The 55488-nt window shown below is 65.3% G+C and carries 52 protein-coding genes and 2 pseudogenes; 28 read left to right on the top strand and 26 right to left on the bottom strand.

Going from position 1 to position 55488, the window contains the following annotated elements; genetic code table 11:
* The first annotated feature begins 468 nt into the window (after positions 1–468).
* The 17 genes from recF to ACVOJ1_RS04330 all read left to right on the top strand — a co-directional run bounded on the left by recF (position 469) and on the right by ACVOJ1_RS04330 (position 17544).
* The gene (recF, locus tag ACVOJ1_RS04250) at positions 469–1563 is read left to right on the top strand and encodes a DNA replication/repair protein RecF (RefSeq protein WP_346480055.1); all 1095 of its coding nucleotides are present in this window, start codon (positions 469–471) and stop codon (positions 1561–1563) included.
* Positions 1564–1675: 112 nt separating this feature from the next.
* Positions 1676–4135: a DNA topoisomerase (ATP-hydrolyzing) subunit B gene (gene gyrB, locus ACVOJ1_RS04255; protein ID WP_065182134.1), complete on the top strand. Its 2460-nt coding sequence runs from the start codon at positions 1676–1678 to the stop codon at positions 4133–4135.
* 67 nt (positions 4136–4202) lie between these two features.
* Positions 4203–5048, top strand: a complete 846-nt coding sequence (locus ACVOJ1_RS04260; RefSeq protein WP_053517218.1) for a CPBP family intramembrane glutamic endopeptidase — start codon at positions 4203–4205, stop codon at positions 5046–5048.
* 70 nt (positions 5049–5118) lie between these two features.
* Complete coding sequence (locus ACVOJ1_RS04265; protein ID WP_053517217.1) at positions 5119–5925, top strand: M48 family metallopeptidase; 807 nt, start codon at positions 5119–5121, stop codon at positions 5923–5925.
* Positions 5926–6057: 132 nt separating this feature from the next.
* Positions 6058–7251, top strand: coding sequence for a tetratricopeptide repeat protein (locus ACVOJ1_RS04270; protein WP_053517216.1), 1194 nt, complete (start codon positions 6058–6060; stop codon positions 7249–7251).
* 143 nt (positions 7252–7394) lie between these two features.
* A complete protein-coding gene (locus tag ACVOJ1_RS04275; RefSeq protein WP_053517215.1) occupies positions 7395–8063 on the top strand; it encodes an energy transducer TonB in 669 nt (222 codons plus the stop codon).
* A 92-nt stretch (positions 8064–8155) separates the two neighbouring features.
* Positions 8156–8917, top strand: a complete 762-nt coding sequence (gene exbB, locus ACVOJ1_RS04280; RefSeq protein WP_053517213.1) for a TonB-system energizer ExbB — start codon at positions 8156–8158, stop codon at positions 8915–8917.
* A 61-nt stretch (positions 8918–8978) separates the two neighbouring features.
* Positions 8979–9404, top strand: a complete 426-nt coding sequence (locus ACVOJ1_RS04285; RefSeq protein ID WP_053517212.1) for an ExbD/TolR family protein — start codon at positions 8979–8981, stop codon at positions 9402–9404.
* A 3-nt stretch (positions 9405–9407) separates the two neighbouring features.
* Complete coding sequence (locus ACVOJ1_RS04290; protein WP_053517211.1) at positions 9408–9821, top strand: ExbD/TolR family protein; 414 nt, start codon at positions 9408–9410, stop codon at positions 9819–9821.
* A gap of 161 nt (positions 9822–9982) precedes the next feature.
* A complete protein-coding gene (cls, locus tag ACVOJ1_RS04295) occupies positions 9983–11446 on the top strand; it encodes a cardiolipin synthase (RefSeq protein WP_346480056.1) in 1464 nt (487 codons plus the stop codon).
* A gap of 40 nt (positions 11447–11486) precedes the next feature.
* Complete coding sequence (locus ACVOJ1_RS04300) at positions 11487–11756, top strand: hypothetical protein (RefSeq protein ID WP_053517208.1); 270 nt, start codon at positions 11487–11489, stop codon at positions 11754–11756.
* A gap of 9 nt (positions 11757–11765) precedes the next feature.
* Positions 11766–12509, top strand: coding sequence for a pyridoxine 5'-phosphate synthase (locus ACVOJ1_RS04305; protein ID WP_065182131.1), 744 nt, complete (start codon positions 11766–11768; stop codon positions 12507–12509).
* 77 nt (positions 12510–12586) lie between these two features.
* Positions 12587–13678 (top strand): PA0069 family radical SAM protein, encoded by a 1092-nt coding sequence (locus ACVOJ1_RS04310; RefSeq protein WP_193395678.1) that lies wholly within the window; start codon positions 12587–12589, stop codon positions 13676–13678.
* A gap of 1100 nt (positions 13679–14778) precedes the next feature.
* The gene (locus tag ACVOJ1_RS04315; RefSeq protein ID WP_277381236.1) at positions 14779–15186 is read left to right on the top strand and encodes a hypothetical protein; all 408 of its coding nucleotides are present in this window, start codon (positions 14779–14781) and stop codon (positions 15184–15186) included.
* Positions 15187–15285: 99 nt separating this feature from the next.
* The gene (locus tag ACVOJ1_RS04320) at positions 15286–15651 is read left to right on the top strand and encodes a hypothetical protein (RefSeq protein WP_346480057.1); all 366 of its coding nucleotides are present in this window, start codon (positions 15286–15288) and stop codon (positions 15649–15651) included.
* 53 nt (positions 15652–15704) lie between these two features.
* The gene (locus ACVOJ1_RS04325; protein ID WP_231108640.1) at positions 15705–16178 is read left to right on the top strand and encodes a hypothetical protein; all 474 of its coding nucleotides are present in this window, start codon (positions 15705–15707) and stop codon (positions 16176–16178) included.
* A 964-nt stretch (positions 16179–17142) separates the two neighbouring features.
* A complete protein-coding gene (locus ACVOJ1_RS04330; protein WP_346480058.1) occupies positions 17143–17544 on the top strand; it encodes a hypothetical protein in 402 nt (133 codons plus the stop codon).
* A 117-nt stretch (positions 17545–17661) separates the two neighbouring features.
* On the opposite strand, the pseudogene ACVOJ1_RS04335 reads toward ACVOJ1_RS04330, so the two are convergent.
* Positions 17662–17883: pseudogene (locus ACVOJ1_RS04335) on the bottom strand (transposase); the annotation flags it as partial.
* Positions 17795–18256 (bottom strand): helix-turn-helix domain-containing protein, encoded by a 462-nt coding sequence (locus tag ACVOJ1_RS04340; protein WP_481558694.1) that lies wholly within the window; start codon positions 18254–18256, stop codon positions 17795–17797. The gene ACVOJ1_RS04340 and the pseudogene ACVOJ1_RS04335, both read right to left, overlap by 89 nt.
* On the opposite strand from ACVOJ1_RS04340, the gene ACVOJ1_RS04345 reads away from it, so the two are divergent.
* The gene (locus ACVOJ1_RS04345) at positions 18189–18413 is read left to right on the top strand and encodes an RHS repeat-associated core domain-containing protein (protein WP_481558695.1); all 225 of its coding nucleotides are present in this window, start codon (positions 18189–18191) and stop codon (positions 18411–18413) included. The genes ACVOJ1_RS04340 and ACVOJ1_RS04345 overlap by 68 nt on opposite strands.
* Positions 18414–18432: 19 nt before the next feature.
* Here the strand turns inward: ACVOJ1_RS04345 and ACVOJ1_RS04350 are convergent, their stop codons facing one another.
* A complete protein-coding gene (locus tag ACVOJ1_RS04350) occupies positions 18433–18651 on the bottom strand; it encodes a hypothetical protein (RefSeq protein ID WP_481558696.1) in 219 nt (72 codons plus the stop codon).
* 149 nt (positions 18652–18800) lie between these two features.
* Between ACVOJ1_RS04350 and ACVOJ1_RS04355 the strand changes: the two genes are divergently transcribed.
* Positions 18801–19394 carry a hypothetical protein gene (locus ACVOJ1_RS04355; RefSeq protein WP_346480104.1) on the top strand — a complete coding sequence of 198 codons (594 nt, stop codon included), beginning with the start codon at positions 18801–18803 and terminating at the stop codon, positions 19392–19394.
* A 34-nt stretch (positions 19395–19428) separates the two neighbouring features.
* Here ACVOJ1_RS04355 and ACVOJ1_RS04360 read toward each other — a convergent pair.
* The 4 genes and pseudogenes from ACVOJ1_RS04360 to ACVOJ1_RS04375 all read right to left on the bottom strand — a co-directional run.
* Positions 19429–19527, bottom strand: a pseudogene (locus ACVOJ1_RS04360) (transposase); the annotation flags it as partial.
* Between the two features lie 573 nt (positions 19528–20100).
* A complete protein-coding gene (locus ACVOJ1_RS04365) occupies positions 20101–20811 on the bottom strand; it encodes a 2OG-Fe(II) oxygenase (protein ID WP_074902476.1) in 711 nt (236 codons plus the stop codon).
* A gap of 107 nt (positions 20812–20918) precedes the next feature.
* Positions 20919–21935: a class 1 fructose-bisphosphatase gene (locus ACVOJ1_RS04370; protein WP_053516088.1), complete on the bottom strand. Its 1017-nt coding sequence runs from the start codon at positions 21933–21935 to the stop codon at positions 20919–20921.
* A gap of 209 nt (positions 21936–22144) precedes the next feature.
* On the bottom strand, positions 22145–23347 hold the full coding sequence (locus ACVOJ1_RS04375) for an amino acid aminotransferase (RefSeq protein ID WP_346480059.1): 1203 nt from the start codon (positions 23345–23347) through the stop codon (positions 22145–22147).
* 171 nt (positions 23348–23518) lie between these two features.
* On the opposite strand from ACVOJ1_RS04375, the gene ACVOJ1_RS04380 reads away from it, so the two are divergent.
* Positions 23519–25633 carry a TonB-dependent receptor family protein gene (locus tag ACVOJ1_RS04380; RefSeq protein WP_346480060.1) on the top strand — a complete coding sequence of 705 codons (2115 nt, stop codon included), beginning with the start codon at positions 23519–23521 and terminating at the stop codon, positions 25631–25633.
* 25 nt (positions 25634–25658) lie between these two features.
* On the opposite strand, the gene ACVOJ1_RS04385 is transcribed toward ACVOJ1_RS04380, so the two are convergent.
* Positions 25659–26003, bottom strand: coding sequence for a hypothetical protein (locus ACVOJ1_RS04385; RefSeq protein ID WP_065182172.1), 345 nt, complete (start codon positions 26001–26003; stop codon positions 25659–25661).
* Between the two features lie 145 nt (positions 26004–26148).
* Between ACVOJ1_RS04385 and ACVOJ1_RS04390 the strand changes: the two genes are divergently transcribed.
* The 3 genes from ACVOJ1_RS04390 to ligD all read left to right on the top strand — a co-directional run bounded on the left by ACVOJ1_RS04390 (position 26149) and on the right by ligD (position 30029).
* Positions 26149–26547: a hypothetical protein gene (locus ACVOJ1_RS04390; protein ID WP_053516083.1), complete on the top strand. Its 399-nt coding sequence runs from the start codon at positions 26149–26151 to the stop codon at positions 26545–26547.
* A 104-nt stretch (positions 26548–26651) separates the two neighbouring features.
* Positions 26652–27572, top strand: coding sequence for a non-homologous end joining protein Ku (ku, locus tag ACVOJ1_RS04395; RefSeq protein ID WP_053516081.1), 921 nt, complete (start codon positions 26652–26654; stop codon positions 27570–27572).
* A gap of 3 nt (positions 27573–27575) precedes the next feature.
* The gene (gene ligD, locus ACVOJ1_RS04400; RefSeq protein WP_322523025.1) at positions 27576–30029 is read left to right on the top strand and encodes a DNA ligase D; all 2454 of its coding nucleotides are present in this window, start codon (positions 27576–27578) and stop codon (positions 30027–30029) included.
* 36 nt (positions 30030–30065) lie between these two features.
* On the opposite strand, the gene ACVOJ1_RS04405 is transcribed toward ligD, so the two are convergent.
* From ACVOJ1_RS04405 to ttcA, 5 genes are all read right to left on the bottom strand, one after another.
* Positions 30066–32867: a TonB-dependent receptor gene (locus ACVOJ1_RS04405; protein ID WP_197600188.1), complete on the bottom strand. Its 2802-nt coding sequence runs from the start codon at positions 32865–32867 to the stop codon at positions 30066–30068.
* A gap of 119 nt (positions 32868–32986) precedes the next feature.
* Positions 32987–33382, bottom strand: a complete 396-nt coding sequence (locus ACVOJ1_RS04410) for a hypothetical protein (protein WP_111187083.1) — start codon at positions 33380–33382, stop codon at positions 32987–32989.
* A 36-nt stretch (positions 33383–33418) separates the two neighbouring features.
* Positions 33419–34198, bottom strand: a complete 780-nt coding sequence (locus ACVOJ1_RS04415; protein WP_053516073.1) for a M48 family metallopeptidase — start codon at positions 34196–34198, stop codon at positions 33419–33421.
* Positions 34199–34257: 59 nt separating this feature from the next.
* Positions 34258–35163, bottom strand: coding sequence for a recombination-associated protein RdgC (locus ACVOJ1_RS04420; RefSeq protein ID WP_065174082.1), 906 nt, complete (start codon positions 35161–35163; stop codon positions 34258–34260).
* A gap of 36 nt (positions 35164–35199) precedes the next feature.
* Positions 35200–36120 carry a tRNA 2-thiocytidine(32) synthetase TtcA gene (gene ttcA, locus ACVOJ1_RS04425; RefSeq protein ID WP_181452149.1) on the bottom strand — a complete coding sequence of 307 codons (921 nt, stop codon included), beginning with the start codon at positions 36118–36120 and terminating at the stop codon, positions 35200–35202.
* Positions 36121–36211: 91 nt separating this feature from the next.
* Between ttcA and ACVOJ1_RS04430 the strand changes: the two genes are divergently transcribed.
* Positions 36212–36415: a YdcH family protein gene (locus ACVOJ1_RS04430; protein WP_053516066.1), complete on the top strand. Its 204-nt coding sequence runs from the start codon at positions 36212–36214 to the stop codon at positions 36413–36415.
* 122 nt (positions 36416–36537) lie between these two features.
* Here ACVOJ1_RS04430 and plsB read toward each other — a convergent pair whose 3' ends face one another.
* From plsB to ACVOJ1_RS04455, 5 genes are all read right to left on the bottom strand, one after another.
* On the bottom strand, positions 36538–39174 hold the full coding sequence (plsB, locus tag ACVOJ1_RS04435) for a glycerol-3-phosphate 1-O-acyltransferase PlsB (RefSeq protein ID WP_065174083.1): 2637 nt from the start codon (positions 39172–39174) through the stop codon (positions 36538–36540).
* The gene (locus ACVOJ1_RS04440) at positions 39174–40127 is read right to left on the bottom strand and encodes a hypothetical protein (protein ID WP_346480061.1); all 954 of its coding nucleotides are present in this window, start codon (positions 40125–40127) and stop codon (positions 39174–39176) included. The genes plsB and ACVOJ1_RS04440 overlap by 1 nt, the downstream gene beginning before the upstream one ends.
* 315 nt (positions 40128–40442) lie before the next feature.
* Positions 40443–41264, bottom strand: a complete 822-nt coding sequence (locus ACVOJ1_RS04445; RefSeq protein ID WP_065182122.1) for a serine protease — start codon at positions 41262–41264, stop codon at positions 40443–40445.
* 219 nt (positions 41265–41483) lie between these two features.
* Positions 41484–42209: an orotidine-5'-phosphate decarboxylase gene (pyrF, locus tag ACVOJ1_RS04450; RefSeq protein ID WP_346480062.1), complete on the bottom strand. Its 726-nt coding sequence runs from the start codon at positions 42207–42209 to the stop codon at positions 41484–41486.
* Entirely contained in the window at positions 42206–43123 is a 918-nt protein-coding gene (locus tag ACVOJ1_RS04455; RefSeq protein ID WP_128987646.1) for a 5'-nucleotidase, lipoprotein e(P4) family, read from the bottom strand. The genes pyrF and ACVOJ1_RS04455 overlap by 4 nt, the downstream gene beginning before the upstream one ends.
* Before the next feature lie 99 nt (positions 43124–43222).
* Between ACVOJ1_RS04455 and ACVOJ1_RS04460 the strand changes: the two genes are divergently transcribed.
* Entirely contained in the window at positions 43223–43873 is a 651-nt protein-coding gene (locus tag ACVOJ1_RS04460; protein ID WP_111187079.1) for a YceH family protein, read from the top strand.
* 48 nt (positions 43874–43921) lie between these two features.
* Here the strand turns inward: ACVOJ1_RS04460 and ACVOJ1_RS04465 are convergent, their stop codons facing one another.
* Together ACVOJ1_RS04465 and ACVOJ1_RS04470 are read right to left on the bottom strand one after the other, a co-directional pair.
* Positions 43922–44449, bottom strand: coding sequence for a GNAT family N-acetyltransferase (locus tag ACVOJ1_RS04465; protein WP_053516055.1), 528 nt, complete (start codon positions 44447–44449; stop codon positions 43922–43924).
* Positions 44450–44535: 86 nt separating this feature from the next.
* Positions 44536–46512 (bottom strand): UvrD-helicase domain-containing protein, encoded by a 1977-nt coding sequence (locus ACVOJ1_RS04470; protein ID WP_053516100.1) that lies wholly within the window; start codon positions 46510–46512, stop codon positions 44536–44538.
* A 102-nt stretch (positions 46513–46614) separates the two neighbouring features.
* Between ACVOJ1_RS04470 and ACVOJ1_RS04475 the strand changes: the two genes are divergently transcribed.
* Together ACVOJ1_RS04475 and ACVOJ1_RS04480 are read left to right on the top strand one after the other, a co-directional pair.
* Positions 46615–47235, top strand: coding sequence for a thymidine kinase (locus tag ACVOJ1_RS04475; protein WP_053516051.1), 621 nt, complete (start codon positions 46615–46617; stop codon positions 47233–47235).
* A gap of 103 nt (positions 47236–47338) precedes the next feature.
* Positions 47339–48049, top strand: a complete 711-nt coding sequence (locus tag ACVOJ1_RS04480; protein ID WP_180876190.1) for a sel1 repeat family protein — start codon at positions 47339–47341, stop codon at positions 48047–48049.
* Positions 48050–48086: 37 nt separating this feature from the next.
* Here the strand turns inward: ACVOJ1_RS04480 and ACVOJ1_RS04485 are convergent, their stop codons facing one another.
* From ACVOJ1_RS04485 to ACVOJ1_RS04500, 4 genes are all read right to left on the bottom strand, one after another.
* Positions 48087–49691, bottom strand: a complete 1605-nt coding sequence (locus ACVOJ1_RS04485) for an OpgD/OpgG family glucan biosynthesis protein (RefSeq protein WP_053516049.1) — start codon at positions 49689–49691, stop codon at positions 48087–48089.
* 105 nt (positions 49692–49796) lie between these two features.
* The gene (mutM, locus tag ACVOJ1_RS04490; protein ID WP_065174093.1) at positions 49797–50609 is read right to left on the bottom strand and encodes a bifunctional DNA-formamidopyrimidine glycosylase/DNA-(apurinic or apyrimidinic site) lyase; all 813 of its coding nucleotides are present in this window, start codon (positions 50607–50609) and stop codon (positions 49797–49799) included.
* A 19-nt stretch (positions 50610–50628) separates the two neighbouring features.
* Positions 50629–50958, bottom strand: coding sequence for an EF-hand domain-containing protein (locus tag ACVOJ1_RS04495; protein ID WP_128987651.1), 330 nt, complete (start codon positions 50956–50958; stop codon positions 50629–50631).
* Positions 50955–52157 (bottom strand): DesA family fatty acid desaturase, encoded by a 1203-nt coding sequence (locus tag ACVOJ1_RS04500; protein WP_053516042.1) that lies wholly within the window; start codon positions 52155–52157, stop codon positions 50955–50957. Before ACVOJ1_RS04500 ends, ACVOJ1_RS04495 begins: the two co-directional genes overlap by 4 nt.
* Before the next feature lie 214 nt (positions 52158–52371).
* Between ACVOJ1_RS04500 and ACVOJ1_RS04505 the strand changes: the two genes are divergently transcribed.
* Positions 52372–53130 (top strand): ABC transporter ATP-binding protein, encoded by a 759-nt coding sequence (locus ACVOJ1_RS04505; RefSeq protein ID WP_231107769.1) that lies wholly within the window; start codon positions 52372–52374, stop codon positions 53128–53130.
* 88 nt (positions 53131–53218) lie between these two features.
* Here ACVOJ1_RS04505 and ACVOJ1_RS04510 read toward each other — a convergent pair whose 3' ends face one another.
* Both ACVOJ1_RS04510 and ACVOJ1_RS04515 read right to left on the bottom strand, forming a co-directional pair.
* Positions 53219–54424: a DUF4785 domain-containing protein gene (locus tag ACVOJ1_RS04510; RefSeq protein WP_346480063.1), complete on the bottom strand. Its 1206-nt coding sequence runs from the start codon at positions 54422–54424 to the stop codon at positions 53219–53221.
* 11 nt (positions 54425–54435) lie between these two features.
* Positions 54436–55314 carry a hypothetical protein gene (locus ACVOJ1_RS04515; RefSeq protein WP_065182116.1) on the bottom strand — a complete coding sequence of 293 codons (879 nt, stop codon included), beginning with the start codon at positions 55312–55314 and terminating at the stop codon, positions 54436–54438.
* Positions 55315–55488: the final 174 nt, after the last annotated feature.

Below are 55488 nucleotides of genomic sequence, written 5' to 3' on the forward strand. Positions count from 1 at the left end.
GGGTATAAATCTAAAGCCTGGTGGTGATGGTAGAGCCAGATTTCGTGGAGAACAGGGTCATCTCGTTGATTTTATTGGTTTTTAATGTGCTGAAACCCCCTGCATATCGGCGCCTGGGGCTGGGGGGGAACCTGTGGATAGATTTCAGGCAGGGCCAAAGCGGCTTTTTTATCCACAGATTGCCCATACCTTGTGTATAAGTAATACCGGGCCGCTGTGCATAGCGTGAAACCGCTGGCTTGAAATTCTTGAAATCTGTGGAACCGCCACGGGTGTTGGTGCGCAGATTTCAAGGAAATGCGGCAGGTTTTTTGCGGGCCGTCGTCCGTAAGCCGGTCAGGACACGTTCGCAACCGCGCCATGGTCTGCAGGGCGATAGCCTGACGCCAACGGCGGACTTGACCGATGCAGTAAGCTGATGGACTCCCTGCCCCTCTACCGCTTCGTGCGGATGGTCCTTCGCACCCCATGCAGATCCGTCGCCTCGTCCTGCACCATCTGCGCCGCTTCGCCGTGGTGGATCTGTCGCCACAACCGGGATTGAATCTGCTGACGGGCGACAATGGGGCCGGCAAGACCAGTGTGCTGGAGGCGTTGCATCTGATGGCTTACGGGCGCAGCTTCCGTGGTCGGGTGCGCGACGGCCTGGTGCGCCACGGCCAGGATGCGCTGGACATCTTTGTGGAATGGGACGAACAGCGCGGCCAGTCATCGCCGCACCGCCGCAAGGCCGGTCTCCGCCATAGCGGACAGCACTGGAAGGGGCGTCTGGATGGTGAAGATGTCAGCCAGCTTGGCAATCTATGTGCTGCACTGGCGGTGGTGACGTTCGAGCCGGGCAGCCATGCTCTGGTCAGCGGTGGTGGTGAGCCCCGTCGGCGTTTCCTGGATTGGGGATTGTTCCACGTGGAACCGGATTTTCTGTCCCTGTGGCGCCGCTACTCACGGGCGCTCAAGCAGCGCAACGCCCTGCTCAAGCAGGGAGGGCCGGCGAGGATGCTCGATACGTGGGATCACGAACTGGCTGAGGCCGGCGAACCGTTGACCAGCCGACGTCAGCGTTATCTGGAGCGGCTGCAGGAGCGCACCATCGCGCTGGCGGCCAGTCTTGCCCCCCAGCTGGGTATCCAGGCGCTGGACCTCAGTCCGGGATGGCGCCGCCACGAACTGCCGCTGGCCGATGCACTGCTGTTGGCACGCGAGCGGGACCGGCAGGCGGGCTATACATCTGTTGGGCCCCATCGGGCGGACTGGAGCGTGGACTTCAGCCATATTCCAGGGCGGGACGCGCTGTCGCGCGGCCAGGCCAAACTTACGGCCTTGGCGTGTCTGCTGGCCCAGGCCGAAGACTATGCGGAACAGCGCGGGGAATGGCCGGTCATTGCTCTGGACGATCTGGCCTCCGAACTGGATCGCACCCACCAGGCGCGGGTGCTGGAGCGCCTGCTTGCCGGCCCGGCGCAGATCTTCGTCACGGCAACCGAAACGCCGGCCGCGCTGCAGGCGCTGACTGACATCACCCGGTTCCACGTGGAACATGGACAGATCGTGGCTGTGCCATAGTGCGTACAACAGGGCCGCTCGACCCTGGCTGGTATAATTCGGGTTGCAATCCTTTCATTCTCGGCGCACCGCTTCCTGTGGTGCCCGACCTGCGGAGCCTACGGCAAGCGCAATGAGCGACGAACAGAACACCCCGGTAAACAATGGCAACTACGACGCCAACAGCATCACCGCCCTGGAAGGCCTGGAGGCTGTCCGCAAGCGTCCCGGTATGTACATCGGCGACGTCCATGACGGTACCGGCCTGCACCACATGGTGTTCGAGGTGGTCGACAACTCCATCGATGAGGCGCTGGCCGGTCATGCTGACCATGTCGCGGTGACGATCCACGCCGACGGTTCGGTGTCGGTCTCCGACAACGGTCGTGGTATTCCGGTCGGCAAGCATGAGCAGATGAGCGCCAAGCTGGGCCGCGAAGTCTCGGCAGCCGAAGTGGTGATGACGGTCCTGCACGCCGGTGGCAAGTTCGACGACAACAGCTACAAGGTTTCCGGCGGCCTGCATGGTGTGGGTGTCAGCGTGGTCAATGCGCTGTCGCAGAAGCTGCTGGTGGACGTATTCCAGGGCGGCTTCCATTACCAGCAGGAATTCAGCAACGGCGCTGCCGTCAGCCCGCTGGCCAAGCTGGAAAGCACCACCAAGCGCGGCACGACCGTGCGCTTCTGGCCGTCGACCGTCGCGTTCCACGACAACGTCGAATTCCACTACGACATCCTGGCCCGTCGCCTGCGTGAACTGTCGTTCCTGAACTCCGGCGTCAAGATCGTGCTGGCGGACGAACGCGGCGATGGCCGCCGCGACGACTTCCACTATGAAGGCGGCATCCGCAGTTTCGTCGAGCATCTGGCCCAGCTGAAGACGCCGCTGCATCCGAACGTCATCGCGGTCAGCGGCGAATCCAACGGCATCACCGTGGAAGTGGCGCTGCAGTGGACCGATTCCTACCAGGAAACGATGTACTGCTTCACCAACAATATTCCGCAGAAGGACGGCGGCACCCATCTGGCCGGTTTCCGCGGTGCGTTGACCCGTGTGCTCAACAACTACATCGAGCAGAACGGCATCGCCAAGCAGGCAAAGATCAACCTGACCGGCGATGACATGCGAGAGGGCATGATCGCGGTGCTGTCGGTGAAGGTGCCCGATCCCAGCTTCTCCAGCCAGACCAAGGAAAAGCTGGTCAGCTCGGACGTGCGTCCGGCCGTGGAAAGTGCCTTCGGCCAGCGTCTGGAAGAGTTCCTGCAGGAGAACCCGAACGAAGCGAAGGCGATTGCCGGCAAGATCGTCGATGCCGCGCGCGCGCGCGAAGCGGCCCGCAAGGCCCGTGACCTGACGCGCCGCAAGGGCGCGCTGGATATCGCCGGCCTGCCGGGCAAGCTGGCCGACTGCCAGGAGAAGGATCCGGCGCTGTCCGAGCTGTTCATCGTCGAGGGCGACTCGGCAGGTGGTTCGGCCAAGCAGGGTCGCAACCGCAAGAACCAGGCGGTGCTGCCGCTGCGCGGCAAGATCCTCAACGTGGAACGTGCGCGCTTCGACCGCATGCTGTCGTCCGACCAGGTCGGCACGCTGATCACCGCGCTCGGTACCGGCATCGGCCGTGATGAGTACAACCCGGACAAGCTGCGCTACCACAAGATCATCATCATGACCGACGCCGACGTCGACGGCGCCCATATCCGCACGCTGCTGCTGACGTTCTTCTACCGTCAGATGCCGGAGCTGATCGAGCGCGGCTACGTCTACATCGGCCTGCCGCCGCTGTACAAGATCAAGCAGGGCAAGCAGGAGCTGTACCTGAAGGATGATCCGGCGCTGGACAGCTATCTGGCCAGCAGCGCGGTGGAAAACGCGTCGCTGGTGCCGGCCGCCGGCGAGCCCGGCATCGAGGGCGTTGCCCTGGAGAAGCTGCTGCTGGCCTACGCCTCCGCGCAGGACGCGATCGAACGCAATGCGCATCGCTACGATCGCAACCTGCTCGAAGCGCTGGTCGACTTCATGCCACTGGAACAGGACACCCTGCGCAATGCCGGCCAAGGCGAAGGCCTGGACGCGCTGGCCAGGCGCCTGAACCAGGGCAGCCTGGGCAGCCCGCGTTTCAGTCTGGAACTGCAGGAGGCCAATGAGCAGCGCCCCGCGGCCGTGCTGGTGACCCGACGTCACATGGGCGAAGAGCACATCCAGGTGCTGCCGCTTTCGGCCCTGGAAACCGGCGAACTGCGCGCGATCCACCAGGCAGCCAAGCTGCTGCATGGCCTGGTACGCGAGGGGGCGACCATCACCCGCGGTGCCAAGTCGATCGAGGTCGATTCGTTCGTCAAGGCGCAGAACTGGTTGCTGGATGAAGCCAAGCGCGGTCGCCAGATCCAGCGCTTCAAGGGCCTGGGTGAAATGAATCCGGAACAGCTGTGGGATACCACCGTGAATCCGGATACCCGCCGCCTGCTGCAGGTACGCATCGAAGACGCCGTGGCCGCCGATCAGATCTTCAGCACCCTGATGGGCGATGTCGTCGAGCCGCGTCGCGACTTCATCGAAGACAACGCACTGAAGGTCGCCAACCTGGATATCTGACACAATCGGGACGTGGCCGGTGCGCGGGGAGGCGCGCCGGCCCTTGCCCCTTGATCGCAGGTATCTGATGTCCGCTTCCGCTCCGGTTTCCGCACCGCCGCCGGTTCCGCCGGCGACCGCCGCCCCCCGCGCCGCTTCGCCGCTGGCGGGATTCTTCATCGATCTGGGCATCGCCGCCGTCACCCTGTTCGGCCTGAGCCTGATCAGTGGCCTGTTCTGGGGCCTGTACCGCGGGATGATGGTCGGCTACGCAAACGCGAAGGCCAACGGCGCCGCACCTGATCCCGGCACCCTGACCGAAGCACTGGGCCAGCCGGGTGCCCTGGCGCAGATCCTGATGGCGCTGTTCGCTACCGGCGGCGCCGCCCTGCTGCTGTATTTCTGGCGACGACCGGCCAATGCGGCCGAACGCCAGGCATCGCGTGACGCGCTGCGCCGCCCCTCCACCTGGGGCTGGACGCTGCTGGTGGCCACGTTGATCGTAGTGGGCAGCAACGGCATCGCCTTCCTGTCCCGGCAGTTCGGCATCGAACCGGTGCCGACCAACGTGGAACTGATGCAGAACGCGGTCGCGCGCTTTCCGCTGTTCCTGATGCTGTTCGCGGTGGTGCTGGCGCCGGCCTACGAGGAACTGCTGTTCCGGCGCGTCCTGTTCGGGCGCTTGTGGCAGGCCGGTCGCCCCTGGCTGGGCATGATACTGAGCAGCCTTGCCTTCGCCCTGATCCATGAAATTCCCGGCACCAGCGCCAACGGCCCGGCCGAGATCGCCCAGCTCTGGCTGGTCTACGGCGGCATGGGCGCTGCATTCTGCTGGCTGTACCGCCGTACCGGAACGCTGTGGGCGGCCATCGCCGCACATGCCCTGAACAATGCCGTGGCACTGGTGGCGCTGGTGTTCTTCGGCGCGACGTAACGGCTGTCCGCTTGACGAAAGATTAAGCAGCGACGATACACACTGCGCTCATGAACACGGGGGTGGACCCATGAAACAACTGCTGCTGGCCCTTGTCATCACCACCCTGGTCAGCGCCTGCGCGACCACCACATCGCCGACCGGACGGCGGCAGATGATCGGTGGCGTCTCGCAGGCACAGCTTGACCAGCTCGGCGCGCAGGCGTTCGCCGAGACGAAGCAGAAGGAAAAGATCAGCACGGACGGCCGGCAGAACGGCTACGTGCAGTGCGTGGTCAACGCGCTGGTCGCCCAGCTGCCTCCACAATACCGTGGCGTACGCTGGGAAACCGCCGTGTTCGTCGACAAGGAACCCAACGCTTTCGCCCTGCCTGGCGGCAAGGTGGGCGTGAACACCGGCATCTTCACCGTAGCCAGGAACCAGGACCAGCTGGCGGCCGTCATCGGCCACGAGATCGGCCATGTCATCGCCCGTCACCACGAGGAGCGCATCACCCGGCAGATGGGCGCGCAGACCGGCCTGGCGGTACTCGGCGCACTGGCCGGCGCTGCCTATGGCGAAGGCGCGGCCAGCACGGTCAACCAGCTTGGCGGCATGGGGGCACAGACGGCGTTCCTGCTGCCGGGCTCGCGGACCCAGGAAAGCGAGGCGGACGTGATCGGCCAGCGGCTGATGGCGCAGGCCGGTTTCAACCCGGCGCAGGCGGTGGACCTGTGGCAGAACATGATGGCCGCCAGCGGCGGACGCAGCCCGCAATGGCTGTCCACCCACCCCGATCCGGCCAACCGGATCCAGGAGCTGCGACGTGATTCCCCTGCCCTGATGCCGGTCTACCAGCAGGCGCAGGCGGCCGGACTGCGACCAAAGTGCGGATGAGTGCGCAGTTTCATGCTGTATTGCAGCACATAAAACGATTTCTCACGCCATCTGTTTCTGATACGTTTGGCGGCTCAGATTTTTCTGACAGTCCGACTTTGCCGCTATCCGGCGGTTCGATCGAGGTGAACGATGATTTTCCGTAAACACAAAGCTGTGCTTTCCGTCCTCGTCGCGACCGCCCTGACCGGCGCCGTGGTCACCGATGCGCTCGCGCAGTCCTCGCGTTCCTCCGACCGTGGCAACCGCGGCGGCAGCAGCAAGCAGGCCAAGGCCGAACCGCTGTACCCCAATGCGACCCGCCAGGAGCCGGCGGCCAAGTCCTCGGCCAAGATGGGTGGCAAGCTGCAGAAACTGGTAGACAGCTACAACAAGGAAAAGTTCCCGGAGACCCGCACCCAGGCCGACGCGATCCTGGCTGACAGCGCCGCGAACGAGTACGACAAGTCGCTGGCCGCGCAGCTGGCTTCGCAGGCCGCCTACCAGACCGACGATGTCGCCGCCGCCATCGCCTACCTGAAGCAGGTGCTGCAGTTCAACGGCCTGGACAACAACGGCCACTTCCAGTCGATGCTGATGCTGGGCCAGCTGCAGCTGCAGGAAGACCAGACCGCCGAAGGCCTGGCTACCCTGGACAAGTACTTCGCCGAGAGCAAGTCGACCAAGCCGGACGAGCTGATCGCCAAGGGCCAGGCGCTGTACCAGCTGGAGCGCTATCAGGAAGCGATCCCGGTGTTGAAGCAGGCCATCGCCGGCTCCACCGAGCCGAAGGACAGCTGGAACCAGCTGCTGATGGCGGCCCTGTCCGAGGCCGGCCAGACCGGTGAAGCCGTGCAGGCCGCCGAGGCCCTGGCGGCGAAGAACCCGAACGACAAGAAGGCGCAGCTGAATCTGGCCAACATGTACATGCAGGCCGACCAGATGCCCAAGGCCGCCGCGGTGATGGACAAGCTGCGCAGCAGCGGCCAGCTCACCGAAGAGCGCGAGTACAAGCAGCTGTACTCGATCTATGCCAACACCGAGAACAAGGAAAAGGACGTCATCGCGGTCATCAACGAAGGGTTGCAGAAGGGCATCCTGAAGCCGGATTACCAGGTCTACCTGGCGCTGGCCCAGTCCTACTACTACTCCGACCAGGTGCCGCAGGCGATCGATGCGTGGCAGAAGGCCGCCCCGCTGTCCAAGGACGGTGAGACCTACCTGAACCTGGCACGCGTCCTGCATGCCGAAGGTCGCGTCCCCGAGGCCAAGCAGGCCGCCCAGCAGGCGCTGGCGAAGGGCGTGAAGAACCAGGCTGATGCCAAGAAAATCATCAACCTGAAGTAAGTAGGAATAACGCCTGAACGCCTGCTCAGTTGATGCGCAGGCGCTCAGGATTGGTATAAGCTTGGAGGTTCCTGCGGTGTCATGCACCGCTGATCAGGGATTCCGCCCCCGGCATCCCGGCCCCACTATTGAGCTCTTGGCGCATGACGGAACAACTAGTCGTTCACCGGTACGAACAACCCGATGACAAGGGGCTGAGCTGGCCTCGCATCGTCGGCATCGCGTTTGTAATCGCCCTGCATCTGGCCGCCTTCATGATGCTTCTGATCCCTGCCGTGGCTCCCAAGGCCGCTGCGGAGAAGGAACGCAATGTGATGGTGACCATCGTCGACGCACCGCCGCCGCCGCCCCCGCCGCCGCCGCCGCCGCCGCCGACAGATACTCCGCCGCCGCCGGTGAAGAATCTGTCGCCGCCGAAGCCGTCGCCGGTCCCGCCGCCGCCGCAGGCGCCGGTCGTGGACGTGCCGGAACCGCGTCCGAACGATATCGTCACTCCGCCGACCCCGCCGTCGCCGCCAAGCCCGCCGGCGTCGATCGAGGCCAGCGTGGACATCTCGTCCAAGGCGATGAATCCCCCGCGTTATCCGCCGGCAGCATTCCGCGCAGGTATCCAGGGTGAAGTGATCCTGATCATTGATGTCGATGCCAGCGGCAACGTCACCAATGTCACGGTGGAAAAGTCCAGCCGTAACCGCGACCTGGACCGTGCTGCGATGGAAGCAGCACGCAAGTGGCGCTTCAACGCCGCTGAATCTGGCGGTAAGAAGACGGCAGGTCGCGTTCGCGTCCCGGTCAACTTTGCGCTGAACTGATGCGTTCGGGTGGCTTCGGGCCACCCCCGCTCCGGTTCGATTGTTTAGCTTAGCTACACCCTTTATCACCACACACAACAAAGGTAAGCGTCATGCTGCAGGAAATTTTCATCGCCGCTGCTGCCGGGGGCAATCCGTCCAACGCCCTGTCGCAGATGGGCTTCGAGCACCTGATCCACGAAATGACCACCAAGCCGGGTGATTTCGCTGTTTCCTGGGTCGTGCTGCTGACCCTGGTGATCATGTCGGCCATGTCCTGGTACTGGACCGTCATCAACATCTTCCGCGCCACCCGCCTGAAGAGCGCTGCCGATCGCGTCGTCAGCCTGTTCTGGGACACCCCGAACGCGCAGGACGCCATCCGTGCGATGGAAGAGCAGCCGGCTTCGGAGCCGTTCTCGAAGATCGCCCTGGACGCTGCCCAGGCAGCTGCCCACCACCAGCGCGCTGAAGGCGGCGGTACCGGTGGCCTGGGTGAGAACCTGAGCCGTTCGGAATTCGTCGACCGCGCCCTGCGTCAGGCCGTCACCCGCGAAAGCAACAAGCTGCAGTCGGGCATGACCCTGCTGGCCACCGTCGGCGCGACCGCACCGTTCGTCGGTCTGCTGGGTACCGTGTGGGGCATCTACGGCGCGCTGATCAAGATCGGTGCCACCGGCTCCGCTTCGATCGACGCCGTTGCCGGCCCGGTGGGTGAAGCGCTGATCATGACCGCGATCGGTCTGTTCGTCGCGATCCCGGCCGTGTTCGCCTTCAACTTCTTCAGCAAGATCAACAGCGCGACCATCAGCAAGTTCGATACCTTCGCGCACGACCTGCACGACTTCTTCGCCACCGGTTCGCGCGTCCGCTGATTGCGGCGCGCTTCCACCCGCGACGAAGCAAGTAGTCATCAAGATCTAGACGGAGCCCGTTATGGCTTTCAGTAGTGGTAACAGCGGCGGCCCCATGGCCGACATCAACGTTACGCCCCTCGTGGACGTGATGCTGGTGCTGCTGATCATCTTCATCATCACGGCGCCCCTGATGTCCCACAAGGTCAAGGTGGATCTGCCGGAAGCCAACCTGATCCAGAATCCGGATGACGCCGAAAAGCGCTCCGGTCCGATCACCCTGGCAGTCAAGGAAGACGGCTCGATCTACTGGAACGACGAAGAAATCACCAAGCAGACGCTCGAGTCGCGCTTGGCGACCGCCGCCCAGCAGACCCCGCAGCCGCCGCTGAACCTGCGTGGTGACCGCACCACCAAGATGCGCGTCATCAACGACCTGACCAAGGTCGCGCAGGAGCAGGGCATGCTGGACGTCGGCTTCGTCGCGACCAAAGAAAAGGGGCAATAAGCCATGGCATTCAGTAGTGGTGGTGGCAAGGGCCCCATGGCCGACATCAACGTCACGCCCCTCGTGGACGTGATGCTGGTGCTGCTGATCATCTTCATCGTGACCGCGCCGATCATGACCTACCCGATCGCCGTGGACCTGCCGCAGCGCGTGCTCAACCCACCGCCGCAGCTGGTCGAACCGCCGCCGCCGATCGAACTGAAGATCGACGCCAGCAACCAGGTCTCGTGGAACAACAGCCCGATCAGCACCAGCGAGCTGCAGCAGCGGATGGAACAGGAGGTCCAGCGTGACCCGACCAACCAGCCGGAACTGCGGATCGATGCAAGCCCGGATTCCGAGTACGACGTGATGGCCAAGGTTCTGGCTGCCGCGAAGAATGCTCAGATGAAGAAGATCGGCTTCGTACAGCAGTAAACGCAATACCGCAACACAACAGTCATGACGCGACTGCAGACGCCCCTGGAGACAGGGGCGTCTTTTTTTGTGCCTGCGAAGCCCGACGGGGTCAGATCCCTTTCCCTGCGGAAAAGGGATCTGACCCCCCTCTGACTTCACGCGCCCGCTATGATCGGCGCATGCTCGCCCTCTTCGACTCCCTCCGCCACTGGCTTGATGGCATTGCCCACCTGGGTTCGATCCTGGCCGTGGCCTACCTGCTGTACCTGCTCGCGCTGGCGGGCTGGATCATGCTGCAGAAGCGCGAACCGGTAGCCACGCTGAGCTGGATCCTGTCGCTGGCCCTGCTGCCCTACCTCGGCCTTTTCATCTATTACCTGCTCGGTCCGCAGAAGGTGAAGCGGCAGCGCCTGCGTCGTGGCCGCGCGCGATCGGGGATGGAGCATTACAGCGACGTCTGCCCGCCCGATGCCGATTGCACCGAGCTGGCCAAGATCGCCCAGGCCACCACCGGACTGGCGCCGAGCAGTGCCACCGAAGTGACCTGGCTGGTCGATGGCGCGGCGACCTATGCCGCGCTGCTGGAAGCGGTGACGCAGGCGCGTGACCACGTGCATCTGGAGTACTACATCTTCAATCCCGACCATGCCGGAACCACACTGCGTGATGCCCTGGTCGAACGTGCCCGCGCCGGCGTGCAGGTGCGGCTGCTGCTCGATGCAGTGGGCTCGTCCGCGGTGCCGCGACGCTTCCTGCAGCCGCTGCTCGACGCCGGCGGTGAAGCGGTCTGGTTCCATCCCCGCCAGCTGCTGAAGCCCTTCAAGCGACCGTGGCTGAACCTGCGCACCCACCGCAAGCTGGTGATCGTCGATGGCCGCCTCGCGTTCACCGGCGGCATCAACATCACCGATGACGAGGATGAGAGCCGCAACGCCAACGCCTATCGCGACCTGCACATGCGCATCCGCGGTCACGTGGTCCGCAGCCTGCAACTGGTGTTTGCCGAGGACTGGCTCTACGCCAGCGGTCAGGACCACTCGCATTTCGACATCGCGCGGATGTGGCCGGCGGACATGCCGCTCCGCGGCGAAGGCTCGATCAACGCACAGGTGCTGGTGTCCGGCCCGGACTCGGGCTGGGAGACCATCCACCGGCTCCACGTGGCGGCCATCCAGGAAGCGCAGGAGCGCGTGTGGCTGGTCACGCCCTACTTCGTGCCGGGCGAAGCCGCGCGGATGGCGCTGACCTCGGCCGCGCTGGGGGGACTGGACGTGCGGCTGCTGGTGCCGAAGATGAGCGATTCCTGGTTCGTGACCCAGGCCGCACGGTCCTACTTCGACGAGCTGCTGCACGCCGGGGTGAAGATCTACGAGTACGGCCCCCGCATGCTGCACACCAAGGCCTTCATCGCCGACGACGATGTCTGCATCGTCGGCAGTGCCAACTTCGACCATCGCAGCTTCCGCCTGAACTTCGAACTGTCGATGATGATCAGCGACCGCGAGCGGGTGGCCGCCCTGGCGGGCCTGCTGGAGGCCGAGTTCGAGCGCGCTACCCGCGTGCACGACCAGGCGGCGGCCCGCTCGCTGTGGCTGCAACGCCTGCCCGAGGCCTTCGCGCGCCTGGCCTCGCCGCTGCTGTAAGGCGGCGCTACACTGCGGCGATCATCCGGGGAGCCTGACTATGTACTGGTTGTACCTGCTGCCGGCGCTGGGCTGTTTCGCCTTCGCGCTGAAAACCCCAAGCCCGGGGCTGATGGCGCTGGCGCTGCTGGCGGCCCTCGCCTTCCTGCTGGCCTGGGTGCGTGGCCGCTACGTGGCCCGGTTCGGTGATCTGCAGAGTGATCCCTCAACCCTGATCGATGCCGACGAGCTGCGCCGCCTGCGTGAGCAGGCCGAGGCCCGTGGCGCGGATCAACGCGACGAACACGATCCGTCCCCTCTTTCCAAGTAGTACCGTTCGATGACCCAGCTCAGTGTCAACGTCAACAAGATCGCCGTCCTGCGCAATTCGCGCGGTGGTGCCGAACCCGATGTGGTGCGTGCCGCCCAGGCCTGCCTGGATGCCGGCGCCCATGGCATCACCGTGCATCCGCGACCCGATCGACGCCACATCACCGCCGAGGACGTGCTTGCGCTGTCCACGCTGACCCGCGTCCGTGGCGTCGAATTCAACATCGAAGGCAATCCCTTCGCACCGCCACGCGACGGCTACCCGGGGCTGCTGCCGCTGTGCGCGCAGACGCGTCCGGCGCAGGCCACCCTGGTGCCGGACGGCGATGGCCAGATCACCTCCGACCACGGTTTCGACTTCGAGCGCGACGGCGAGCGCCTGCGTCCGCTGGTGGCGGAGTTGAAGGCGATGGGCTGCCGGGTCAGCCTGTTCGTCGATGCCGGCAACCCGCTGCTGGAACAGGCGGCCGAGGTCGGCGCCGATCGCATCGAGCTGTACACCGGACCCTATGCCGAAGCGCACGCCGCAGGCGACGCCGCAGCGATGCTGGCGCTGTTCGCCACGGCCGCGCGCCGCGCGCAGGCCGTGGGGCTTGGTGTGAACGCCGGCCATGATCTGTCGCAGGACAACCTGCGTGACTTCCTGGCGAACGTGCCGGAGGTGCTGGAGGTCTCGATCGGGCATGCGCTGATCGGCGAGGCCCTGTATGACGGGCTGGATGCGACCGTTCGGGGCTATCTGGCGCTGCTCTGAGGTAGCGCCGGACCCTGCCCGGCGGGGCCAATACTGTTGTCGCAGCCGCTGAGACGGCAGCGGCGTAGGCTACCCACATGGGTATCGCGATCAAAGGCCGAGGGTCCACCTCCCACCTTGCCGGGCGCTTCGAGAGCACCGTCAGCGAGGCGGTGGACGACGGCTGGGACGTGGATGAAAGCGACGAGTTCGCGGCCTCCCGCCTGCGCACCGAGGTACGCGCTGAAACCGCGCGCAGCATCATCAGCCGCAATACGTCCCCGGACGTAGGCTTCAGCCAGTCGGTCAATCCGTATCGTGGCTGTGAGCACGGTTGTTCCTACTGCTTCGCGCGCCCGTCGCATGCCTATCTGAACCTGTCGCCGGGCCTGGATTTCGAGACCAAGCTGTTTGCCAAGACCAATGCACCGCAGCTGCTGCGCAAGGAGCTGTCCCGGCCAGGCTACGCGCCGCAACCGATCGCGCTCGGCATCAACACCGATGCGTACCAGCCGATCGAGCGCAAGTTCAAGCTGACCCGTCAGTTGATCGAGGTGATGCTGGAGACGAAGCATCCGTTCTCGCTGATCACCAAGAACGCGCTGGTCGAGCGCGATATCGACCTGCTTGCGCCACTGGCGGCAGAGAACCTGGTCAGCGTGCATTTCTCGGTGACCTCGCTGGATCCACGCCTGTCGGCGAAGCTCGAGCCGCGCGCCTCTGCACCGCACGCGCGCCTGCGCGCGATGAAGCGTCTGCACGAGGCGGGCATTCCGGTTGGCGTGATGGTCGCGCCGGTGATTCCGTGGATCAACGACAGTGAACTGGAAAGCGTGCTCGAAGCGGCGCACGAGGCGGGTGCGCGTACTGCCGGCTATGTGCTTCTGCGCCTGCCTCTGGAGGTTGCACCGCTGTTCCGCGACTGGCTGGATGCCCACCATCCGGATCGCGCGGCGCACGTGATGAGCACCATCCAGCAGCTGCGCGGTGGCAAGGACTATGACAGCCGCTTCGGCACGCGCATGCGTGGCCAGGGGGTCTATGCGGATCTGTTGAACAACCGCTTCAAGCTGGCGCGCAAGCGCCTGGGCTTCGACGCCCAGAACAGCCACTGGCCGAAACTGGATTGCAGCCGCTTCCAGAAGCCGCTGCCGCCGAAGGTGGATTCGCCGCAGGGGTCGTTGTTCTGAAGTAGTGCGCTACTGCGGAACGCATATGGAAAACCGTGATCGCGATCTGCGCCTCGGCGACGGATACGACATCGCGACTGCACACATCGCTCTGTTCAACTGTGTGAACTCCAGATTACTATCCACTTCCTCAGACCCGGACGAAGCCGCCAGAGGGTAGAAGGACAACGTGACGGACCCTGCTTCGCCTCTGCGATTTTGGAAAGCAAACATTATGAAAGCGCTTTTCTGGCTTGGCATCGCGCTTCTTGTGATGCTCCCGGTGAACTTCCTTGTGGTGACTATTGGCAGACTTCTGTCAGGCGAAGTCTTTGGGGCAAGGGAAGTGGTAGGTCTTGGCATGGCGATATTCGGGGTGGCGGCAGCCGTCATTCTGTACAGATGGCGCTCACTCGGAAGCTCTCGACGACAAGGGAATCGTTGACAGTGGCTTCGGACTGATATGGTCGAAGCTGGTACGGGCGGTACTCACGGCAGCATTCCGGGCAAGGGAGGCGGGATATGCCTGGCGATCCCGTGCAAGCCACGAGCTGAGCGCAGCAAGGAATCAGGCGCTTCGTGCAGGCGGATCGATAACGTTGATGAAGCGAAGGCCGATGCCCAGTTGCAGATTGAGCAGCCGCTTGCCAGATGGGGGCCAACAGATCAATGCCAGTCTTTTTGTGCCAGAACGATCTGGAATGCAAGCGCCGCTGATCGACAGGCAAAGCAAGATCAGCGGTTGTTGAATTAAATGGTGCCGTGGCTGAGATGAGACTACGACAGAGTCTCCGATTGAATGGAATCAAACATTCCGGGATCCAATCCAACGAGCTTCTGAATACAAAGAGGGACATCATTCAGGAGTGGAAGACTGACTGTCCTGAAGACCAGAAGAAAGGCGGTGAGCGCCCTCGCGATACAAAAGAAGGTACGCAGCGCAGGATCACGCGAAAATTCGTTTGTGGCCCGGACAGCTGGGCAGTTGGTGGCTAGTCTTACCACTGGAAATCAGAAGTGCCAGATCAAACCAACATGATTATTGTAGAGCCTATGCAAAAACCCGGAGTGGGGCCGTGAGGTCCGAAGGCGGGAGAAATACTGACACTACGATTTGGCTGATGTTATGGGGCTGGATGGATGTCATTGGTTTGGCATTCATGGCGGGAGCAAACGTCTACCAGGGGAGGGTTCCAGTTCTTTCGGACATATCTGATGCGATCAAAGCGCAGCAAATGTATGGAAGCGTATTTCCAGTCATTGTTTCTGCGGTGAGCGTAGCTCTACTGGCTTCTTTTGTTGCGTCCGGATATCTGTTGATCAGGGGGAGCAATGCAGGGCGACGCCTCGCCTTTACTCAATCTCCATTCCGAATTTTCTTGTTCATGCCGTCGCTATTTTTTCTGGAATACACCGGCGCTGTCAGCCAGCACTCGTGGGTCCTAGTTGCAGCCTTGGTGCTCACAGAGCTCGCGAAGCTCTGGTCGATCAGGCGCCGCCCAGCCGCTGATCGGCTGGGTGGCGGATGAAAATTGTCGGGCTGCTATTGCTAGGCGCGATGATCTCGCATGTCGCCTGCTGCTTGCGAATGTCACAAATAAGCCCCACGTAATTTATTTCATCAAGTCATGAAACAGTCGCGCGGCCATTATCGAAGCTCTCGAGACCTGGATATGCAAGTGCTATCGCAGCAACTGTTCTCACGGTATGCGAGAGAAATCTGGAAGAAAATTGTGAATAATGCCAAGTTTGTAAAGATCTTTCTTCTGACGGCGAGGGCTACAAGTGTCGGCGCCTTGGTCTATTTCTACAGTAGGGCGTCGTCGCTCTACCGTCTTGTCAGAGAGTGCCTTGATCATGTGGAGGACGTTCCTGCGTTTGAAGCCTGCAAGCGTCATCCGGACTCAATTCAGTTTGAGCTCATTGGCATGACGGTGGCGTTCTTCGCGATTCTTGCGCTGACAAACTGCAAGATTCTATCTGCGGAAAAGTAAGGGAAAACAGAGTCATCTCCGATCTCGGAAAGAGACGGCAGTTGGGGAAGTGGATGGTAAAGACCAAATCGTTTTTCCGGTCGCTGCTGTACGTGGCGGTGGCTGTCCTGATAGGTGCGACCTACCTCTCAATGGGCCGTTCGATAGGAGGCGGAGATTGGAATGGGAAGCCAACGGAAGCAGAGTTGCGCGGGGCTGCCAGGACGTTCGTGCTGCCTTCTGGATTCCCTCCGACTGATGTCCAGATTCTGCAGAAGGTCACCTTCCTGGCGGTGGTCTTCGACGCTGAGCTCGAATCTGATCTAGAGCAGGTCGCTGCCTTCTTCTTGAAGCAGGCAGCAGAGAACAAGTGGCAAGTGAAAATGGACAGACAGCAGACCGACTACCGCCTGATGGTGTTCTGCGATGGCCGCTTGGCACGCTCGGTGGAGCTGACCGTCAGGGGGCGGATCGTCAAGCTGTATGGCGGGATCTACTGGGAGTCGAACAGGAACAGCGACATGTATTGCTCGACGGCTCTCCAGTAGGCAATGGCAGAATCACAGACCTGCCAGAACATATTCGGGGCTGTCCGTGACGTCTCACCCAGTACCGAACTACTTCTGCGCGCTTCTGCAATCAAAGCAGCACACAACAATTCTGGCGCATTGGCGGCTGCGGCTGTAGTGGGAGAGGAGATATGCAATTGAAATCCCCATTCAAATTTTCATGCCCCAGTTGTGGTGCTCCGAGGCAGGGCTTTCCGCTTCGCCGTTCGATCGAGAAGAAGGTAAGGACCGAATGCAGTAGCTGCGGAACCGAAATCGTTTCGGAGCTGGGCCACGTTAGATATGCAATCTGCTACGTAATCGCTTTGGTTTCTGTGGCGCCCATTGGGATTGTCCTTGTTGCGGGAATTTTGACCGCACAGTGGCTATGGGTAGCTGCAGCACTTATCCTTGCCAGCCTCATTTGGACTCCGACCATGCTTTTCCATTCGCGGAACGCCAAAGTGCTCATCGCCGACAGGCGACCGGAGCGATATGGGCGAACGCACACGCCAAGCACGTAGCTCCGAAAAGCTCCGTAAAAGTGCCGGTCCAATCAACTTCCAGGGTACAAACTCCGCACAGATGTCGCAGGCAACGAGGGCGATCGAAAGCGCCTGGAGTGGCAAGATCGGGGCCTACAACGTAAAGACAACAGTGAAGCCCATTCCGGTTTGGCACACCGCCACGACTAACGGAATCGCCATTCGATCCGGAATACGCGAGTCGTATGTGCAGACGCCTTGGGCCAGCGAGGGAGTCTGGTATATGCCCGGCCAGTGGGGCGACGCGACATTGGCTCACGAGGCAGGTCACTTGTTGGTTCTGGCTGACTATGGGACCGGAATCATGGGCAGAGATCTCAGTGTTCCCGTGTCCGAGCAGAATATACAGGATCTCCTCGACCCTTCGAATGAGGCCATAATCCGTGTCTGACAATGTAGTAACTAGAATTTCATTCTCCATGGTTCTGCTGGCGATGCTCGGCTGTCATGCGACCGAAGGTAACACCACACTCAGCCAACGATATGGGATATGCGCCAACCTCCCAGTTGGTGTTGAGTTTCGAAAGGTCGCACCCGGACCTGACTTTGATCTTGGGGTTCTGGAGTCTGAGGGGCATTACGCGGAAGTCTTCATCGGACGTCACCCGAAGTTCTCTCATCGCGTCATCAAGAGGGGCGTAACCGCTACAGATGGATTCGAGCTTTTGGGCCAGGAGTCCGGCGATGGCGTGGAAAGAATCCTGTACGCATATAATCGCGGTGACCCTGAAGGTCCGAGTTACGTCATGTTCATGGCCGTCGATATCCAGCCGATGAAGAAAATTATGAATGCAAAGAATTTTCTCGTGAGTTGTAGATAAACAGAAGTTCGCAGGCCGCGCCGCTGCCGTACTCTTCGCCCGAGTTTCAAACCTTCAGTTCGATCGAGAAGAAGATAATGGTCGGATGTAGAAAATACGGCACCGAAATCGGCGGTCTCAACTTGTAAGTGCAACACGTGATCTGAATGCCTGCAGTTCGGTATTCATGGCCTCGGCAGGTGTCTTCCAGCCCAGCGTCTGACGCGGTCGGGCACTCATCAACCACGCTACATGGTTGAGATATTCCTGGCTAGCCATGGACAGATCCGCGCCCTTGGGCAGAGACTGGCGCAGCAAACCACTGATGTTCTCGTTGCTTCCACGCTGCCATGGCGCATGCCTCTTTCTGCCGCAGCCACTCCCGCGACAGGGAAGGCGGACTGCGACTCAGCCGTGTAGCAATGGATCGAATACTTGCACCGTTGCCGGTCTCGATCTGGAGCACGGCGCGCTCCTCAGAGCTCAACTGACTGTAGTGTTTTCCAATGCGGTCACCCCACGCGAATCTGGGGTGTTGCACTTGAAGGTTGAGTGTGGTTCGGTGGTGAACTGGTTGGCATCGACAGGAGCGGGTCGGTGAACTTCGTTCACAACGACCATCTGGGGCGGCCGGAGCATGCGACCAACACGTCGCAGCAGGTGGTATGGAAGACGTACAACTATGCGTACGGGCGCAGCGTCCTGAAGGACGATATGGGGGGGGGCTCAACATTGGTTTCCCGGGGCAGTACTACGACGGCGAGAGTGGGCTGTGGTACAACGGATCCCGTGACTATGACGCGAGCGCTGGGCGTTATGTGCAGAGCGATCCGATTGGGTTGGCGGGGGGGGATCAACACGTATGCCTATGTTGGAGGGAATCCGGTTAGCCGAATTGATCCATTCGGTTTAACGCAATGCGATATCGATGTTGCATTTGCCTTCGCAAAGACGATGAATCCAGATATCAAGTTTGGAGCCGGTGCGCCAAAGGCCGATATACCGCGCGGCGGTGTTGAGGGGGAGGTACAACTGCGGGGAGGTGACGGATATATTCACCTCAACGAAAGGTACTTGGATGTGCTTGATTGGAGTGGTGTCTATAGTTTGCTTGACACGATAATTCATCAAGGGCTGCACTTCACTCGCCCGATAGGGTTGCAAGAGAAGTCGAACAACTACGATCATCGATATATTAGCCCTGAGGCAACTCGGCGAGCACGTGAGCAAGTCTACGATTTCAACAAGGAGCGGAAGTCGAAGTGCGGGTGTGACCAATGATCTTGCTGGCTAGAATCCCGTTGCTAGTTCTTCTTGTTGCATCCTGCACAACTCAAGGGGGCGTCAGGGCGAGTGAGAGTCATGAGTGCATCATCGTTGATGATGCAGAAATTGTGACGTCATCTCCTGGCGGGTTGAACGAGTTCGAATTGAATTTGTGGGCTGCGAATTCCGGTCACCAGCTCCGATCCGGCTCAAGCTCTGTTCTATCCTTGAGAATCTTCTCCGAAAGGGAAGGCGTTGCTGATTCGCAGTATTTCACAAAAATAACGGGTTACCCGAGTAGTGCCAACGCTCTAGGGACGAAGAAGCTTCGCTTGGAAAATGGACATTTTTCGAGTGGATGGTCTGGATTTGCGTACAAAGCTGACTTCTGGACTTCCGACGAAATTTCCGTTGACATAAATCCATTGCCTGGCCGCGAAGGTGTCGTGGAAGTTACGGGTATGATTGGCGCCGTAAATTCCTATAGACGAGAGAAGAAGGAATTTGATCTTCATTTCACCTGCAAGCTAGCCAAGCGCACGTTGACAGAACTGAGTCCATGGCAAGGCGGCGCTGGTGATATCTGGCGCTTTTTCTATCCGTAGGCAAGGTTGGGTAGCTGATTGGCCGGGTAGGCTCAATGCCCATCTTGCGACACACCTCGCTAACCGCCATGCACAGCTCGACCTGCTTGAGCGCGTACGCAATCTGCTCCTCGGTGAAACGGCACTTCTTCATCGCCTGATTCCTCGTGATCCACGGGGCCCATGCGGGGCGAAGTCTCTACTTTACGGTGGCCCTGTTTTCTGGGGGGGGGGCAAACTTCAACTCAGTCACAGGTCTGACTAAAGGAATCCGGAACATGCTACGAGGAAATGCTAAGTTGTCGGACGCGAACGAAGTCGCAAAAGGGATAAAAGATAACGTAACGGACCCTGCATCGCCCTGCGATTGTGGAAAGTAAAAATTATGAAAACACTTTTCTGGCTTGGCATGGCATTTCTATTGATGCTTCCGGTGAACTTCCTCGTGGTGACTATTGGCAGAATTCTGTCAGGCGAGGCCTGGGGAGAGAAGGACATGGTAGGTCTTGGCATGGCGATATTCGGAGTAGCGGCGGCCGTCATTCTGTATAGACGGCGCTCGCTCGGAAGCTCTCGACGACAAGGCAATCGTTGACGCTGATGTCAGTCGTCCGCTGTGTCGCCTTTTCCTTACGCCGCGTACCGGATGTATTGCTCGACGGCTCTCCAGCAGGCGCTGGCAGGACCACCGACCTGCCAGAACCTATCCGGCGATGTCCGTGATGCCTCACCCACCCCCAAACAACTTCTGCGCACTCTGGAACAGGATCCAGCTCGTCGCGATGAACTTGTCGCCGCCCTGCGGCCGATTGCCGCGATGGGTGTGGGTGAAGGCGGTCGGGGCGATCAGCAGGCTGCCGGTACGCGGTGCGATCTTGCGGCCCTGGAACAGGAACTCGGTTTCGCCTTCGTCGAATCCATCGTTGAGGTACAGCGTCCACAGTACATGCCGGTGCAGCGTTTCGGCCTGCGCATCCTTCGGGTACAGCTCGCAGTGCCAGTACGGGTAACCGCCCTCGCCTGCGGCATACCACTGCAGGTTGATCGCGCCCGGGCGCAGGCAGGTGCGCGCCAGGTCGGCCAGCTGCTGCTCCGGCATGTCGGGGAAGTCCTCGGCCGACAAGCGTCGCGGCTGACCGTCGCTGTCCTGGATCTGCAACATCAACGGTGCGATCAGCGCCTGTGGATAACGGCGTAGATAAGTCAGCAGGCCCTTGAACACGGCCTGCTGCAGCTGTACGTCGACGTCCTGCCAGCCCTCCAGGCCGCTGATGCGCAGGTCCTTGCTGTGCTTGAGTTCCGGGAACACGCCGCTGCCGACGGCACCTGGCATCAGGCCGCGGGTGGCACGCAGGCGCTCGACGATGGCAGCACAGACCTCCGTGGGCACCGCGTTGTGGATGACTTCGATGAAATCGACCGGGCCCTGCTCGTGCATGCGTGCATTCCTTCGGCGGCAAGGGCTTGATGGTGCCGTTTGCCGCCGTCGGTGTCACCCCACGGTCATGTCATCGAACCGCCATGAGCGTGGCCGCGGTGCGCCGCTCAGGCCTGTGCAGCGTCGTGCTGGTGGTGGTAGCGCACCGCCTCGGCCACTTCCTCGCGCGAGCCGAGAAACACCGGCACGCGCTGGTGCAGCTGGTCGGGCTGGATGTCGAGGATGCGCTCGCGGCCGGTCCAGGCGGCACCACCGGCCTGCTCGACCAGCAGGCCCATCGGGTTGGCTTCGTACATCAGGCGCAGCTTGCCGGCCTTGGACGGATCCTTCCGGTCCCACGGATAGATGAAGATGCCACCGCGCGTCAGGATGCGATGCACATCGGCCACCATGCTGGCGATCCAGCGCATGTTGAAGTTCTTGCCACGCGCACCTTCCTTGCCGGCCAGCAGATCGCCGACATAGGCCTGCATCGGTGCTTCCCAGTGGCGCTGGTTGGACATGTTGATGGCGAATTCCTGGGTGGCCGCCGGAATCTGCATGTTCTCGGTGGTCAGCACGAACTCGCCCTTCTCGCGATCCAGGGTGAAGGCATGCGTTCCGTGGCCCACGGTAAGCACCAGCTGGGTGCTCGGCCCGTAGATGCAGTAGCCGGCCGCGATCTGCTTGCTGCCCGGCTGCAGGAACGCGTCATCGCCCGGCAGTTCGACGTTGGTCGGGCAGCGCAGCACCGAGAAGATGGTGCCGACGGAGACGTTGACGTCGATGTTGGAGCTGCCATCGAGGGGATCGAACAGCAGCAGGAAATCGCCACGCGGGTAGATGTCCGGCACCGGCTGGCTGTGGTCCATTTCCTCCGAGGCGCAGGCGGCGAGGTGGCCACCCCAGGCGTTGGCTTCGAGCAGGATCTCGTTGCTGATGACATCCAGCTTCTTCTGCGCCTCGCCCTGCACGTTGCCGGTACCGGCGTCGCCGAGCACGCCGCCGAGGGCGCCCTTGCTGACGGCGATGGAGATGCTGGTGCAGGCGCGGGCGACGACCGCGATCAGCTGACGCAGGTCGGCATTGATGCGGCCGGCGTGCTGTTCCTGGATCAGGAAGCGGGTCAACGAGGTACGGGACATGGGCGGACAGGTCTCGGCAGCGGGAAAACGCCTATTGTCGCCCGTCTGGCCGCTGCGTGCGTGAGCGCGGGAAGGCGTAATCGTTTCCAGATGCGCTGGTAGCGCCTTCCTTTTGTCGAGGCTCGTGGGAAGGGGAGGCGATGCAGGACACGCTGCAAAAACAAAGGCGCCTTCCGGCGCCTTTGTCTTCAAGCCACTGGAGCGTGGGTTCAGCCCTTGGCCACGGTGGCCACGGCCTTGGCGACATACTCCAGGTTGTTCTGGTTCAGCGCAGCCACGCAGATGCGGCCAGTGCCGACGGCGTAGATGCCGAACTCGTCGCGCAGGCGCTCGACCTGCTCACGGCTCAGGCCGGAGTAGGAGAACATGCCCGCCTGCTCGTTGATGAAGCCGAACTGCGGGGCACCGGCGGCCGCCAGCTTCTCGACCAGGCCCTGGCGCAGCGCGTGGATGCGTTCGCGCATCTCGGTCAGCTCCTGCTCCCACATCGCACGCAGTTCCGGGTTGGTCAGCACACCGGCCACCAGCGCTGCACCGTGGGTGGAGGGGCTGGAGTAGATGGTGCGGATCACGCGCTTGACCTGCGACTGCACGGCCTTGGCGTCAGCGGCGGTCGGCGCCACCATCGACAGTGCACCCACGCGCTCGCCGTACAGCGAGAACGACTTGGAGTACGAGTTGGCGACGATGAAGCTGTCGATGCCGGCTTCGGCGATGATGCGCACGGCGGCGCCATCCTGCTCGATGCCCTTGTCGAAGCCCTGGTAGGCCATGTCGATGAAGGGGAACAGCTGGCGGTCCTTCAGCAGCTGTGCGACCTGCGTCCACTGCGTGACCGTGGGGTCGGCACCGGTCGGGTTGTGGCAGCAGGCGTGCAGCAGCACCACGCTGCCCGGCTGCAGCTTCTGCAGGTCGGCCAGCATGCCGTCGAAGTCGACACCGTGGGTCGCGGGATCGAAATAGGTGTAATCCACCACCTCGAAGCCGGCGGCACTGAACACCGCGCGGTGGTTTTCCCAGCTCGGGTTGCTCAGCGCGACGGTGGCGTGCGGCAGCAGCTTCTTGAGCACGTCGGCGCCGACGCGCAGCGCACCGCTGCCACCGACGGTCTGTGCGGTGGTGACGCGGCCTGCGGCCAGCAGCGGCGAATCCTTGCCGAACACCAGCTCACGCGTCGCCTGCGTGTACGCCGGAAGGCCGTCGATCGGCAGGTAGCCGCGCGGTTTGGCTTCGGCGGCGAGCTGCTGCTCGATCTGCTTGACAGCGCGCAGCAGCGGAATGCGGCCACTCTCGTCGTAGTAGATGCCCACACCCAGGTTGACCTTGGTCGGGCGGCTGTCGGCGTTGTATGCCTCGGTCAGGCCCAGGATCGGGTCGCCTGGGACCAGTTCCACGTTTGCAAAGAAGGACACGGCGGTACTCGTTCGGTAGACGGAAAGGGGGAGGAATTGCGCCACGCGGCTTGCGGCATTTCGGCCGAAAACGGCCCATCGTAACAAAGCCTGCCGGGGCTGGCCGCCACCATCGTCATCCGCGGCCCCGTACCATGGCGTGCGTTGCCGACCGATCCATCAAGCTGAATCATGAATCCTCCCGCACGCCGCAATCGCCTGCCCCTGTCTGCCCTGCTGCTGTCGCCGCTGGTCGCGATGGCGGAGCCGTCCACGACCGCCCTGCCCCCGGTGCAGGTGCAGGCCGCCCGTGTGCAGGGGATCGATCCGTTCGGCCTGCCCGCCAGCCAGGATACGGTCTGGATCGATGCTGACCGCGCCGGCACCGGGGCGCAGCTGTCCGAAGCATTGGGCGGGGTGCCGGGCCTGCTGGCCCGCGACCGGCAGAACTTCGCGCAGGACACCCAGCTGTCGATCCGGGGCTTTGGCGCCCGCTCGACGTTCGGCGTACGCGGGGTACGCGTGCTGATCGACGGTGTGCCGGCAACCATGCCCGATGGGCAGGGCCAGCTGTCGCACGCCAGCCTGCTGGGTGCCGAACGCGTGGAGGTGCTGCGTGGACCGTTCTCGGCGCTGTACGGCAATTCCTCCGGTGGCGTGCTGCAGGTGTGGAGCGCGCAGGGCCGGGCGGGCGACCCGTGGCGGCTGCGGCTCAGCGCGGGCGCGGACACGACCCTGAGCGTGGGTGCGCAGCTGCGTGGCGCGGGTCAGGTGCTGGACTACAACATCGCGGCCAACCACTTCCGTACCGATGGCTGGCGCGACCACAGCCGTGCCCGGCGCGAATCGCTCAACGCCCGCGTCGGCGCCGAACTGGCAGGCGGGCGGCTGGAGCTGCTGCTCAACGCGCTGGATGCGCCCGATGCGCAGGATCCGCTGGGTCTGACCCGCGCGCAGGTCGCGGCCGACCCGCGCCAGGCCACCGCCGTCGCTCATCAGTACAACACCCGCAAATCAGTGCGCCAGCAGCAGGCCGGCCTGCGCTGGAGCCGCGAGGCCGGCGCGCAGCGGTGGCAGCTGATGGGCTATGCCGGCCAGCGCTCGGTCACCCAGTATCTGGCGATCCCGCCGACGGCCCAGGCCAACCCGTTGCATGCCGGCGGTGTGATCGACCTGGACAGTGGCTATGGCGGCCTGGACGCGCGCTGGAGCTGGCAGGGCGAGGTGGCCGGCCGACCGCTGGACCTGGTCGCCGGGCTCAGTGCGGATCGCCAGCGCCAGCAGCGCACCGGCTACGAGAACTTCGTCGGCAGCACGCTGGGCGTGCGCGGGCGCCTGCGCCGCGACCAGATCGACATCGTGCAGAACGTGGACCAGTTCGCCCAGGCCTGGTGGCAGTGGAGTCCGCGCTGGTCGCTGCTGGCCGGCGTGCGGCACAGTGCCGTGCGCTTCGAATCGGACGACCGCTACATCACCGACCGCAACCCGGACGACAGCGGCCACCGCCGCTACCGGGCCACCACACCCGTGGCCGGCATCAGCTTTGAAGCCCACCCGCAGTGGCGCCTGCATGCCGCCGTGGGCCGTGGCTTCGAGACACCGACCTTCAATGAACTGGGCTATCGCGCCGACGGCCAGGCCGGGCTGGCGCTGGATCTGGCGGCGGCGCGCAGCCGCACGCTGGAGATCGGCAGCAAATGGCATGCACAGGATGGAATGCAGCTGGATGCAAGCCTGTTCCGCGCAGATACCGACGACGAGCTGGCCGTTGCCAGCAATATCGGTGGCCGCAGCACCTACCGCAACATCGGCCGTACGCGGCGCCAGGGCATCGAACTGCAGTACCGGCAGCCGCTGGCCGAGCAGCTGGAACTGCAGCTGGCCTGGACCTGGCTGCAGGCACAGGTGCGGTCGCCCTATCTGACCTGTGCCGGCAGCGGCTGCCGTGTGCCCGATACCCGCGTGGATGCCGGCAGCCGCCTGCCGGGTGTTCCGCGCCAGCAGGCCTTTGCCCGCCTGGAGTGGACGCCCGCGGACTGGCAGTGGGCGGTGGAGGCCACCGCGAGCAGCGATACCGTGGTGAACGACCTCGCCGACGAACGCGCGCCGGGTTACGCCCTGCTGCATCTGGAAGGGGGCCGCCAGTGGCGGCTGCCCGGAGGTGAGCTGCGGGCCTTCGCCCGGCTGGAGAACGTGCTTGACCAGGCCTACATCGGCTCGGTCATCGTCAACGATGGCAATGGCCGCTACTACGAGCCCGGCCCGGGCCGCCGCGCCAGTGTCGGCCTGCAGTGGTCATGGCGCTGACCTGACCGGCGGCGCCTGCGGGACGTCAGTCGGGCGCCTTGGCCGGCACGAACGGTGACGTCGGGTCGCTGGCCGGGAACGTTTCCTCCAGCGCCTCGTCCTGGTTGTCGCTGGCGTGCTGCTTGCGTTCGCGTCGCTTGAGCGGGCTCTCCTGCCCTCCCCGATGGCGGTCGCCGCCGTCCTTGCGGTCCAGCGCGGCCTGTTCAGCCTCGCGCTTCACCGGCAGATGCTCGCCGGACTGTGCGGCGTCGAAGAAGGGCGCGCCCGTGCCACGGAAGTCGGCATCATCGTTGTCGTGCTTGCCGCGCTGCTCGCCGGGAATTGGCGCACGGTTCTCGCGGAGCGGGTCTCGGGAGGTCTCTCGGCTCATGATCAGGTACCTGCGCATGGGGAGGACCACTACACCTCCACCGAGGTAAAGGCACCGCGAACCCTGCGTCATGAACATCTCTGTCACGGCTGGATAACGCTGCCGCCGGTATTCCTGCCCACCCGACCCGCTGCAGGAGCCGGTCATGCCCCGCCTGGAACGCCCCGCCCCGTCCGTGTTCAACGCCTTGCTCGATCCGCTCGGCCAGCGCACCGCGCAGCGCCGGACGCGTCGCCACGAAGATCCGCAGGCCGTGGCCCAGGATTACCTCCAGTACATGCTCAGCGATTACGAGGAACGCCGTGGTCACGGTCATCGCAACTGGCGTGACCTGTGCCCGGTGTATGCCTTCGCACTGACCACACATGCGGCGGACTGGCCGCGTGGGGATGCGGCCGATACCTGCGAGGAGCTGGCCGAGCATTGGGAACAGATGCGAGGGCAGTCGCGACTGGGCTGGTCCCAGGCGCGGCCGGTGGTGGAAGACGCATGGCGCGCGCTGGATCATATTCCGGCAGCGGCGGTAAGACCCCTGCTGCAGTGACCTGGCCGGGATGCTGCGCGCCGACCCGGCGTGCACGGCATCGACACGGGTGGTTTACACCCGGCACCGGAAGCTGACGGTCCTGCTCAAGCACAGGTGCGCGCATGGCCCGCCCGATCTGGACCGGAACACTCTCCTTCGGCCTCCTCAACGTGCCGGTGTCGCTGATGTCCGGCGAACGCAAGGTCGATCTGCAGTTCCGCATGCTCGATTCGCGCGACCGCAAACCGATCCGCTTCGAACGGGTCAACGCCGATACCGGTGAGGAAGTTCCGTGGAAGGACATCGTCAAGGCCTACGAGTACGACAAGGGTAGTTATGTCGTGCTGGAGGAAGGCGACATCCGTTCGGCGGCGCCCGAAAGCCATGAGACCGTGGAGGTGGAGACCTTCGTGGACGCGGCGCAGATCGATCCGCGCTACTACGAAAAGCCCTATCTGCTGGTGCCGGGCAAGAAGGCCGAGAAGGGCTATGTACTGCTGCGCGAGACGCTGCGCAGCACCGGCAAGGTCGGCATTGCACGGGTGGTCGTGCGTACCCGCGAGTATCTTTGCGCGGTGATGCCGCACGAGCACGCCCTGGTGCTGATGATCCTCCGCTATCCGCAGGAGCTTGTCGATCCGGAGGACCTCAAGCTGCCCACCGGCACCCTGTCCGAGTACCGCATCACCGGCAAGGAAACGGCGATGGCCGAGCAGCTGATCGAGTCGATGGCTGGCGACTGGGATCCGTCGCAGTATCACGACGAGTTCCGCGAGCGCCTGCAGCAGGTGCTCAACAAACGGATCAAGGCCAAGGGGGGCACCACCCGGGTGGACGAAGAGCCTGCACCGCGCGAGGACGCCACCACCAACGTGGTCGATTTCATGGCCCTGTTGCAGAAGAGCCTGGATGCGAACAAGCGAACCCCCGCGAGCAAGACGACCGCGCGCAAGGCGCCGGCGAAGAAGGCGGCCGGCAAGACAGGCAGGAAGACCGCGAAGAAGGCAGCGAAGAAGGCCGCGCCACGGCGCAAGGCAGGGTGATCCATGTCGCTGCATCAGTACCGGCGCAAGCGTCGGCTCGGCGGCGGCAACGGGCAGACGCCGGAACCGGACGACCAGCCGGCGCCGGGTGATCCGAAGCGGCGGCCGATCTTCGTCATCCAGCTGCACCACGCCAGTTCGCGCCATTTCGATTTCCGCCTCGAAATGGACGGCGTGCTCAAGAGCTGGGCGGTGCCCAAAGGGCCATCGCTGCGCGTTGGCGAGAAGCGGCTGGCGGTGGAAGTGGAAGATCATCCCCTGTCCTATGCCGGCTTCCAGGGCGATATTCCCGAGGGCCACTACGGTGCTGGTCACGTGGAGGTCTTCGACCACGGCACCTGGGCATGCGCGGGTGATCCACTGCAGGCGCTGGCAGCGGGCAAGATCGATTTCGTCCTGCATGGCCAGCGGCTGGCCGGGGGATGGAAACTGGTGCGGACCGCGATGAAGGGACGCCAGGTGCAGTGGCTGCTGATCAAGCGCGAAGACAGCGAGGCCCGCGACGCAGAGGCCGACGACCTGCTGCACGCGCCATTGCGTGAACACCCCGGGAGCGCGAAGAAGATGACGGACAGGAAGACACGCAAGGCGGAGTCGCGCTGGCACGCGCGCGCGCTGAAACTGCAGGGCGCCCGCGACCGCCCGTATCCGCGTGCATTCAAACCACAACTGACCGACCACCGCGATGCCGCGCCCGATGGCGATCGCTGGCTGCACGAGATCAAGTGGGATGGCTATCGCCTGCTGGCCGATCTGCACGGCGGTGAAGTGAAGCTCCGCTCGCGCAACGGGCTGGACTGGACCGGGGACTTCCCTGAAGTCGTGCAGGCCGTGCAGGCGCTGCCGGTTGATGACGCGCGCCTGGACGGTGAACTGGTAGTGCTCGACGAGAAGGGGCGCAGCGATTTCGCCGCCCTGCAGCGGGTCATCGATGGCAGCTCGAAGGCGCCGCTACGCTACCTTCTCTTCGACCTGCCCGGCGTGGCGGGAGTGGACATCAGCGCGGCACCGCTGCTTGAGCGTAAGACGCTGCTCAAGGCGTTGATCGGCGACACGCCCGGAACGCTGGCGTTCAGCGATCACGTGCTCGGCCATGGGCCGCAGGTCTTCGCCGCCAGTGGTAAGGCCGGGTATGAGGGCATCGTCAGCAAGCAGGTGGACGCGCCCTACGTCAACGTGCGTGCGCGCAGCTGGGTGAAGGTCAAGCATGAGGACACCGATGAGTTCCTGATCGTCGGCCATACCGCGCCGAAGGGCTCGCGCGTGGGGTTCGGATCGCTGCTGCTGGCAACTCCCGACAAGGACGGCCTGCGCTACGTGGGTCGCGTCGGCACCGGCTTCGACGATGACAGCCTGCGCGCGCTGGCGCGGACGCTGAAGCCGTTGGCGGTGGAGGACGCTGCGGTGGCGCTGCCCGCGCACGTCCCGTTCCGCGCCGCCAGCGTGCACTGGGTGAAGCCAGTGAGGGTGGCGGAAGTGGCCTTCCGTGGCTGGGGCAAGGAGGGGCTGCTGCGACAGGCCAGCTTCAAGCGGCTGCGCAGCGACAAGAGCGGCGAGGATCTGGCGATGCCTGCAAAGACCACAAGCAGCGACGACGCGGTTGCCATCAGTCACCCTGAGCGTGTGGTCTTCGCGAAGAAGAAGATCCGCAAGGGCGACGTGGCCGACTACTACCGGCAGATGGCTCGCTGGATCCTGCCCGGGATCGTGGGCAGGCCCCTTTCGCTGCTGCGCTGCCCTGATGGCGCGGGCAAGGCCTGCTTCTTCCAGAAGCATCACGGCCCGGGCCTGGGCGACGCCGTGCATGCGGTCCCCCTGCAGCAGAAGAGCGGTCGCGAGGACTACGTCTACATCGACGATGTACGCGGCCTGCTGCAGCTGGTGCAGATGAACACGCTCGAGCTGCATCCCTGGGGCGCCACGGTCGCCGATCCCGAACATCCAGACCGGCTGGTATTCGATCTGGACCCCGGTGAGGGCGTCGGCTGGAACGAGGTCAAGGCCGGCGCGCGCGACGTGCGCGACCGGTTGCAGGAGATCGGCCTGCGCAGTTTCGTGCGGCTGTCCGGCGGCAAGGGCGTGCATGTGGTGGTCCCCCTGCAGCCCGCCGCCGACTGGGAACAGGCCAAGGCATTCTGCGAGGCCTTCGCGCAGGCGATGGCACAGCAGGCGCCCGAACGCTATGTGGCAACGATGAGCAAGGCCAAGCGCGGCGGTGTGATCTTCATCGATTGGTTGCGCAATACGCGTGGCGCGACCAGCGTCTGCTCCTGGTCGCTGCGCGCCCGCGAAAGTGCGGGCGTGGCGGTGCCGCTGCGCTGGGAAGAGCTTGCGCGGATCAAGGCGGCCGACGCCTTCCCGCTCGACAAGGCGCTGGCACGGGCCAAGCGCCTGAAGGCCGATCCGTGGCAGGGCATCGATGCGGTGAAGCAGACCCTGCCGTCGCTCGATCTGTAGGGCCGGGGTATTGGCCACGGCCCTGCAGCGGCGGGCTCAGAAGTCCGCGCGGATGCCGAAGGTGATGCGACGGCCGGAGAACTCGTACTGGGTCGGGAAGGCCTTGTCGATGGTGTAGCCGGTGGTCTTCTCGTCGAGCAGATTGATCGCCTCCAGGTTCAGCTTCCAGGTGTCGGTGAGGCGGAACCCGATAGAGGCATCGAGCTGGCCATAGGCATCGCGGTAAACCGGATACATGTTCAGATGGATGTACTCGACGTACTTGTCCTTGTAGTTGTACGAGGCGCGCGCGCTGAAGCGATCGTTCTCGTAGTACAGGGTGACGTTGTACGCCTTCTCGGCCAGGCCTTCCGGCGGCGTCGGGATATCCAGGTCGGATGCACCGGTCAGCGAATTGTCGAGCTGGGTGTAGTTGGCATTGATGCCCCAGCCTTCCAGCGCCGGGTGCAGCATCGACAGCGGCAGCTGCGCGACCAGCTCCACGCCGGTGACCTTGTACGAGCCATCGGCGTTGACCGGCTGGTAGACCTCGAAGTCGTAGTAGCCGTCCAGCGAACCGTTGGCGTTGAGTTTCTCCACGTTCGGCACGATGCCGGTCAACGACTGCCGCACTACGCCGTCGATCTTCTTGGAGAAGTACGACGCGGCCAGCAGGCCACCGTTCTGCAGGTACTTTTCCAGGCCCACTTCCCACTGCCTGGCGGTGGTCGGCTTCAGTGCCGGGTTGCCGTCCGTGAAGCGGAAGCTGCTCCAGCTGACGGTGCGGCGGTAGGCAATGTCGGTCAGCGACGGACGCATCAGCGTTTCCGAGGCAGCACCGCGCAGCACCAGGCCGTCGGCGATCTCGGCGGTCATGTTGAAGCTGGGCAGGATCCTGCTGTAGTCGCCGCTGCTGGAGATCGGTGTGGCGGTGAAGCCGTTGCTGCCATCCGGGTTCTGCACCGGATGGAAGCCTGACGAATCGACGTCGGTGTCGATCGAACGCACGCCGAGGTTGGCGTACACCGGTACCTGTCCGATATCGAAGTAGAGATCGGCCATGGCATACAGGGCCAGGGTCTTCTCCTTCACCTCGTAGTACTGGCCCGGATCGATCGGGGTTTCATAGCCCGGGTAGCGGAACGTAGCGCGCGCATAGGCGTTGGAAACCTGCTGCCAGTCCAGGTCGCTCGGGCGATACGCACCACCCGGTGCCAGCTGGCTGATCCACACCGGGTTGCTGTCGGCCAGCGTGCGCGTATTGACCCACGCGGCGCTGCCGGCGGCCGGGCCCTGGATCTTGCCGCTGCCGAACGCGCGTTCCTTGGTCTTGTCGGTGTAGCGCGCGCCGAACTGCACGCCGCTCAGTGCCGGGAAGAAGGCCAGGTTCATCTGCCGCCTCAGGTCGAGCTGCGCGGCGTACTTGTCATCCTTCACCTTCTCCAGCTCGGTTTCGTACGCTTCGAACAGGTACTTGTCCGCGGCGTTGTACATGTCGAAACCGCCGGTTGTGCTCGGCACGGTCTCGCCGCCGTTGCGGGTCCAGCGCGTGCGCGACGGCGCGTAGGCCACGTGCTTGAGGTTGGCGTAGTCCGAGTCCTTGCGCGCGCCGGAGTAGCCGACCAGCGCGTCGATGTCCCAGTTGCCCACCTTCCAGTCCAGCGTGCTGCTGAACTGACGGTAGTCGGTATCGGCGTTGCGTTCCTTGCTCAGGATTTCGTGCTGGGTGGCGGTGTAGGACACGTCCTTCAGCACGGTGATGCCGTAGGCCGACAGCGTGTCACGGTCGTAGTCGTGGATGGTGTCCAGCGTGCTGCGGCTGGAGGCCGAGTACGCTGCGGCATCGTACTCGTCCTCGTGTGTGTCGTAGCCGCCGAGCATGGCGTCGAAGCTGAGCGAGAACGTGTCGCTGGGCTTGAACTGCAGCGAGGCGGTGGCGCCCCACTGGTCCTGCTCGTTGAGGTAGACGCGGTCGCCGACCTTGTCCTGGAAGACAATCCGGCTGGTTTCATCCTTGTCCATCCGGTTGCTGACGACGATGCCGGCATCGCGCGCCAGCACCGCGGCGGCCTGCGAACCGCGCGTACCCGACGCCTCCAGGAAGCGGCCCATGGGACGGAAGTTGATGCCTGAGTTGGAGTCGGTGCGGTTGGTGCGCTTGGCCTTGGAGAACGACACCAGGCCGCCCCAGTTGCCCCAGGTGTCACTGGCGAGGAAGGAGATCTTCGGATCGATCTTGCCGTTGATCGAGTTGTGCGAAGCTTCGGCCGACGCACTGAACTTCGGCTCGGGGAAGTCGAATGGCTTGGCCGTTTCGATGTAGACCGAGCCGGCGATGCCGCCTTCCTCATCGGCGGCGGTCGGCGACTTCTGCACGGTCACCGTCTGCACCACGTCCGAGGCGAAGATGTCGAACTGCACGTCGCGTCCGCCACTGCCGGACGCCGTCGCCAGGTTGTTGATCGAGACCAGGGTGAACTCGCTGGGCAGGCCGCGCACGCTGACCCTGCTGCCCAGGCCCTTGTTGCGTTCGATGGTGACGCCCGGCATGCGCTGCAGCGCTTCGGCGAGATTCTGCTCGGGAAAATCGGCCACGTCGGTGGCGACGATCGAGTCGGAGAAGCCGATGTTGGCGCGCTTCAGGTCGACGGCGCGCTCCAGGCTCCGTGCATAGCTGCCGGTCACGGTGACCGTGTCCAGCTGCTGCAGCTGTTGGCGGGTATCGCCTTCGATCGCCTCCTCGGCCATCGCTTCGACGGGCAGCACGGCCAGGCCGCCGATCAGCACCGCATGCACGGCGCGGGACAACAGCTTCGCTTGGGAGGCCGCGGCGGCGGCCTCCCGGGTCTGGTAACGCATCGGATGATTCCCCGGTTCCCTGTGGTGTCTTACGCCGCGCCTGTTCCCGGGTTCCGTGGGTACAGGCCCCTGCGCCGCGTTGCCGACGTTCGGCGGGCACCGAGCCTAGGGGGAGATTGTTAAGCCCGTGTTGCGATGCGTGAGGGCCGGCGTCCGAACCCCCATCCCAGCAGCAGCTGCACCGGCAGTGATACCAGCAGGCCGATGACGAACCAGCGTGGGAAATCCGCGCCGAGCGTCCACAGGCCGTAGCCTGCGCCCAGCACCAGCAGCGACCAGATCGAGGTGCCGTGCGCACGCGGCCAGCAGGGCGCGTAGTAGGTGGCGAAGGCGATCGCGGCGATGCCGCCGAGCACGGTGAACGCCAGGTCCCAGCCCAGCTGCGCTTCGCTGCCGGGATGCAGGCCGAGCAGCGCAGGCAGCCAGCCACCGGCACTGGTGACCAGGGCAAGCGCGAGCAGCGCGCCAACCAGGGCGACGATGGAAAGAAAGACAGTCTTGAGCATGCCGGGCATGGCCGCATTGTACGGCCGGACCGGCAGGGTGATGGCTTACAGCAGCTGCCTCAGCATCGCCTTCAGGCGTCGCCCTTCCTGCTGGAAGTAGTCGCGCTGCTCACGCCAGGCCGGGAACCGTTGCTCGACCTCCTGCCAGAACGCCGGCGAGTGGTTGGGCTGGATGAGGTGGCAGAGCTCATGCACCAGCACATACTCGAATGCCTGCGGACGCCCCAGGACCAGCGCAAGATCCAGGGCCATGCTGCCATCGGGAGCCAGCGAACCCCACTGCGAGGACATCACCTTCAAGCGCAGGCGGCTGGGTGCCCGTGGCAGGCCGGGCAGGTAGCGCGGCAGCCAGCGGCCCACGTCGGCGCGGGTCTGCGCCTCGAAGAACTCGCGCAGCAGACGGCGCAGGGTCGCGTCACCGGCACGGGTCGGCCACTGCAGGCAGGCGCCGTGCTCGTCGATGTCCAGGCGTGCGTAGCGGCCTTCCTGCCAGCGCAGCGGCAGCAGCTCCCCGCGCAGGGGCAGCACCCCGTCCACGCCGGGCTGCAGCGGTGCGGGCAGGCCCTGGCCCTGGTACTGGCGCAGCTGCAGTGCCAACCAGTCGCGATGCTGCTCCAGGAAACGTTCGCCCATCACCAGGCTGGCGCGCGGCGGCAGGGTCAGGCGCGCGCCGCGTTCGTCGACGCTGAGCTTGATGCGGCGCGCGCGCGGATCGCGTACGCGCAGCACGTCTATCTCGGCATCCTCCAGGCGCAGGCGAACGGTATCGCGCTGCACGGTGGCGGGCGGTGTGGGCGAGATCAGGCGGCGCAGCAGGCGGCTCATGCAGCCAGCATAGCGCTGCTTCGGGCCGCTGGATGACCGGCGGCCCACGCGGTGCCTGTTCAGTCAGCCTTGCTGAGCTTGAACGCCTCTTCCAGCAGCAGGAACAGGCGGCGGATCTCGGCGCTCTGCAGGGCGAACCGTGCGTCGAACTCGGCGCGACGGCCCTCCTCGTCGGCATGCTCGAGCTGGTCCAGGGCGCCGTCGAGGAACTTCAGCTTGCGCACGATCAGGTCGTCGCCGATGACGAAGGACAGGTTGTCTTCGAAGATCAGCGCCAGCTTGGTCACCTGCTTGCCGGCGTCCAGGTGCTTGTCGATCTCGTCGCAGCGCAGTTCCTGGTGCTGGCACTTGACCACCGCACCGCCCTCCACCGGATCCTTCATCTCGCACTCCTCGCCCAGGCTGAGCCCGGTCGGCAGCGGTTCGCCGGCGATCCAGCCGGTCAGGATCGAACGCGGCGCGACTTCGGCGTTCAGCGGCATTGCCGGGAAGCTGCCGAGCAGGCCACGGATGTCGGACATGAAGTACTCGCCGGTCTTGCGGCTGGACGTATCCACCGCGACGTAGCCGTGCTGCAGGTCGATGAAGGCGTCGTTGCGCGAGGACTTCACAAAGGCGCGCGGCAGCAGTTCATGCAGCAGGTCGTCCTTCATGCGCTTGCGTTCGCGGCCGCCGGGGCGCCGGCCTTCCTTCTCCTCGATCTCCTCCAGCTTGCGCTCGAGCAGGTCGTTGACCACGGCTGCCGGCAGGATCTTGTCCTCGCCGCCGACCGTCAGCCACAGGTGCTCGGCGATGCGGTGCGAGAGCAGTTCCTTCTCCTCGCGGCCGAACGGTGAAATGAAGCCGCGCGAATTCATCTCCAGCGCGCCGACCGGCTTGAGCACGGCGTGCGGCAGCAGCGTATCGATTTCAGAAAAATCAGTGGCGGTCGGGAAACGGAAGAACGTCAGGTTGCGAAAGAACATGGATTTCCGGATGGCAAAGAGAAAGGGCGACCGACCTTATGCGGTGGGCGTCTCGGGATCTGCGTCGGCGTCGACCGGGGTACCGGCCAGCCAGGCATGGGCATCGGGCAGCGGTGCGTCATCGCGACGGCCCAGCGCCATGAAGTCGAACAGGGACGTGTCGGCCAGCTGCGAGGGCCGGACCTGGCCCATGGCGCGCGCGATCTGCTCGATGCGGCCGGGGTGGTCCCTGTCCCATTGCTTGAGCATCAGGCCGACCTGGCGGCGCTGCAGGTTTTCCTGGCTGCCGCACAGGTTGCAGGGGATGATCGGGAACCGGCGTGCCTGCGCGTACGCGACGATGTCGCTTTCGCGCACGTAGGCCAGCGGCCGGATCACCACGTGCCGGCCGTCATCGCTGCGCAGCTTCGGCGGCATGCCCGACAGCTTGGCGTGGTGGAACAGGTTCATGAAGAACGTGGCCACCATGTCGTCGCGGTGGTGGCCGAGCGCGATCTTGGTGAAGCCATGGGTCTCGGCATGGTGGTACAGCGCGCCGCGGCGCAGGCGCGAGCACAGCGAACACATCGTCTTGCCTTCCGGAATCACCCGGCTGACCACCGAATAGGTGTCCTGCTCGATGATGTGGTACGGCACGCCGAGCCCGGCCAGGTACTCCGGCAGCACATGCTCGGGGAAGCCCGGCTGCTTCTGGTCCAGGTTCACCGCCACCAGTTCGAACGGCACCGGTGCCTTCTTCTGCAGCTGCACCAGCATGTCCAGCAGGGTATAGCTGTCCTTGCCGCCGGACAGGCAGACCATGATCCTGTCGCCGGCCTCGATCATGCCGAAGTCGGCGATCGCCTCGCCCACCTGGCGGCGCAGGCGCTTGGCCAGCTTGTGCTGCTCGCGCTCGGCCACGCGCGGATCGCGGGGCGCGCGCGGCAGGGGATCGGGAAGGGAGATCACGGCACTCATGCCTGCCATTCTACCGGCTTGGAGCGGCCCCGGCCGGGGAACGGTCCGGCCCTCTCCCGGTGGTCATCATCGCTGTGTATGCTCGGAGGCTGTGGACACCTACAGCCCCGCCGAGATCGCCGAACGCCTCGCCGCCCTGCGCGCCGAGCACCGCCTGCTGGATGAACAGATCACCCGCATGGCGGCCAATGGCGAGGACGAGCTCGAGTCCAAACGCCTGAAGCGGCGCAAGCTGCAGCTGAAGGACTGCATCACCCGGCTGGAAAGCCTGCAGATTCCCGACGAGCCGGCGTGAGCCGGGCTCAGGTGGGTGCCCACCTTGGTTGGCCTCTGCCCTGGTAGGTGCCAACCTTGGTTGGCACGACTGGAAGGTGTGTGGACCAAGGTCCACACCTACCGTAGGACCCGGCGCGACCTTCAATCCTGCGGCGCAGGCTCGTCCGGGCGTGCGGCTTCCGGGCTGACCCGCTCGATGGTGTGGCGCAGTTCGCGACCGAGGATGAACTTGGCGTCCTTGGCCCAGGCATCCAGGCGCTGGTCGAACAGCAGCTTGCTGTTCTCGTCGGGCCATACCAGGCGCAGTTCGCGCAGCTTCTGGATGAAGCTGCGGAACAGGGCCTTGTCGAAGAACTCCGGTGCCGCCGGCGCGTAGAGCAGGCTCAGGCGCTGTGCGGCCTGCTGGCACAGGCTTTCCAGTTCGGCGGCGCCGAGCGTGCCCGGCCCGTTCTTCACCAGCACCGAAATGGCGATGTAGTAGCGCTCGAAGGCCTGCTGCAGGGAGTGGCCGATCGCACGCAGGCGGAACACTTCGTCGGTCTGCCCGGTGTTGCGGGCAAGAATGCCGCCATCGTCCTCGTTGACGTTCTGCAGCAGTCCCTCGCGCACGAACACGTCGATGGTCTGGTCGATGCGCTGGGCGAACTCGTCCTCGGTCCACGGCAGGAACAGCTCGGCCTGCAGGAACGGGTAGACGGTGCGGCCCAGCTGGACCAGGCCGGTGCGGCTCATGCGGCGGTTGTTCTGGAAACAGCACGCCACCCACGAGGAGGCGGTGAACAGGTGCAGCACGTTGTTGCGGAAGTAGCTCAGCAGCACCGCGGTGTCGCCGCTCACACTGAGCACGTCGCCCAGCGGGTGCTTGATGCGGGTGAGGACGTTGATCTCCTCGGCGTGGGCGATGATCCGCTCCGGCGAATGCGGAGTCACCGTCACCCGGTCCGAATACGGCATCTCGACCAGCAGGGTCTTGCACAGTTCGATCTGCGCGATCAGGTCCGCCTCGCCCATTGCATGCTTGGGCGTGGACAGCAGGGCCAATGCCAGCAGATTGATCGGGTTGACGTCCGCCGCACCATTGATGCGTTCCTGGATGCGCTCGGCCAGTGTATCGACAGTGGTCGACAGCCATGCCGGCTTCTCGTCTTCCGGCACCGCCTCACCCTTCCACTCCGGCGCCTTCTCGGCCAGCACGTCGTTCAGCGCGATCGGCTCGCCGAAGTTGACCACCACCTGCCCGTAGTTCTGCTTGAGCACCTTGGGGATGCCCCACAGCAGCTGCCAGATCGATTCCTTTTCCTTCGGTCGGCCGGAGAGTTCGTCCAGGTAGCTGCCGCCTTCCATCAGCTTCTCGTAGCCGATGTAGACAGGCTGGAACAGCACCGGCTTGCGCGGCTGGCGCAGGAAGGCACGCAGGGTCATCGAGATCATGCCGCCCTTGGGCTGCAGCAGGCGGCCGGTACGCGAACGGCCGCCCTCGACGAAGTACTCGATGGAATAGCCACCGGCCACCAGCTGCGCGACGTACTCGCTGAGCACCGCCGAGTACAGCGCGTTGCCGCGGATCGAGCGGCGGATGAAGAACGCGCCGCCCTTGCGCAGCAGCGTGCCGACCACCGGCAGGTTGAGGTTGATGCCGGCCACGATGTGCGGCGGCACGATGCCGCGGTCGTACAGCAGGTAGGACAGCAGCAGATAGTCCATGTGGCTGCGGTGGCTGGGCACGTACACCACTTCATGGCCCGGCGCGGCCGCCTTGAACTTGTCCAGATGGTGAACCAGCACACCGGCATAGATCCGGTTCCAGACATGGCTGAGCATGAAGCTGGCCGAGCGCACCACCGGGCTGGAATAGTCCGCAGCGATTTCCCAGGCGTAGGCATGCGCCTTCTTCCAGGCATCGGCCGGCTTGGAATTGTCGCGCTTGGCCTGCGCGGCGATCGCTTCGCGTACCGGCTCGGCGGCCAGCACCTGGTCCACCAGCAGGCGGCGGGTGGAAAGGTCCGGGCCGATCACCGATTCGCGGATACGGCGGAAATGGGTGCGCAGCACGCGTTGCAGCTTGCGGACCGTACGCTCGGGCTCCAGGCCCTCGTTGACGGTGGAGCGCAGCGAAATCGGCGGAGCGAAGCGGACGATGGTGCTGCGGCCGTTGAGCAGGACCGCCAGCAGGCGGCGGAAACGGCCGACCAGCGCCCAGTTCTCCGAGAACAGTACGGCAAACCACCCGCTCTGCTTGTCCGGCGCGCGGCCGACGAAGATCGACACGGGCACCAGGTGCACGTCCAGATCCTCATGCACGCGATGCGCCTGCAGGACCTTGGCCAGCGAATCGGAATGGGTCTTGGCGCCACGCTGCTCCGGAATCAGCGAGTTGCTGGAACTGCGCCGCGACAGTGCCAGGTAGGCGCGTTTGCGACCGGTCGGGTCGCCGGCCAGCGGCACCAGCGGTGACGGCAGGCCCGCCTGGCGGCACGCCTTGTCCAGGATCAGCGCGTTGGACAGCCCGTAGTCTTCCAGCACGTACATCACCGGACGGCCATCGTTGTACTGGCCCGGATCCTCAGGTTCGATCTTCAGCGACAGCCACGGCTCGACCAGGCGGCCGAGCAACCGTGCCCACAGCGGGCGGCGGCCAGGAGGACGGGCGTGCACGGGCGGCGGCACCGGATTCGGGCCGGTACTGGTCGAGGGGGACGCCAGCGCCGTTTCGGCGGGCGTCGACTGGGATTCTTCGCCGGGGAACGGCAGCGGGTTCTGTTTCGACATCGGCGCCATTATGGCTTAGGCGGCGGCATTGCCGCTTCTTCGCCTGCATCGGCGGGTTCGGCCGGGGCGGGCGCGGCTGCCGCACGGGCCGCGTCGGCCTGGCGCAGTATCGCGTCGGTATCGGCCAGAGTGCGGGTCAGGTACCAGTGACCTTCGCGCCGGCTCAGCGGCAGCTGCAGGGTCAGCTCGCGCCCGGCCAGGTCGTACTGCAGGCGGACCAGCGCGTTGTCGCCCTCCAGTGACAGCACTTGGCCGCGGATGCTGCGCAGGGCTTCGTCCACCCCCAGCCCGTAGCTGGCCAGCACGGCCTTGAGCGTGTGGATGAACGGCGCCAGCTGCTGCAGGCTGCCTTCCATCCCCGCGGCCTGCAGGCCGGCATCATCCTCGAAGCCGACCTGGGTGGCGGCGCCGACGAGCGCGGCGATGCTGCTGCGCGCCCGTGCGCGATCGCTGATCGGTGCGCCCTGCGCCCAGCCGGACAGGGCCTCCACCAGGGCGATGTAGTGGGCCTGCTGGCTGGGCGTGTATCCCTTCTGATGGCGCAGGTACTGCACCCCGAAGTTGCCCATCGACTGCGCGGCCTGGCGCACCGCGCCGGACTGCCCGGCCAGCTGGCGGTCGAAACTGCGCTGCAGTTCGGCGCTGGCGCCGGGCCTGCGCAGGGCGGCCAGCATCGGCAGCAGCTGGTCACCCAGCGGCAGTTCGGTCAGCGGCCATTGGCTGTGTCCGTCCGCCCAGGCCTGCTGCAGCCGCTGGTACTGGCTGGGGGGCACCGACAGCTTCGCGTAGCCGAGCAGATCGTCCTCGGCCAGACGCTGCGCCATCGCCTGCACGGCGGCCACCGGTTCGGCTGCCGGTCGGGCCGGATCACTGCCTGGCTCGCGGCACGCGGCCACGGCCAGCAGCACCATGGCCGCCAGCCCCCACCCTCGTGCAGACTTCGTTCGCACTACCGTGCTCATGCCTTCGGACTCCCCGGACCGGTCCGCATCTTGCGGCCTGCAAGGTGACAGCGGCAAGCCGGGACGTCACGGTTTCCAGCCAAGGGGGTCAGATCCCCTCTGCTGCGGCAGAAGGGATCTGACCCCAGCGCCGCCACCGGGATAAAAAAAAGAGCCCGGATCACGGGGATCACAGGCTCCTCAAGCCGGCTCGAGGCCGGAGGACAGTGTTGTGGCGCAGGTCCGGTCCGAAGACCGGATGGCGCGATCCTACGCCGCCGCACAACTTAAGGCAACACATGATGTAATGTTATTCAACTTATTGATTTTATTGAATCAATCGCGTTGCCACACCGATTCGATGAAATCCACGGCATGTTTTTCGGCGATTCGGGCATAAACCCCCGGGTAGCCAGCCAGGGCACAGCCTTCGCCCCAGCTGACGATGCCGAACTGGGTCCAGCCCTCCCGCAGGCGCAACAGCAGGGGCCCGCCCGAATCGCCCTGGCAGCTGTCGATGCCCTCGCGACCGGCACAGATCACCTTGCCGCGGGCCAGCTCGCCGGCGTATGCCTGCTGGCATTGCGTGAAGGGCACGAAGGGCGTCCGCACCGCCTGCAGCTCGGTCGGGTAGATCACGTCGTCATCGATGCCGGTGTCACCCCAGCCGATCACGGTGAAATCACGACCCGGCTTGAGATAGCTGGCGTCCGGACGCAGGCGCAGGGCAACCGGCTGCACGTCGGCCAGCGGCGCGCTGAGGTGGATCAGGGCCACGTCGTGCTCCAGGGTGTTGCCGCTGTTGAAGGCCGGGTGCACGTGGATCGCCCTGATGTTGGACGCTCGAGGCGATGGCGCGGTGGCCAGCGTGGTGCTGCCGGCCAGCACCGCCAGCCGCGCGGGCGAGTTGCCCTGTACGCAGTGCGCGGCGGTCAGGATCCAGGACGGCGAGATCACCGTGCCGCCGCAGACGTGGCGGTCGAAGTCACTGTCCCCCAGCTCCAGGCCCTGCAGGCTGACCATGAACGGATACTCGCCGGGCACGGCCGGGGCGCCGCCGATGATGTGGGGCGACCCGGTCGCCGGTGCTGCTGCGGTGGCAGGAAAGATGGCAGCGGCCAGCAGGCCACCGAACAGCAAAGAGGTGCTGCGATACATATCCTTGTACTCCCTCTATCGATGATTGGAACCGGCGAAGCCGCGGTCCACGCCGGTGCATCGATTGGAAGGGCGACCACCCCCGCGCACTGCGAGCGGGCTCACAGTTCATCGGTGTGGGGACGGTCGCGTCATTACGGGAGCCACAATTGCGAACGCCATCCCGCATGCAGCGCGATGGCGTTCATGATGTCACCGTGATCGCTGTTGGTGCGGGACTCAGCGTGCAGCCAAAGCCGACGCGATTTCCTGCTGGATCGACCGCGCCGCTGCCTGCGGATCGGCCGCCAGGCGGATCGGTCGACCGACCACGATGGCGTCGGCGCCATCGGCAAACGCCTGGGCGACGCCGACGGTACGCTTCTGGTCGTCGCCGACCGGACCCCCGGGGCGGATGCCCGGGCAGACGATCGAGAAGCCTGCACCGGTCGCGGCACGGATCGGCGCGGCTTCCTGGCCTGATGCGATCACTCCGTCGATACCGGCGGCCAGCGCGGCCAGCGCGCGCTCGACCACCACGTCCACCGGCTCGCGGTCGATTCCCATCTGCGCCAGGTCCGGACGCCCCATCGAGGTCAGCACGGTGACCGCCAGCAGGCGCATGTCGCCGGTGCTGGCCGCGGCGCAGGCTTCCATCATTGCCGGATGCCAGCCGTGGATGGTGGCGTAACTGACCGGCCACTGCGACAGCCGCCGGATCACCGCCGCCGCGGTAGCGGGGATGTCGAAGAACTTCAGATCGACGAACACGCGCTTGTCGCGGCGCGCCAGCTCATCCAGCACCTGGAAGTAGTCACCGGACGCCAGCAGTTCCATGCCGATCTTGTAGAAGGCCACGCTCTCGCCGAGGCGGTCGACCCACTCCAGTGCCTGTACGCGGTCAGGGACATCCAGCGCGAAGATCAGGCGCTCATCGTCGCGCAGCGGCAGCGGTGCGCGGCTCACGGCGCGTAGTCCAGGGCAGCGCGCTTGGCCTCATGGCGTGCCTGGCGCGACTGGCTGTAGTCATTGTTGAACTGCGCCGGCTCGAAGCCGCCGTAGGTCGGGTTCGGCAGCATCCACCAGCGCTCGCCGAACCAGTCGTGGTACTGCTGCAGCAGTGCGTCACGCCCTTCATTGGTGTTGGCGGTCACTTCCACGAAGTCGCCCAGCTGGTCGCCGAACTGCATCAGCACGCGGTACTTCTGCCCGGCCAGGCGCCGGCGGCAGTTCTTCTCGCTGCCGGCCTGCTCGCAGCCTTCGACCACGGTGCCCAGGCCCAGGAACACGCTGTCATCGGCGACCGGCAGGCCCTGCTCGCGCAGGTTGGCCAGGGTCGCTTCCTTCAGGTGCACGGCGCGGTTGGAGATGTACAGAAGGGTCACGCCGCGGGCATTGGCCGCCTTGGCGAAATCGACTACGCCGGGAATCGCCTTGGCCTTCTTCTCCGCGACCCACTGGTCCCAGCTCAGCTCGTCGTATTCCTTGCCATCGCGCACCAGGCGCGCCTGGTAGGGCGAGTTGTCCAGCACGGTTTCGTCCACGTCCAGCACCACCGCGGGCTTCAGGCCCTTGGCCTCGTTGCCGCGCTCTTCCGGCACCAGCGCGTCCCAGTGGGCTTCCTTCAGCGCGCCGTCCAGGCGGTCGGCGGCGGCACGGTAGGTCTGCTCGGTGATCGCGCGGTACTCCTGCGCGCGCTGCATCCACAGCACCGCGTTGAGGTTGTCGTTGGCGGTCGCTTCGCCGGCCGCCCCGGTCTTGGCAGCCGGGGCCACCGGAGCGGCCGCGTCGGTGGCCGGGGTCTCGACGCGCTTGCAGGCGGACAGACCCAGCAGCGCCGTGGCGAGCAGGGTGAGGGACAGGGAAACAGGACGACGCATGGCATTCACCGGCAACAGATATCGGCTCATTTTACCGGCAAAGGCGCCATCGGGACGGCTATGCTTGGCGGTTGACCCGATGCCTTCCCGGAGGCCGCCATGACCGATGCCATCCAGACCCCCGACCGTCCCCTGCTCGATCCCGTGCAGGCCCGCCTGCTGGGCTGCCTGGTGGAGAAGGAGGCGACCACGCCGGACACCTACCCGCTGACGGTCAACGCCGCCCAGTCGGCCGCCAACCAGAAGACCGCGCGCGAGCCGGTGATGAACGTCGACGCCGGCAGTGTCCAGCACGCGCTGCGCCAGCTGGAGTCGATGGGCCTGGCGCGCCAGCACTTCTCCTCGCGTGCAGACCGCTACGAGCATCGCCTGCAGGCCGCGCTGGACCTGACCCGGCAGCAGACCGTGCTGCTGGCGATGCTGCTGCTGCGCGGGCCGCAGACACTGGGCGAGCTGGTCACGCGCAGCGAGCGCCTGTACCGCTTCGCCGACACCGACGAAGCCCGCCACGCCATCGAGCGCCTGCAGCAGCGTGAGCTGCTCATCGTGCTGCCGCGCGCCAGCGGCCAGCGCGAGGACCGCTATATGCACCTGCTGTGCGGCGAGGTGGACGCGGCGGCACTGGCGGCACGGTACGCAGGCGGTGCCGGTGGCAGCGAGCCGGCCGACCCGGGCCTGGCTGAACGGGTGGCCCAGCTGGAAGCGGCAGTGGCCGAACTGCAGGCGCAGCTGGCGGACCTGCGCGGCTGAGGCGGCCCGCCGGGCCTGGCCCAACGCTGTCGATGCGGTACAGGCGGACTAGCCGACCGGCGCCGCTCCCGGCGTGGCATACAGACGGCTGGGCGTGGCGATGCCCGGCAGCTGGATGACCCCCTGTTCGCACATGCCCAGGCCCAGCAGGATTTTCCCGGACACGACGTTGTCCAGGTCGGTGATGCCATAGAGGTCCTGCAGGCCAAGGGCGCCGCGCGCGTGGGTGAAGACCGCCCGCGCTGCTTCCCCTGCGTAGCCGTGCCCCGTGTACTCCGACAACAGTGCATAGCCGATGTCCGGTCCCGGCAGGCCGTCGCGCCGGACCAGCCCGGCATTGCCCAGCCAGGCGCCATCGGACAGACGCTCGATGGCATACATGCCGAACCCGTTCAACGCATAGCTGTGCAGCACGCGCAGGGCGATGTACTCGCGGGCCTGCGCTTCGCTGTGCACGTTGCGGTCACCAATGAAGCGCACGAAACCAGGATCGTTGAGCAGCGCCAGCATCGGCGCCGCATCACGATCAGGCTCGATGCGGCGGAGCCGCAGGCGTTCGCTTTCGATGGGATGCATGCGCAGACCTGTGGGTGGAGAGGCCCGATTGTAGGGCGATGTGCTGGGGTCAGAGCCCTTCCCTGCGGGAAGGGATCCGACCCCGGTCAGTCGAACAGGGCCTCGATCGCCGCCAGTCCCGCCGTTGCCCGCTCCTTCTTGCGCGCGGCATCGGCCACCGGGTCGGCGCCGTCGCGCTGGATCTCCTCGGCCGGGATCTCGTCGAAGAAGCGGCTGGGCTTGAGCCGCACATGCTCGCCGAACTTGCGGGTGAGCTTGCTGTAGCTCATCCACAGCTGGATCTTGGCGCGGGTGATGCCCACGTACAGCAGCCGCCGCTCCTCCTGCAGGTTGCCTTCATCGAGGCTGACCTGGTGCGGCAGCACGCCGTCCTCGCAGCCGACGATGAAGACATACGGGAACTCCAGGCCCTTGGAGGCATGCAGGGTCATCATCCGCACCTGGTTGCCGCCCTCATCCTTGTCGCTGCGCGACAACAGTGCCAGCTGGCCGGCCAGATCGGCAGCGGTGGCACCGCGCGGCCCGCCTTCAAACCACTGCGCAAGTTCCTCGATGTTGTTGGCGCGGCGCTGGTAGCTGGCCTCTTCCTTGGCCTGCTGGCGCAGCTCGCTGAGCAGGCCCGATTCCTTGGCGACCTTGCGGATCATGTCACCGGAGCTGACCTGCCGCATCTGTGCGCGCAGGTCGCGCAGGATGTCGGTGAAACGCGCCAGGCTGTTGGCAGCGCGCGGCGGCAGCTGTGACAGCGCACCGATCGCCTCGGCCGCCTGGGCCATCGGCATGTCTTTTTCCGATGCCAGTTCGGCCAGCCTGGCCAGCGTTCCGGCACCCACGTCACGCTTGGGCGCCTGCACGGCACGCATGAATGCGGTGTCGTCGTCCGGGTTCACCAGCAGCCGCAGCCAGGCCAGCGTGTCCTTCACTTCCTGGCGCTCCAGGAACATGGTGCCGCCGGTCAGGTGATAGGGAATACGCAGCAGCTGCATCGCCTTCTCCAGCGGCCGCGACTGGAAGTTGCCGCGGAACAGGATGCAGAAGTCACTCCACGGCACGTTGCGCGACTGCGCCACGAAGGCGATCTCGGCGGCCACCTTCTCTGCCTCGTGCTCGCTGTTGCGGCATTCCCATACGCGGATGCGCTCACCGTCGGCCTGATCGCTCCACAGCTTCTTCAGGTGCTCGTGCGGGTTGTTGGCGATCAACGCATTGGCCGCGCGCAGCACGCGGTTGGAGCAGCGGTAGTTCTGCTCCAGCTTGATGATCTCCAGCGTGGGGTAGTCGCGCCCCATCTGCTGCAGGTTCTCGGGGTTGGCGCCACGCCAGGCGTAGATGGACTGGTCATCGTCACCCACGCAGGTGAAGTTGCCCTTGTCCCCGGCCAGCTGCTTGAGCAGGCGGTACTGCGCGTCGTTGGTGTCCTGGCATTCGTCCACCAGCAGGTAGCCGATGCGTTCGCGCCAGGCCAGGGCGATCTCCGGGTTCTCCTCCAGGATCTGCACCGGCAGGCGGATCAGGTCGTCGAAGTCGACCGCGTTGAAAGCGGTCAGGCGCAGCTGGTAGCGCTCGTAGACGCTGGCTGCTTCCTTCTCGCGGTTGCTGCGCGCGGCAGCCATCGCCTGCTCGGGCGAGAGACCGGCATTCTTCGCCCGCGACACCAGGTTCTTCATGTCCTCGATATCGTCGGGCTTGGCGCCATGCATCAGGTCCTTGATCTGCGCGGCGGCGTCGTCGGCATCGAAGATCGAGAAGCCGCGCTTCAGGCCCACCGCCGCATGCTCGATCTGCAGGAACTTCAGGCCCAGGGCGTGGAAGGTGCAGATGGTCACCTCGTCGGCGTCCTGCTCGCGCAGACGCTTGGCCACACGTTCGCGCATCTCCTTGGCCGACTTGTTGGTGAAGGTGATCGCGGCGATGCGGCGGGCCGGGTAGCGGCCGCAGCCGATCAGGTGGGCGATCTTCTCCACGATCACGCGCGTCTTGCCGCTGCCGGCACCGGCCAGCACCAGCAACGGGCCTTCGATGTGCAGGACGGCGGCGGCTTGGGGAGGATTGAGACCGTGCATGGGAGGGGGATTGTAGCGGGGCCGGGTGAGGACCACAGCCGGACCGCCGGTGGGGTTGCTGAACAGCTTCGGCCAAGCGGGGCTGCGGCGTACAATCCGTCGATGGCCAAGCTCTACTTCTACTACTCGGCGATGAACGCCGGCAAGACCACCACCCTGCTGCAGAGCGCGCACAATTACCGCGAGCGCGGCATGCGGGTGGCGATCCTGACCCCGCGCCTGGATGATCGCGCGGGCGCAGGCGTGGTGGCCTCGCGCATCGGGCTGCGCGCCGAAGGCATGGCGTTCGACCGCGACACCGACCTGCAGCGCTGGGCCGAACAGGATCTGGCATCGAACGGGCCGATGGGCTGCCTGCTGGTGGACGAAGCACAGTTCCTGACCCGCGCGCAGGTCTGGCAGCTCAGCGAAGTGGTCGACCAGCTGCGCATCCCGGTGCTGTGCTACGGGTTGCGCACCGATTTCCGCGGTGAACTGTTCGAAGGCAGCCAGTACCTGCTGGCATGGGCCGACGAGATGCAGGAGATCAAGACCATCTGCCACAGCGGCAAGAAGGCGATCATGACCGTCCGCGTGGATGAGCACGGGCATGCCGTGCAGGACGGCCCGCAGGTGGAGATCGGCGGCAACGACCGCTATGTGTCGGTGAGCCGGGCCGAGTTCAAGAAGATCACCCGCGGTGAAGGCCGCATCGAGCCGATGCAGGCGCCCCTGCCGCTGTGATCCGCCGGCTCATGCCGCTGCACGCGTGACCTCCGGCAGTTTACAGCTGCAGGCCAGTGGTCCTAGGCTGCGGCCACGTCTGCTGCCGAACAGGAAGTCCGCCATGCGTTCCACGCTTCTGCTGTTGCCGCTGCTTCTGCTGCCGCTGGGGCCGCCGGCCTTCGCCGCCGATCGTCCTCCGGTGGAGCAGGATCCCACGTTGCTGGGCGCAGGCTTCATGGACAACCATCCGGACATGATGTACCGGCAGTGGGGCGTAAACGCCCTGCACCGCAATGATGTCAAAGGCGCGATGGATAATTTCCGGCTGGCCGCACGCTACGCGGACAAGCCTGCGCAGGGATACCTGGGCGAACTGTACTGGTATGGAGTGAACCAGCCGCGCGATCCGCTCATGGCATTTGCCTGGATGGATGTGGCGGCCGAGCGCGGCTACCCCCTGTTCGTGGACCTGCGCAACGAGTACTGGGCCGCGCTGCCACTGGAGCAGCATGAGGCCGCGCGTGCGCAGGCCAACGCGCTGCGGGCCGAGTATGGCGATGAAGTTGCCCGCCCGCGCATGGCGGAAGTGCTGAGGAAGGGACGGCGCGAGATGACCGGCAGCCGTGTCGGCTCGATGTCCAACAATGTGGACATCGTGTACATGGACGGCGGCATCTCCCGCACGATCAAGGCTGACCGCATGTACGATCCGAAGTACTGGGATCCCAAGCAGTACGAACGCTGGCAGGACGAAACCTGGATGAAGATCCGCCGTGGCACGGTGGAAGTGGGCGTGCCGACGCAGTCGCACGCCACCGACGCCAAGCCGTGAGTTATCGGTGCCGGCACTTGGCCGGCATCGATCTGCCTCAGTACAGCGTCCGCTCCGGTGCACCGGCCGGCGGCGGCGTGTACTGGTACAGCCAGGTTTCGGTCAGCGGCTTGCCACCGCTGCGCAGGTACAGGCGGATGTCGATCTGTTCGGTGCTGCCTTCCGGCGGCACCAGGTCGAACATCGCGCGGTAACCGTCGATCTCGCGCAGCGGACGCGCCGATACGATCTCGACACGGCCCCGGCTGGTTTCCACCACTGCCTCGACCTCGGCCTTGTCGATCAGCTTTGCCAGTTCGCCGCCTTCGAAGTCCACGGCGAAGCGCCACGAGAAGTACTCGCGCTTCTTGCCGACCACACCGCCCAGCCCCGTGCGGCTGGCCACGCAATGCGCCAGCGGTGGCCGTGCCGGCGGCTCGGCGCCCCAGTACAGGCGGTAGCCGACCAGCAGCTCCTGTCCCGGCTGCGGCTTCTCCTTCGGATTCCAGAAGGCGACGATGTTGTCGAAGGTCTCATCGACCGTGGGGATCTCCACCAGCTGCACCGAGCCCTCGCCCCATTCGCCCTTCGGCTCGATCCACAGGCAGGGCCGCTTCTCATAGAAGACGCCGTCGTCCTGGTAGTGATCGAAGTTGCGGTCGCGCTGCAGAAGGCCGAAGCCACGCGGATTGCGGTCGACGAACATGTTGAAGCGCAGGTTGCGCGGATTGCACAGCGGCCGCCAGATCCACTCACCGGCCCCGGTCCACATCGACAGGCCATCGGTATCGTGGATCTCCGGGCGCCAGTCCCAGTCCATGCGGCGGTCGTTCTCACCCACCTGGTACATGCTGGTGCACGGCGCGATGCCCAGGCGCTCGATCGCCTTGCGCGGATAGAGCGCACTGTCGATGTCCATCAGCAGCACATCGCCGTTGGTGATGGCGAAGCGGTAGGCGCCGGCTACGCTGGGCGAGTCCAGCAACGCATAGACGATGATGGTGTCCGAATCGGCGGCAGGCTGTTCGAGGTAATAGGCGATGAAGTCGGGAAACTCCTCCGGCCTGCCCATGCCGGTATCGATCGCCAGGCCGCGCGCGGACTGCCCGTACTGGCCTTCCTTGCCGACCGCGCGGAAATAGCTGGCGCCAAGGAACGCCGCGAAATCGCGGTCGGTATCCTTGCGGGTGTTCAGGCGGAACCCGGCGAAGCCCAGGTCCGCCGGCAGTTCGCCGTTGCGGATCCCGCTCTTGCCGTAGTTGAACGCTGCACCGTCATACGCCAGTTCCTGCGCCTGGCCGTCGACCACGTCGAACATGCGCACCGGCGAATGGAAGTACAGGCCCAGGTGGAAGAACTTGGCCTGGAACTTGCCGGGCTGATCGGCCCACAGCGCGTGGTCCTGGCGATAGCTGATGGACTGGTACTGGTCCCAGTCCAGCGCTTCAAGCCGGCCCGGCAGCACCCGCTTGTGGCTCTGGTACGGGGCCTGTGCCAGTGCGCGTGCCTGCCCCTTCAGGGTGGCGAAGCTGAACGGCTGCGGCTGGCCGAGGCGGCGCAGGCCGACCTGGCCGTTCCTGCTGGCGGCGCAGGCGGGCAGGGACGGCAGGCCGAAGGCTGCCAGGGCCAGGGAGGCGTTGCGGATGAAGTCGCGTCGTTGCATGCAGGCGCGTCAGGCACAGGGAAGGGTCGGCCATCATAGGCAGACAAACGTTAACGGGCAGCGGAGGGCGCAACCTCCCATTCAGCTGCCGCTGGCTGGACCGCCTCAGCGCTGGCAGTGGCTGCACCACACGCTGGCACGCTGGCCGATCATGGCGTGCTTGAGCAGGCGTCCGCAGGTCGGGCAGGGCAGCCCGTCGCGGCCATAGACCAGCAGTTCCTGCTCGAAGTAGCCGGGTGCGCCATCGGGGCTGATGAAATCACGCAGTGTGGTGCCACCGCGGGTGATCGCGTAGCCCAGCGTTTCCTTCACCGCGGTGGCCAGCCGCTGGTAGCGCTCGCGTGAGACCTTGCCGGCCTCGCGCAGCGGGCTGATGCCGGCCTTGAACAGGCTCTCGGCGGCATAGATGTTACCGACGCCCACGACCACCGCCTGGTCCATGAGGAAGGTCTTGACCGGGGCGCTGCGGCCGCGGCTGCGGGCGAACAGGTAATCGCCATGGAAGGCCTCGTCCAGCGGTTCAGGCCCCAGCCCCTGCAGCAGCGGATGGACCTGCCCGGCCGGTTGCCAGAGCAGGCTGCCGAAGCGGCGCGGATCGTTGAAGCGCAGCAGGCGCCCGTTGTCCAGGCTGATATCCACGTGGTCATGTGGCCGCAGTGGGGTATCTCCGGGCAGTACACGCAGGCTGCCGGACATGCCCAGATGCAGTACGGCGCTGCCGATGGCCGTGTCCAGCAGCAGGTACTTCGCGCGCCGGCGGATGCCTTCGATGCGCTGTCCCGGCAGCAGCTGCGCAATCTCCGGCGGAATCGGCCAGCGCAGGTCGGCGCGGCGCAGGATCACGCCGTGGACGCGGCGGTCCTGCAGATGCGGGGCCAGGCCGCGGCGGGTGGTTTCGACTTCGGGCAGTTCAGGCATGCCCCGATTCTACGCCCGCTCAACGCGGGGGCGCGGACAGCTCACGGGCGTCGAGAAACCCGTCACCGTTGGCATCCTGCTTGTGGAAGCGCTGCACGATGACCTGCCGCTGCTGCTCGCGGGTGATCGCTCTGCCCTTGCCACCGGGCAGTTCATCGGTAGTCAGCACGCCATCCCCATTGCGGTCCATGCGGTCGAAGGCATACAGCATCCACTGCACGTACTCGGTCTCGCTGACCCGGCCGTCGCCGTCGCTGTCCATCTTCTGCAGGTAGCTGCGGGTGTCGCTGACCTGGGCCGGGGCGGCGGCCGGCAGCAGCGCGGCCAGCAGCAGCGCCCCTGCCCTCATGCGCCCACCAGCGTGTAGCCCTTCAGCCGTTCGGCATAGGCCTGCAGCGCGGCGATTCCGCTCCCCTCGGCCTCGCGGCACCACGCCTGCAGGTGTCGCAGGCGCTCGGCGGCATCGTGCCCGCGCGCCTCCAGCAGCGCAGCCAGCCGCGCGCGGTACTCGACCAGCACACGGATGCGCGGGCGTTGCGCCACCCATTCGCTGAGCTGGGCACGGTTGTCCGGCTTCAGCCAGCGCCCATCGTTGACCAGGCCGCGGCGCAGCCGCCGCGGCAGCAGCCGGCGCAGCTTGGCGCCTGCCTGGGCGGCTTCCTCGCGCAAGGCCGGCATGAAGACGTTGCGCTGGTAATCGGTCATCGCCTGGAAGCGATGCGACAGCAGTGCCTTCAGGGTCTCGGCGTCGGGCACGGCGATGTTCGGGCGCACATCCATCGCCGGTGCGACGCGCAGCACCCTGGCCAGGCGCAGGGCCTGCAGCAGGCGGATCGCGCACCAGCCGATGTCGACTTCCCAGCGCCGCATGGCAAAGCGTGCCGAACTGGGGAAGGCATGGTGGTTGTTGTGCAGTTCCTCGCCACCGATCCAGACGCCCCACGGTGTCAGGTTGGTGGAGGTGTCGGCCGATTCGTAGTTGCGGTAACCCCACCAGTGCCCCAGGCCATTGACCACGCCGGCCGCCCAGAACGGAATCCACGCCATCTGGATCGCCCACAGTGCTACGCCCGGCAGGCCGAACAGTACGCTGTTGATGGCCAGCAGCAGCACCGGGCCGAGGGTCGCATGCGGGGTATACAGGTGGCGCTCGATGGCATCGTCGGGCGTGCCGCGTCCGTACTGCTCGATATCCGCGCGCATGCCGCGTGCTTCCCGATACAGCTCCACTCCCCGCCAGAACACCGTGCCGATGCCGCGCGTGACCGGGCTGTGCGGGTCGTCCTCGGTCTCCACCTTGGCGTGGTGCTTGCGATGGATGGCCACCCACTCGCGGGTGATCATCGAGGTGGTCAGCCACAGCCAGAAGCGGAACACGTGGGCCAGTGCCGGATGGAAATCGACGCCGCGATGGGCCTGGCTGCGATGCAGGTAGAGCGTCACCGAGAAGATGGTGATCTGGGTGAAGACCAGCAGCACCGCCAGCATGGCCCACCCTCCCAGGCCGAGCACGCCACCGGTCAACAGGGATATCAGGGCATCGGACATGGAGGCTCTCCGGATCGCACGGGGATGGCAGACATCATGGCCGCTTGCGTTGCAAACTGCACCTCTGACCGCGGTGCGCCAGCACCGCTTCCGTGGCACCGTTCACAGTTGGGGACCTGAGTTGTCGAGCCTGGATCCGCGCGCCCGCGCCGTTGTCGCCGTCCCGTCCGCCGGGGAGCGGCCGCCGTTGATCGAACTGGACCGCGCCAGCGTGATGCGCGGCCAGGTGAAGGTCCTGCATGGGCTGAGCCTGCGCATCGCGCAGGGCCAGCACACCGCCCTGCTCGGCCCGAATGGCTGCGGCAAATCGACCTTCATCAAGCTGATCACCCGCGAGCTCTACCCGCTGGCGCAGGGCGACGGCGCGGTCGCGGTGAAGGTACTGGGCCAGAACCGCTGGCAGGTGGACCGGCTGCGCTCGCAGCTGGGCATCGTCACCGGTGACCTCAGCAGCACGCTGTCCGAGATGCCGGGGCTGACCGTCGAGCAGGCCGTGCTGTCCGGTTTCTTCGCCAGCTGCGTGGTGCCGGCTTTCCGTGAGGTGACCGCCGAGATGCGTGCCCGCGCCGGCGAGACACTGGCGATGACCGGTGCGCTGGCCCTGCGCGAGCGCGCCTATGCAGAGCTCTCTGCCGGCGAGACGCGCCGGGTGCTGATCGCGCGCGCGCTGGTGAACCGGCCGCAGGCGCTGCTGCTGGACGAACCCTCCACCGGCCTGGATCTGGTCGCCCGCCAGCAGCTGATCGCGACCATGCGGGCACTGGCGCAGCAGGGCATCACCCTGGTGCTGGTGACCCATCACATCGAAGAGGTCATTCCCGAGATCGAGCGGGTGGTGCTGCTGCGCGACGGCCGCGTGCTGGCTGACGGCAGTCGGGCCACGCTGCTGTGTGACGAGCCTCTGTCGGAGGTGTTCGGCGGGCCGATCCGGGTGGTTGAACAGGATGGCCGGCTGACGGCGTACGCGGGGTGAGCAGTACGCCTGCGCAGTGCCGGCGTCGGCGTGGCGCTGCAGGCGGTGCAGGGTAGCGGGCCGGCATTCCGGCCCGCCACGTCATGCCTCAGAACCGCAACGCGACTGCGCGTGACTCGATCGGTGCCATCCGGCTCTGGTCATGCAACTGCAGCTCGCGCAGTTCGAAGGGGGCACCGAAGCCGGCCGGCAGCGCTGCCTGGTCGAACGGCAGCACCAGCTGGCCGCGACCGGGACCGTCGAACCATGCGGCGGCGTGCGCCTGCGCGACCGGACGCAGTTGGCCATCCGGGCCCGTGGCGTGCAGGGTGCCGCGCGCTTCGTAGCGCCCGGCGGCGGCGACCTGCAACGGCAGCGCCACGCGCCGGCTGGCCTGGTCCGGTGTGGCCCGCCCGACGAAGCGGGCGGTCGGCCGGGCTACGGCGAAGGCGACCTTGCCGTCGCGCAGTACGCCATCGGCCTGGGCGAACACCTGCAGTTCCCACAGGCCCTGCGTGTTGCTGGCCTCGGCGGGAATCCGTACCTGCGCGTGCAGGCTGCCGTCAGTCGTACGCAGCAACCGCTGCGGCCAGCTGCGGCCATCGGGTGCGACCAGCAAGGCTTCGCCGCCCAGTCCCCCGCGACGCGCCTGCAGCTGGGCGGGACTGGCTCCGTCTTCAAGCAGGCGTGCCCGCAGCTGTATGCTGCCGCCGGCCAGAACCTGCGCCTGGCTGGCCTGCACCTCCAGCCGCAACGGGCTGTTGGGTTCAAGCACCTGTACGACGTAGCGGCCCTGCGCCTGCGCGCTCTGCAGGCGGTAATTTCCCGCAGCACTGCCCGTGCCGGTGCGCAGCATGCTGCTGCCTTCGCCCACGGGCATGCCGGCGTCCTGCAGCTGCCGCGCGTCGACGGCGCGGGCGACGCTGCTGCGGCCGGCCGGATCCCGGACCTGCAGTGACTGCGCCGGAACCGCGCGCGCACCGGCTGCCGGGCTCAGCTGGATCACCGCATCGGGGGCGGTCAGCGGCAGCTCCAGGCCACGTTGCAGCTGCGCGCCATCGACCTGCTGCCAGTAGCTGCGGCTGACCGAGGCGTAGGGCGTGGAGGCCTGCAGGGCCTGCGCCGGGTCCAGTGCCCAGGCAAACGCCAGGGGCGCGTGTTCGCTGTCGTCAGGCGGCAGCGGTGCGGCCACCAGCGTGGCCACCACCTGGTCGCCGGGGAGGGAGCGCAGCGGCTGCGCAGCGTGCACCGTGACGGAGGCTGTGGCCAGGGCTGCCAGCACGGCGGTGGTCAGCGGAAGGGAAATCATCGTCATCGTCGTCGTCCTCACTGGGCCAGGTCGTTGCGCAGGATGGCGCCCAGGCCGAAGCACTCGCGGCGGCTCTGGTTGTGGCTCAACGGCTCGGCGCCCTGGGTACGCGCCGTGTCGGTGAACCAGGTGCTGCCCGCTGCCTTCTGGCTGCTGCACTCCAGGAATCCGTCCGAGCACGAGGACAGCCAGTTCTGGGTGAACTCCAGGCCGACGTTGGCCGCGTAGCCGCCGCAGTAGCTGTTGCTGTCCCACACGGCCGATTCGACATCGCTGCCGACCACCGCGCGGAACGGCTTGGGCAGTGCCGGCCGACCGGCCGTGCCGTACAGGTTCTGCGCGTTGTAGGTGGCCATGCTGGCGACCTGCTGCATACGCACGGCATCGTTCTTGTAACCGAGCAGCCAGCCCAGCGAGGTTTCGAAGGTGTTGCCGTTGAGCACGGCATCGGCCAGCGGCGTACCCGCCGATGAGGGTGCCAGCGCGTTGACCTTGCGCACCGTGCGGATGATGTTCGGGTAGCGGCTGTCGTAGGTCGGGTTGGAGAGGATCCAGCGCATCACGTTGCCGCCGTTGGAATGGGTGATGACCACCAGCTGGGTGATGCCGCGGCTGTTGATGAAGCCGGTGAGCTGGTCGGCCAGGCAGCCGGCGGCTTCCGGCTTCCACATGTACTGGGTGAAATCGCAGTTGATGACCACATAGTTGCTGCTGTTCGGCAGCCCCTGGCGGACGGTGTCGATGATCGCCGGTTGCCAGTAGTCCTGGGTGGCGTTGGTCTGCGCGCCGGTGCCGTGCACGAAGGCCACGCCGACCACATCGGCGGCGGTGGCCGGCGTGACGGCCATGGTGGCGAGCAGGACCAGGACGGTACTTCCTGTTGCGGTGCTGCGCATCGCTTCTCTCCCTCTGTCAGCGGATCCCCCCGACCCGGCTGGAATGGAATGGCATGCATGCCATCGTTGCGCCGATGCTCGATGCCCCGGCGCGTGAAAGTCCGTGCGCTGCGCCCGGATTCGGGAGAATGGCGGAGCGCGATGACGCTTTTGCCCCGTTTTGATGACCATGCC

It is taken from the genome of Stenotrophomonas sp. STEN225 (assembly GCF_056756445.1).

Bases quoted from the DNA above. Each gene is read 5' to 3' on its own strand.
- ACVOJ1_RS04445 (WP_065182122.1), bottom strand. From the start codon at position 41,264: ATGTATCGCAGCACCTCTTTGCTGTTCGGTGGCCTGCTGGCCGCTGCC.
- ACVOJ1_RS04420 (WP_065174082.1), bottom strand. From the start codon at position 35,163: ATGTTCTTTCGCAACCTGACGTTCTTCCGTTTCCCGACCGCCACTGAT.
- ACVOJ1_RS04285 (WP_053517212.1), top strand. From the start codon at position 8,979: ATGGCTTTCAGTAGTGGTAACAGCGGCGGCCCCATGGCCGACATCAAC.
- ACVOJ1_RS04455 (WP_128987646.1), bottom strand. From the start codon at position 43,123: ATGCGTCGTCCTGTTTCCCTGTCCCTCACCCTGCTCGCCACGGCGCTG.
- ACVOJ1_RS04330 (WP_346480058.1), top strand. From the start codon at position 17,143: ATGGTTCTGCTGGCGATGCTCGGCTGTCATGCGACCGAAGGTAACACC.
- ACVOJ1_RS04440 (WP_346480061.1), bottom strand. From the start codon at position 40,127: ATGAGCACGGTAGTGCGAACGAAGTCTGCACGAGGGTGGGGGCTGGCG.
- cls (WP_346480056.1), top strand. From the start codon at position 9,983: ATGCTCGCCCTCTTCGACTCCCTCCGCCACTGGCTTGATGGCATTGCC.
- ACVOJ1_RS04340 (WP_481558694.1), bottom strand. From the start codon at position 18,256: ATGTTGAGCCCCCCCCCATATCGTCCTTCAGGACGCTGCGCCCGTACG.
- ACVOJ1_RS04460 (WP_111187079.1), top strand. From the start codon at position 43,223: ATGACCGATGCCATCCAGACCCCCGACCGTCCCCTGCTCGATCCCGTG.
- ACVOJ1_RS04365 (WP_074902476.1), bottom strand. From the start codon at position 20,811: ATGCACGAGCAGGGCCCGGTCGATTTCATCGAAGTCATCCACAACGCG.
- ACVOJ1_RS04500 (WP_053516042.1), bottom strand. From the start codon at position 52,157: ATGTCCGATGCCCTGATATCCCTGTTGACCGGTGGCGTGCTCGGCCTG.
- ACVOJ1_RS04470 (WP_053516100.1), bottom strand. From the start codon at position 46,512: ATGCACGGTCTCAATCCTCCCCAAGCCGCCGCCGTCCTGCACATCGAA.
- ACVOJ1_RS04325 (WP_231108640.1), top strand. From the start codon at position 15,705: ATGGTAAAGACCAAATCGTTTTTCCGGTCGCTGCTGTACGTGGCGGTG.
- exbB (WP_053517213.1), top strand. From the start codon at position 8,156: ATGCTGCAGGAAATTTTCATCGCCGCTGCTGCCGGGGGCAATCCGTCC.
- ACVOJ1_RS04315 (WP_277381236.1), top strand. From the start codon at position 14,779: ATGTTATGGGGCTGGATGGATGTCATTGGTTTGGCATTCATGGCGGGA.
- ACVOJ1_RS04415 (WP_053516073.1), bottom strand. From the start codon at position 34,198: ATGAGCCGCCTGCTGCGCCGCCTGATCTCGCCCACACCGCCCGCCACC.
- gyrB (WP_065182134.1), top strand. From the start codon at position 1,676: ATGAGCGACGAACAGAACACCCCGGTAAACAATGGCAACTACGACGCC.
- recF (WP_346480055.1), top strand. From the start codon at position 469: ATGCAGATCCGTCGCCTCGTCCTGCACCATCTGCGCCGCTTCGCCGTG.
- ACVOJ1_RS04465 (WP_053516055.1), bottom strand. From the start codon at position 44,449: ATGCATCCCATCGAAAGCGAACGCCTGCGGCTCCGCCGCATCGAGCCT.
- ACVOJ1_RS04320 (WP_346480057.1), top strand. From the start codon at position 15,286: ATGAAACAGTCGCGCGGCCATTATCGAAGCTCTCGAGACCTGGATATG.
- ligD (WP_322523025.1), top strand. From the start codon at position 27,576: ATGTCGCTGCATCAGTACCGGCGCAAGCGTCGGCTCGGCGGCGGCAAC.
- ACVOJ1_RS04390 (WP_053516083.1), top strand. From the start codon at position 26,149: ATGCCCCGCCTGGAACGCCCCGCCCCGTCCGTGTTCAACGCCTTGCTC.
- ACVOJ1_RS04275 (WP_053517215.1), top strand. From the start codon at position 7,395: ATGACGGAACAACTAGTCGTTCACCGGTACGAACAACCCGATGACAAG.
- ACVOJ1_RS04345 (WP_481558695.1), top strand. From the start codon at position 18,189: ATGGAAGACGTACAACTATGCGTACGGGCGCAGCGTCCTGAAGGACGA.
- ACVOJ1_RS04385 (WP_065182172.1), bottom strand. From the start codon at position 26,003: ATGAGCCGAGAGACCTCCCGAGACCCGCTCCGCGAGAACCGTGCGCCA.
- ACVOJ1_RS04480 (WP_180876190.1), top strand. From the start codon at position 47,339: ATGCGTTCCACGCTTCTGCTGTTGCCGCTGCTTCTGCTGCCGCTGGGG.
- ACVOJ1_RS04380 (WP_346480060.1), top strand. From the start codon at position 23,519: ATGAATCCTCCCGCACGCCGCAATCGCCTGCCCCTGTCTGCCCTGCTG.
- ACVOJ1_RS04515 (WP_065182116.1), bottom strand. From the start codon at position 55,314: ATGCGCAGCACCGCAACAGGAAGTACCGTCCTGGTCCTGCTCGCCACC.
- ACVOJ1_RS04505 (WP_231107769.1), top strand. From the start codon at position 52,372: ATGCGCGGCCAGGTGAAGGTCCTGCATGGGCTGAGCCTGCGCATCGCG.
- ACVOJ1_RS04405 (WP_197600188.1), bottom strand. From the start codon at position 32,867: ATGCGTTACCAGACCCGGGAGGCCGCCGCCGCGGCCTCCCAAGCGAAG.
- ACVOJ1_RS04260 (WP_053517218.1), top strand. From the start codon at position 4,203: ATGTCCGCTTCCGCTCCGGTTTCCGCACCGCCGCCGGTTCCGCCGGCG.
- ACVOJ1_RS04310 (WP_193395678.1), top strand. From the start codon at position 12,587: ATGGGTATCGCGATCAAAGGCCGAGGGTCCACCTCCCACCTTGCCGGG.
- mutM (WP_065174093.1), bottom strand. From the start codon at position 50,609: ATGCCTGAACTGCCCGAAGTCGAAACCACCCGCCGCGGCCTGGCCCCG.
- ACVOJ1_RS04475 (WP_053516051.1), top strand. From the start codon at position 46,615: ATGGCCAAGCTCTACTTCTACTACTCGGCGATGAACGCCGGCAAGACC.
- ACVOJ1_RS04485 (WP_053516049.1), bottom strand. From the start codon at position 49,691: ATGCAACGACGCGACTTCATCCGCAACGCCTCCCTGGCCCTGGCAGCC.
- ku (WP_053516081.1), top strand. From the start codon at position 26,652: ATGGCCCGCCCGATCTGGACCGGAACACTCTCCTTCGGCCTCCTCAAC.
- ACVOJ1_RS04300 (WP_053517208.1), top strand. From the start codon at position 11,487: ATGTACTGGTTGTACCTGCTGCCGGCGCTGGGCTGTTTCGCCTTCGCG.
- ACVOJ1_RS04510 (WP_346480063.1), bottom strand. From the start codon at position 54,424: ATGACGATGATTTCCCTTCCGCTGACCACCGCCGTGCTGGCAGCCCTG.
- ACVOJ1_RS04265 (WP_053517217.1), top strand. From the start codon at position 5,119: ATGAAACAACTGCTGCTGGCCCTTGTCATCACCACCCTGGTCAGCGCC.
- ACVOJ1_RS04410 (WP_111187083.1), bottom strand. From the start codon at position 33,382: ATGCCCGGCATGCTCAAGACTGTCTTTCTTTCCATCGTCGCCCTGGTT.
- ACVOJ1_RS04270 (WP_053517216.1), top strand. From the start codon at position 6,058: ATGATTTTCCGTAAACACAAAGCTGTGCTTTCCGTCCTCGTCGCGACC.
- ACVOJ1_RS04305 (WP_065182131.1), top strand. From the start codon at position 11,766: ATGACCCAGCTCAGTGTCAACGTCAACAAGATCGCCGTCCTGCGCAAT.
- ttcA (WP_181452149.1), bottom strand. From the start codon at position 36,120: ATGAGTGCCGTGATCTCCCTTCCCGATCCCCTGCCGCGCGCGCCCCGC.
- ACVOJ1_RS04370 (WP_053516088.1), bottom strand. From the start codon at position 21,935: ATGTCCCGTACCTCGTTGACCCGCTTCCTGATCCAGGAACAGCACGCC.
- ACVOJ1_RS04355 (WP_346480104.1), top strand. From the start codon at position 18,801: ATGATCTTGCTGGCTAGAATCCCGTTGCTAGTTCTTCTTGTTGCATCC.
- plsB (WP_065174083.1), bottom strand. From the start codon at position 39,174: ATGGCGCCGATGTCGAAACAGAACCCGCTGCCGTTCCCCGGCGAAGAA.
- ACVOJ1_RS04350 (WP_481558696.1), bottom strand. From the start codon at position 18,651: ATGAATTATCGTGTCAAGCAAACTATAGACACCACTCCAATCAAGCAC.
- ACVOJ1_RS04290 (WP_053517211.1), top strand. From the start codon at position 9,408: ATGGCATTCAGTAGTGGTGGTGGCAAGGGCCCCATGGCCGACATCAAC.
- ACVOJ1_RS04495 (WP_128987651.1), bottom strand. From the start codon at position 50,958: ATGAGGGCAGGGGCGCTGCTGCTGGCCGCGCTGCTGCCGGCCGCCGCC.